29 protein-coding genes are annotated in these 41,774 nt (G+C 54.4%); 11 read left to right on the top strand and 18 right to left on the bottom strand.

The window, feature by feature from the left end:
* Nucleotides 1-192: 192 nt before the first annotated feature.
* The 4 genes from RDN66_RS19235 to RDN66_RS19250 form a co-directional block, all read right to left on the bottom strand.
* Nucleotides 193-2,013, bottom strand: coding sequence for a DUF4365 domain-containing protein (locus RDN66_RS19235; protein WP_308538118.1), 1,821 nt, complete (start codon nt 2,011-2,013; stop codon nt 193-195).
* Between the two features lie 421 nt (nt 2,014-2,434).
* Entirely contained in the window at nt 2,435-2,686 is a 252-nt protein-coding gene (locus tag RDN66_RS19240; protein ID WP_115074503.1) for a zinc ribbon domain-containing protein, read from the bottom strand.
* Between the two features lie 134 nt (nt 2,687-2,820).
* Entirely contained in the window at nt 2,821-3,567 is a 747-nt protein-coding gene (locus tag RDN66_RS19245) for a cyclopropane-fatty-acyl-phospholipid synthase family protein (RefSeq protein WP_202216404.1), read from the bottom strand.
* Between the two features lie 60 nt (nt 3,568-3,627).
* The gene (locus RDN66_RS19250) at nt 3,628-3,885 is read right to left on the bottom strand and encodes a YjhX family toxin (RefSeq protein ID WP_004131894.1); all 258 of its coding nucleotides are present in this window, start codon (nt 3,883-3,885) and stop codon (nt 3,628-3,630) included.
* Between the two features lie 358 nt (nt 3,886-4,243).
* Between RDN66_RS19250 and RDN66_RS19255 the strand changes: the two genes are divergently transcribed.
* Entirely contained in the window at nt 4,244-4,864 is a 621-nt protein-coding gene (locus tag RDN66_RS19255; RefSeq protein ID WP_115074505.1) for a LysE family translocator, read from the top strand.
* Between the two features lie 95 nt (nt 4,865-4,959).
* Complete coding sequence (locus RDN66_RS19260) at nt 4,960-5,277, top strand: putative quinol monooxygenase (RefSeq protein ID WP_202216403.1); 318 nt, start codon at nt 4,960-4,962, stop codon at nt 5,275-5,277.
* 43 nt (nt 5,278-5,320) lie between these two features.
* Here the strand turns inward: RDN66_RS19260 and RDN66_RS19265 are convergent, their stop codons facing one another.
* The 6 genes from RDN66_RS19265 to RDN66_RS19290 form a co-directional block, all read right to left on the bottom strand.
* Nucleotides 5,321-6,391, bottom strand: coding sequence for an ABC transporter ATP-binding protein (locus RDN66_RS19265; protein ID WP_115074509.1), 1,071 nt, complete (start codon nt 6,389-6,391; stop codon nt 5,321-5,323).
* On the bottom strand, nt 6,384-8,153 hold the full coding sequence (locus RDN66_RS19270) for an iron ABC transporter permease (protein WP_202216402.1): 1,770 nt from the start codon (nt 8,151-8,153) through the stop codon (nt 6,384-6,386). Before RDN66_RS19270 ends, RDN66_RS19265 begins: the two co-directional genes overlap by 8 nt.
* 77 nt (nt 8,154-8,230) lie before the next feature.
* Nucleotides 8,231-9,319, bottom strand: a complete 1,089-nt coding sequence (locus RDN66_RS19275) for an ABC transporter substrate-binding protein (RefSeq protein WP_202216401.1) — start codon at nt 9,317-9,319, stop codon at nt 8,231-8,233.
* A 220-nt stretch (nt 9,320-9,539) separates the two neighbouring features.
* Nucleotides 9,540-10,238 carry a response regulator gene (locus RDN66_RS19280; RefSeq protein WP_202216400.1) on the bottom strand — a complete coding sequence of 233 codons (699 nt, stop codon included), beginning with the start codon at nt 10,236-10,238 and terminating at the stop codon, nt 9,540-9,542.
* On the bottom strand, nt 10,231-11,883 hold the full coding sequence (locus tag RDN66_RS19285; RefSeq protein WP_308538119.1) for a sensor histidine kinase: 1,653 nt from the start codon (nt 11,881-11,883) through the stop codon (nt 10,231-10,233). The genes RDN66_RS19280 and RDN66_RS19285 overlap by 8 nt, the downstream gene beginning before the upstream one ends.
* A gap of 144 nt (nt 11,884-12,027) precedes the next feature.
* The gene (locus RDN66_RS19290) at nt 12,028-12,780 is read right to left on the bottom strand and encodes a DeoR/GlpR family DNA-binding transcription regulator (RefSeq protein ID WP_202216398.1); all 753 of its coding nucleotides are present in this window, start codon (nt 12,778-12,780) and stop codon (nt 12,028-12,030) included.
* Between the two features lie 82 nt (nt 12,781-12,862).
* Here RDN66_RS19290 and RDN66_RS19295 point away from each other — a divergent pair, with 82 nt between their 5' ends.
* Nucleotides 12,863-13,453 carry an NUDIX domain-containing protein gene (locus tag RDN66_RS19295; RefSeq protein ID WP_202216397.1) on the top strand — a complete coding sequence of 197 codons (591 nt, stop codon included), beginning with the start codon at nt 12,863-12,865 and terminating at the stop codon, nt 13,451-13,453.
* A gap of 103 nt (nt 13,454-13,556) precedes the next feature.
* On the opposite strand, the gene pflB is transcribed toward RDN66_RS19295, so the two are convergent.
* From pflB to tdcA, 5 genes are all read right to left on the bottom strand, one after another.
* On the bottom strand, nt 13,557-15,851 hold the full coding sequence (pflB, locus tag RDN66_RS19300) for a formate C-acetyltransferase (protein WP_202216396.1): 2,295 nt from the start codon (nt 15,849-15,851) through the stop codon (nt 13,557-13,559).
* A 28-nt stretch (nt 15,852-15,879) separates the two neighbouring features.
* A complete protein-coding gene (gene tdcD, locus RDN66_RS19305) occupies nt 15,880-17,088 on the bottom strand; it encodes a propionate kinase (RefSeq protein WP_202216395.1) in 1,209 nt (402 codons plus the stop codon).
* 26 nt (nt 17,089-17,114) lie between these two features.
* On the bottom strand, nt 17,115-18,446 hold the full coding sequence (tdcC, locus tag RDN66_RS19310; protein WP_248537632.1) for a threonine/serine transporter TdcC: 1,332 nt from the start codon (nt 18,444-18,446) through the stop codon (nt 17,115-17,117).
* A gap of 31 nt (nt 18,447-18,477) precedes the next feature.
* Entirely contained in the window at nt 18,478-19,467 is a 990-nt protein-coding gene (tdcB, locus tag RDN66_RS19315) for a bifunctional threonine ammonia-lyase/L-serine ammonia-lyase TdcB (RefSeq protein ID WP_123649952.1), read from the bottom strand.
* A gap of 99 nt (nt 19,468-19,566) precedes the next feature.
* The gene (tdcA, locus tag RDN66_RS19320; protein ID WP_035897037.1) at nt 19,567-20,505 is read right to left on the bottom strand and encodes a transcriptional regulator TdcA; all 939 of its coding nucleotides are present in this window, start codon (nt 20,503-20,505) and stop codon (nt 19,567-19,569) included.
* Nucleotides 20,506-21,818: 1,313 nt separating this feature from the next.
* Here tdcA and RDN66_RS19325 point away from each other — a divergent pair.
* The 3 genes from RDN66_RS19325 (at nt 21,819) to RDN66_RS19335 (ending at nt 29,707) form a co-directional block, all read left to right on the top strand.
* On the top strand, nt 21,819-25,919 hold the full coding sequence (locus RDN66_RS19325) for a retention module-containing protein (RefSeq protein ID WP_308538120.1): 4,101 nt from the start codon (nt 21,819-21,821) through the stop codon (nt 25,917-25,919).
* A gap of 328 nt (nt 25,920-26,247) precedes the next feature.
* Nucleotides 26,248-28,380 carry a type I secretion system permease/ATPase gene (locus tag RDN66_RS19330; RefSeq protein WP_374044030.1) on the top strand — a complete coding sequence of 711 codons (2,133 nt, stop codon included), beginning with the start codon at nt 26,248-26,250 and terminating at the stop codon, nt 28,378-28,380.
* On the top strand, nt 28,367-29,707 hold the full coding sequence (locus RDN66_RS19335) for an HlyD family type I secretion periplasmic adaptor subunit (RefSeq protein ID WP_308538121.1): 1,341 nt from the start codon (nt 28,367-28,369) through the stop codon (nt 29,705-29,707). Before RDN66_RS19330 ends, RDN66_RS19335 begins: the two co-directional genes overlap by 14 nt.
* Nucleotides 29,708-29,807: 100 nt before the next feature.
* On the opposite strand, the gene RDN66_RS19340 is transcribed toward RDN66_RS19335, so the two are convergent.
* Both RDN66_RS19340 and RDN66_RS19345 read right to left on the bottom strand, forming a co-directional pair.
* On the bottom strand, nt 29,808-30,434 hold the full coding sequence (locus RDN66_RS19340) for a LysE family transporter (RefSeq protein WP_202216389.1): 627 nt from the start codon (nt 30,432-30,434) through the stop codon (nt 29,808-29,810).
* 95 nt (nt 30,435-30,529) lie between these two features.
* Nucleotides 30,530-31,366: a LysR family transcriptional regulator gene (locus RDN66_RS19345; protein ID WP_123649956.1), complete on the bottom strand. Its 837-nt coding sequence runs from the start codon at nt 31,364-31,366 to the stop codon at nt 30,530-30,532.
* 96 nt (nt 31,367-31,462) lie between these two features.
* Between RDN66_RS19345 and RDN66_RS19350 the strand changes: the two genes are divergently transcribed.
* The gene (locus RDN66_RS19350) at nt 31,463-32,197 is read left to right on the top strand and encodes an SDR family oxidoreductase (RefSeq protein WP_202216388.1); all 735 of its coding nucleotides are present in this window, start codon (nt 31,463-31,465) and stop codon (nt 32,195-32,197) included.
* Between the two features lie 88 nt (nt 32,198-32,285).
* Here RDN66_RS19350 and RDN66_RS19355 read toward each other — a convergent pair whose 3' ends face one another.
* Nucleotides 32,286-33,749 (bottom strand): DUF2235 domain-containing protein, encoded by a 1,464-nt coding sequence (locus RDN66_RS19355; protein WP_202216387.1) that lies wholly within the window; start codon nt 33,747-33,749, stop codon nt 32,286-32,288.
* A 410-nt stretch (nt 33,750-34,159) separates the two neighbouring features.
* On the opposite strand from RDN66_RS19355, the gene atzF reads away from it, so the two are divergent.
* The 4 genes from atzF to urtA all read left to right on the top strand — a co-directional run bounded on the left by atzF (nt 34,160) and on the right by urtA (nt 41,618).
* On the top strand, nt 34,160-35,962 hold the full coding sequence (atzF, locus tag RDN66_RS19360; RefSeq protein ID WP_308538122.1) for an allophanate hydrolase: 1,803 nt from the start codon (nt 34,160-34,162) through the stop codon (nt 35,960-35,962).
* The gene (gene uca, locus RDN66_RS19365; protein WP_202216385.1) at nt 35,955-39,572 is read left to right on the top strand and encodes an urea carboxylase; all 3,618 of its coding nucleotides are present in this window, start codon (nt 35,955-35,957) and stop codon (nt 39,570-39,572) included. The genes atzF and uca overlap by 8 nt, the downstream gene beginning before the upstream one ends.
* Before the next feature lie 10 nt (nt 39,573-39,582).
* Nucleotides 39,583-40,281, top strand: a complete 699-nt coding sequence (locus RDN66_RS19370; protein WP_051910815.1) for a GntR family transcriptional regulator — start codon at nt 39,583-39,585, stop codon at nt 40,279-40,281.
* A gap of 65 nt (nt 40,282-40,346) precedes the next feature.
* The gene (gene urtA, locus RDN66_RS19375; protein WP_035896745.1) at nt 40,347-41,618 is read left to right on the top strand and encodes an urea ABC transporter substrate-binding protein; all 1,272 of its coding nucleotides are present in this window, start codon (nt 40,347-40,349) and stop codon (nt 41,616-41,618) included.
* The last annotated feature ends 156 nt before the right edge of the window (nt 41,619-41,774 follow it).

A 41,774-nucleotide genomic window follows, 5' to 3' on the forward strand; every position in this document is an offset into this window, starting at 1 on the left:
CACGCTGAATTATCAGACACCGTCTGAATTTGCAGCGGGCTGGAGAAAGGGTCATTCTGAGAATGAAGATTCCGACGTTACTAACTGAGTGTTGTATCTAATCGTGGGGGCAGGTCACAGAGTATGTAAATACATGTTAAGTGGCCTATACCCGGCAGCCACTTAATCTGAAATATAAACAATGGTAGGTAATTAAAATCTATACTTCTTAAGAAGATCTTTATGACGTTCGACTTCTTTTGAATACCATTTGAGACTCCATGACCAGCCATCCTCTCTGGGTTTACAATCCGTGCATTTATCACAATTTGATTGTTTGAAACTATTACCGAAATCATAGCTGCCAGTACTATCATATAATTGACTTAATAAATTTCCGGTTCCTTGTGCATGTCTGTGCTTTAAGCAGATCAAAAGATGCATGCCACCTAGAGAGTGCATTCTCAATGATTGGGCAAATATTCCTCCGGGACGATAATGAACAAATAAATGCTCACAATTTTTCATTATATTTGTGGGGTCATAATTAGCAAATCCAATTTTAAGGAATTCATGATGTTCTCCTTGTGGGTCATCAGGATCCATTCCTAGATTTTTGGCCATACTCAAGAAGTATTCTTTTTGCTCTTCAGTTGTAAGATCATAAAAATCTTTTTGACTGTCAAGACTGATAACATGATTCTCTATTTCTGTTAGGGCTTCCTCAAAATCAGGAAAAGTTGAAAGAATCATCTTCCGATGGGGTTGGGTTGCTTTAGGGTTTTGTTTTAGCAAGGTGGCAGTAAGAAAGTATAATTTTTCAATTTTTTCAATATCTTTTGATAATACACAATATGTCATTACTAATAATGACATTCTTTCATACCAATCGTCTAGAAAATCAATTGTTTCCTTCGAACCTCGTGCTTCATGGATTCCTTTGAATATTAAAATCGACGCATAGATATCAACAAAAAAATCTGCAAGTATGTGATATTGCCCGTTTCTTGTCATCCTATTACATAACTCAATGATCTTTTGTAGGGATATGCAGCAATCTCTATACATTATTTGAGTTTGATCATTGAAAATATAACGCTCTAAAGATTTTTCTTCAAAGTGATTGACGGAATGATGGGTCGCATGAAGCTGATCCAACTGAGCCTTAAATTTTGCTTTCCGTGATTTACCAAAAGCAATTAATCTGTGAATCCGGCTTTTTTGCTCTCTAGCTAATAATATTAAATGTTGGCAAATATAAAAATTTTCTCTGTAAATTTCTCTTTTAATATTAGTATAAGGAGAGATTTGGAATGCTTGTAAGTAATATAAAACTGCTATAAATCTATCTTTTGCAGGAACTATTGGTGAATGGCTTATTTCGTTAGAGCGTTCAAAAACAGCATCATATTTTCTTTCAGATAAAAGATTATCCAACTGCTGATGATACGCTTTATATAATGCTTCACCTATATCTTCAATTTTCTTATCGAGAGTTGAAGGGCTAATGATTGGATATCTGACAACAGAATCTTTAAGCCCCTTAATGTTCAAGTAATCCCAACAATCTATGGCAGCGTCTAATATTTTATTTGCTGATGCTATGTCTTTTCTGATCAGTGTATTTTCAATTGGAATATGAACTTGAACTGTATCAGTTTGATTAGATTTTGATGCCTTTTCTCTTAATGTTTCATTGTTTGTTATTGGGAGCCAAAATATTTTCTCTGATGTGATCTCTACCACAACTAAAATAACAGGTACTTTAAATTCAAAGTAATATCTCAAACGCTCTGTTTTGAGAGTAAATGATAATAAGCTATTGTCATGAATAAAGGTTGAGTTCTCTTCACCCTTAATCTGAACTTTGAAAACACTCTCTTTCCCAAGAGCTTTGCCACTACCATCTTTGAGTTCAATTTCTCCATCAATACCAAAATCATTTTGATCCTCTTGACTTCGGAAAATCCAATGGCTTGGTAAGTTGTATTCAAAAATACGCCCGGCTTCAGTTCCAATCTCTCCTGCGTTCATCAGGCCCCTCAATCTTGTTTTTTTCTTGTGGTCTTATAATACCATGCTCATACAATAAAACAGTATCTCACCTGTAGCCATTGCTCTTACCTCCACTAAGACAATGCGGATAGTAGCAATATCAATCCAGTGTTAGGCTCATGCTTCTGTTGGGCACGCCACTTCTAGACATAATCCGCTATTGTGCGGCGTGTTCAAAAGGAGTTCTCGGCAAGTAATAATCTCCCACTACGAACACAAAAAATCCATTGGGGGTATCTTTGGGGGTATCAACAAAGATGAAACAGTTAATTTTTATTAGTAATCAATAAAATAGTGTATAGGTGTTGTTCCTATTATCGCACCATTTCAAACGCTTCCCAGATCGACCAAAATCAACCGCAAGCCCGCAGTAGCCCCAAAACCATCCAGGCTTCTCTCTTCACTCGTCCGCTTTATGTGCCCAGGCTGGCATTGCCGTCAGATAACGTTTTGCCCGCTTTTGCGCCTCTTCCGGGCCGACTTTCTGCCAGGAATCGAGGAAGCTTGCCAGGCCTGACACCGCTTCTTCCCAGGATTTCAGATTACCGTTGCTGTCGCTACAGTACGCGCAATATTTATCACTGGCACTGTGTGCATCGGGTGCCGACATTGGCATGCCGCAAGCCTGGCAGAACTGTTCATGTTGTGACATAGGATGCTCCTTAGGGTGATATTCTGATTAATAAACATACTGAATGTGTATTGTGCAGGTGATGCATCAGATCAACGCTCAGGTGAAATCTTGTGTTCCCGACCTTCTGTGTTAGAGAGGCCGGGAACCTGTTGTTATCTGGCGATAAGCGCGAAAACGCCCCAGCCAATGTATTCCCGCGTGTATGTGACGTGGCGTTTCGGCGAGATGTTGAGCTCGGCCCTGACTTCCGCTGCGAAGTCGTCGTCAGGGTTAGCTTCCAGCCAGCGGCGCATGGTCAGCCATTTTGCCGCTTCATACCGGTCCCATCCTTCCTGGTCGGCCAGGACCATTTCCACCACGTCGTAGCCGAGGTCATCGAACGCGCTGACAACCCCCGGGAGCGTCAGGAAATCGGCGAGAGAGCTGACGCCACAGGCCTGAGCTATCTCGTCTGATGCTGGTCGCAGACGCCAGTAAGGTTCGCCGATGAGCATGATCCCGCCCGGTTTAAGGCTTTGCGCCAGCAACCCGACCGTCCCGGCAAACCCATTGGCAATCCATGTTGCGCCGACGCAGGCGGCTACATCACATTTTTCTCCTGCCACATATCCGGCGGCGTCGTTATGAATGAAATGAACCCGGCTGCTAACACCGAGTGCTTCCGCACGCCGCTTTGCCTGCGCGGTGAAGAGCGGGCTCATGTCGATGCCGGTACCCGTAATGCCGTGATCGCGGGCCCAGGTGCAGAGCATCTCCCCCGAACCACTGCCAAGGTCAAGGATTCGCGTCCCAGGCTTCATGCGCAATACGCCGCCCAGCGTGGCGTATTTTTCTGCGGTAAAGGGGTTATGAATGCGGTGTTCACTTTCGCTAATCGTAAAAATACGTGGGATATCCATGAGTGAATTCCTGTTATCGGGTTAGGCATGTGAAAGGGCGTACTGTCATAGAAACTCTCCTTAGCGGTTATCAAGCTGAGCGCGAACGTTATTCAGCCCGGTGGTGTTGATACGATAGGGCTGACCGTTGACGGACTTGATGAGCTTTTTGGTTTTGAGTTTTTTGAACGTGGCGAGGGTGCAGTCGGTGAGCAACAGCCCTTCTCGGGTGTAGCATTCAACGGCGGTGACGCGGCCTGATGCATCGCGGACGTGCGCGATTCGGCCACCTTTGGCGAGAACGTGTAAGGTACGTTGTTCCTGACGGGATAAATTCATACTGGAAAACCTGTTTAATCATCATGTGCAAAACGTGCAAACACACCGCGGTGTCCGCATTCGATTTCGGCGCATTGATAACCAGTCCGGCCTGAAAAGGTCGGGAAGCTGATTATCGGATGATTACATTCTCCAGCATCAAAGCCTCGGGTTGAGTTGAAAGGTATTTACGCGGTGAATGATAACACGTCGTTTTTGAAGGGGTATCCGCAAGGCGGAAAAGTGTGACCGGGTTCGGAAAACGTTATTTGGCTGTTTGCTGTGCGAACACCGATATTGTCCCTCAGTGAGCACTATTATCTTGCCCGTTGCAAAACCACCCCGCCTCCAGTAACCTCATCTCTTTCGGAGCCACAACATGTCCGTCACCGATGCACTCCTTGCCTATACCCTCGCCGCAACGCTTCTGACCTTAACCCCGGGCCTTGATACCGCGCTCATCCTCCGTACTGCGACCGTTGAAGGTGGTCGAAAAGCGTTCCATGCTGCGTTAGGCATTGATGCGGGATGTTTTATCTGGGGCGCGCTGGTGGCCTTTGGGCTCGGCGCTTTACTGGCGGTGTCTGAGTTTGCCTACACGCTGCTGAAATATTGCGGGGCGGCATACCTTTGCTGGTTAGGCATTCAGCTACTCTTGCGCCCGCGCCAGCAGTTCAGCCTCAATCAAGGGGAAGCGAACTCGTCAAACAACTGGTTCCTGCGCGGGATGCTGGGGAACGTGCTGAACCCGAAAATGGGCATCTTTTACGTCTCCTTCTTGCCGCAGTTTATCCCGACCGGGCATTCACCCATCGGCTGGACGTTCCTGTTGGTCACCATCCACGTATTGATCGGCACGCTCTGGTCGCTGACGCTGATTACTGCCACTCGCTACGCCTCTGGAGTGCTGAAAAAGCCTGCTGTGGTGAAATGGATGGATCGCACTACCGGGTGCCTGTTCCTGCTGTTTGCCGCGAAGCTGGCGATGAGCCGACGCTGAGAAAGCAGGGGAGTGACGGGGGCAATCTTCTGGCTACACCGTCTCTCCCCAACTACGCTTTATGATGTCATTCACTCAAACCAAGGCCTTCTTTCATGAGCGAAGTTAAGATCGTAGCCACACTCACGCCTCTCCCCGAACACCTCGACGCCGTCCGCCATGCCGCGAAAGCCATGGTGCCGCTCACCCATCAGGAAGCGGGATGTCTGCAGTACGATCTTCACGAAAGCAGGGCGATTGCGGACGTACGCGTGCTGGCAAACGAAGGCAAAGTGTCGTTCGTGTTTATTGAGCGTTGGAAATCAGAGGCCGATTTGAAAAAGCATGTCGCTATGTCCTATCACGACGATTTTCTGGCGATTCTGGATGGCAAGCTGGAAAGTTTGAACGTACAGCGGCTGAGATCGCTATAAATCAGCAAGGACAAGGGAGCGGCAAGCGCCGCCCCCTGGAACATCAGGATTTTGGGAACACCCAGACGTGATTTTCCGGCAGCGACAGGTGGCAGTGCTGCGGGTCGCGCACCTCGTTACCGTAGGCGCGGATGGCAAAATCATCCCCTGAGGTACGGAACAGGTACTCCCAGCGGTCACCGAGGTACATGCTGGTGACCAACGGCAGCTCAAGCTGATTATCTCCCGGCCCATCGACCATCGCCACGCGCTCGACGCGGATCACCGCCGTGCCTTCATTGCCCACCTGCACGCCTTCTCCGGCCTGGCCCCATAGCGCCCAGCCGCTACCTTCTACGCGCGCTTTACCGTCGCGGATTTCAGTCACTTTGCCGTGCAGACGGTTGTTGCTGCCCATAAATTCGGCGGTGAACAGCGTTTTCGGTGAGCCGTACATCTCCTGCGGCGTGCCCTGTTGTTCAATTTTGCCATTGTTAAGCAGCAGAATGCGGTCAGAAATCGACATCGCTTCGTTCTGATCGTGCGTCACCATCAGCGCCGAGAGGCCGAGCTTGATGATAAGCTCGCGCAGGAACACGCGAGCCTCTTCGCGCAGCTTGGCATCAAGGTTGGACAGCGGCTCATCGAGCAGAATCACCGGCGGGTTGTAGACCAGCGCGCGGCCAATCGCCACGCGCTGCTGCTGGCCACCAGAAAGCTGGTGCGGATGGCGTTTGCCCAGATGGCCAAGGCCAAGCTGATCCAGTACGCCCTGCACCCGCTGGTTGATCTCCTGTGTAGGCACTTTACGCAGCTTGAGCGGATAGGCCACGTTCTCAAACACGGTTTTATGCGGCCACAGGGCGTAGGACTGGAACACCAGTCCCAGATTGCGCTCCTCTGCGGGGATTTCGCTACGCGGGGTGCCGTCGTAAACCTTGTTGTTGCCGATAGTAATCGACCCCTGCGTCGGTTTTTCTAATCCCGCGACGGCGCGCAGCAGAGTCGTTTTACCGCTGCCCGATGGCCCCAGTAGCGACACGACTTCGCCGCGCTTGAGGTTCATGGTCACGCCTTTTAATACCGGGTTATCGCCGTAGGTTAAGTGCAGGTTCTCGACCGATAATTCAATCATGTAATTTCACTCCAAAACGAAGGGCAATACCCAGGCCAATCACCACCAACACAATGTTGATAAACGACAGCGCGGCAACGATGTCGATAGCGCCCGCCGCCCACAGAGAAACCAGCATCGAGCCGATGGTCTCCGTGCCCGGCGACAGCAGATAGACGCCCGTTGAGTACTCGCGCTCAAAAATCAGGAACATCAAAAGCCAGGAGCCAATCAACCCGTAGCGCGATAGCGGAATGGTCACGTGGCGGGTGATCTGCCCGCGCGAGGCGCCCGTGCTGCGCGCGGCTTCTTCCAGCTCTGGCCCCACCTGCAATAGCGTTGAGGAGATAAGCCGCAGCCCGTAGGCCATCCACACGACGGTGTAGGCCAGCCAGACGCTGAACATGGTGCTGCGAAGACCGCGCAGCCAGACAATCAGGTTATCGCGCAGCCACTGCGACCATGGCATACCGGAAAGCCAGCCGGATTTCAGCGCGTTATCGAGCCACATCGGTAAGAACAGGAATACCCACAGGAACGCCAGACCGGCGAGCAGGCCGGGGACCGCGCGGGGAACCAGCACGCTGTAGTCGAGGAAGCGGGTGGTGTTATCCGGTTTTCGGTGCATGGCGATGCCGATAAACAGATAGCAGCCTACCGCCAGCGCGCCGCCGATTACGCCAATCGCCATCGAGTTAACGATGGCGCGCAGCAGGTTAGGCTGCTCCCAGATGGTGCGGAAGGTGCTAAGCGACAGTTCATCCCACAGCGAAACGCCTACGCCCCAGTTGGAGATAAAGGCGCGCAGCACCACGCCCATCAGCGGCACGCCGATGGTGATGGTTAGCCAGAACGCCACCACGGCACCGGCTATCCAGCGCCATTTGCCAAGCGGCAGCGCGCGGGCCTGTGAAGCCTTGCCCTTCATCGTGACGAAGCGGTTAGCGGTACGCATCAGGCGGCGTTGCAGCATCACTAGCGGAATGGTCAGGCAAATAAGCACCACGGCGACCGCCGCCATCAGGTGGTACGACGGCGTGCCGAGCTTGTTGGTTAACTGGTACAGGTAGGTCGCCAGCACCATGTTGCCTTCCGGGTCGCCCAGCACCAGCATCAGGCCGAACACTTCCAGACCGAGGAAAAACAGCAGCACGACGGCGTACAGAATCGATGGCCGAACCATCGGCAGGCTGACCGAGGTCATCACCTGTAGCGGGGAAGCGCCGGAGATACGCGCGGCCTCTTCCACGTCCGAACTGACGCTTCGCAGCGCCGACGAGATATAGAGGTAGGCGTGTGGCACGTGCGTCAGACCCGCAATCACCACGATGCTCGACATGTCGTAGATGTTCCACGGCACGAAGCCAATCAGTGACTGTGCCCACAGCGACAGAAAGCCCACCGGGCCGGCGGCGACCACGTAGCCAAACGCCAGCACCATCGGCGAGACAAAAATAGGCACCAGGATCAGCGGCTCAATCAACCGTCTGCCGGGCAGGTCGGTACGCACCATCAGGAAGGCCAGAATGCCGCCCAGCGGAATGGCGATGATGACCAGGCCGAAGGCGAGGATAAACCCGCTTTTCAGCGCCTTATAGAAGTCAGGGTCGGTAAAAATAAAGCCAAAAGATTCAAGGCTCCAGGCCTTTGCCGGGGAGAAAAACGGCGCGGACAGGAAGCTTTGTATCACGATAAACGACAGCGGCGTGTAGATTGCCAGCGCGGTTATCAGCACGACGATGCCGCGCGGCAGGCTCTGCCACTTTCTACGTAATGCGTTCATAAGCGAAGAGATCCGATAACACGAATTCAGGAAGCGAGAACACAGCGCGCCAGCGAAGGCGCGCGTGATTCAGGCGCTTATTTGGCCGCGGCTTCACGCCACTGTTTGATGTAGTCCAGACGTTTTTTCGGCTGTAGGTATTCCAGTAATGATTCATCAACCGGGATTGGCTTCAGCGCGTTACCCAGCATTTTTGTCATGCCATCGATGTCGTTTTTGCCTTCGATATCGTTGCGGATAGACGGGATATCTGCCTGATTTGCCAGAATGTTCTGCCCTTTTTCAGACAGCACGTAGTCCATCCACAGCTTGGCGGCGTTGCTGTGCTCGGCCTGCTGGCTGATGAAGGAGACGCGCGACAGCACCAGGGTGTAATCCTTCGGATAGGAGATACCCAGTGACGGGTCAGTTTTGGCGCGCGCTTCGGCGTAGGAGCCGAGGATGTTGTAGCCAATCAGATTTTCACCCGAAGAGACCCTTTCCATCATCGTGCCGGTGGAGGACTGCACCGCTAAGCCGCCTTTGGCTATGTCGGCCAGCGTTTTGAAGTAGTTAGGATCGGCTTTGTAATCCATAACTGACAGCATAAAGCCAACGCCGGATTTTTCGATATCGTAGGTAGTGACTTTGCTTTTGAATTTATCGACCTGACCGGCAACCAACTTCGCCAGCGCGGCGTGTGAGTCCGGCACGTCAGCCGCTGGGATCAGGCGTTTGTTGTAGATAAACACCACCGGTTCATAGGTGGTGCCGTAGGCCTTGTTATGCCAGACCGCCCATTTCGGCAGCTGTTTTTGTTCGGCAGAAACGTACTCCATGGCGTAATCGGTCGCGAGCTTCATCGCGGTGTCCATGGAAGAGCTCCAGACCACATCACCGCTGCCGCCGCCGGAGGCCTGCTCGCTGATGAAGCGGTTGTACAGTTCGGTGCTGTTCATGTCGTTGTATTCGACTTTGATGCCCGGGTAGGCGGCTTCAAAGCCCTGAATCAGCGGCCCGGCCGCTTTGGTGTCGGTGGTGGAGTAGATAACCACTTTGCCTTCTTTGGTGGCGGCATCGACGACTTTTTGGTAGTCGGCCGGATAGCCCTGAGGCAGCGCGGACAGGGCGGAGAACGACATGAAAACGGTAGCAGAGAGTAGGGAGATACGGAAAGTGTTCGACATTATTATTAACCTTTTAGTTACGTTTGAAGAACTAAAAGTCAACATAGCGGATGGAGAGAGGGAGGCAAGAGGGGGGAGATAGCCGGCTGGTGGAAATGTGATTGTTGGCGTTATTTCGGCAATTAACACCATAGAAACCGCGAGTGTGGGGATTTGAAAGAACGGAATGCTCGCCGTTCTATGCCGGATAAGCGAAGCGCCATCCGGCATACAGCAATTGCTACTCCTGAGCTCCCCTTCGATATAACCGCCGTGGATGCCCAATACTCCCATACTGAATTTCAATCACAACAAATCCAATCTCCACGCAGTACTCCAGATACCGACGCCCCGTCGTCTTACTGATCCCCGCCTCCTCGACCACCTGCTCAACCGACCAACTCACCGCCGGATGGTCGCTAAAAATCCGCTGCACCCGCGCCAGCGTCGCAGGCTCAATCCCCTTGGTCGACGGCTGCACCGCAGCCTCCCCAGCAGGCAAATTAAACAGCTTATCCAGCGCGTGCTGATCCACCACTTTCACCTGTCGCAGCGTATGCTCCAGCAGCATAAACCGCTCCAGCGACGCCTGCAGACGGTGGGCGAACACCGGCTTTATCAGATAATCAAAGGCCCCGCTGCGCATCGCATGGCTACAGGTCTGCATATCGCTGGCGGCGGTAATGAAAATGACCGAACACTCAAACTGCTTCAGCAGAGGACTGCCGATAAGCTCGACGCCCTGGCCGTCCGGCAAATAGTTGTCCAGCAGCACCAGACGCGGTCGATGGCGGAGAATCAGCTCATGCGCCTGCGCCAGCGTGCTGGCTATCCCCACCACACGAAGACGGAAGTTTTGCTCAATAAACTCCCGATGCAGCTGCGCCAGATGCGGTTCATCTTCAACAATAACAACCTCAAGAGGGCGGATATCAGTCATGAGAAAGTCCTGCGGCCAGAGGGGGCTGGAATGGGATGAAAACCGAAAACACGGTCCCTTGCGGGGAATTATCGCTGATTTCGATGCTGCCGCCCGCCCGGCGCACGTAGCCGGCAACCAGGTACAGACCGATACCGTGCTCTGACCCGGTTAACTCGCTGCCGTCGGCGGGCTTACTGGTAAACCCTTGCTCAAAGATGTGCGGCTTCATCGCTTCATCAACGCCACCGCCCTGGTCGGCGACCTCAATCACCAGCTCGTGGTTGCGGTCAGAAATATACACTTCGACCGGCGTATTGCGCGCCGGGGTGTTCAGGGTGGCGTCAATCGCGTTATCGACCAGATTACCTATCACCGACATCAACTCCGTCTCGCTCATTCCTTGCGGCAGGCGCGAAAGCTGGCAGGCCGGGTCGAACGTCAGCGTAATGCCTTTTTCTCGTGCGCCAACGTATTTACCCAACAGCAGGCCGCACAGCGCCGGGGAGGTAAACTGGGTTGAGAGGAAATCCAGCGCCTGCTGAGCGCCTTCCGACTGCACCCGGATATAGCGCAGGGCGTCGTCGTAGCGCTGCATTTGCAGCAGGCCAACCAGCGTCGCGGTCCAGTTAAGCTGCTCGTGGCGCATCATGCGCAAGTTATCCGCGTAGCGGGTCACCTGGCTTAGCTGGCTGCTGAGCGTCGTAATGTCGTTTTTGTCACGGAAGCTGAAAACCCAGCCGCTTTGCGTACCCGGCTCTACCTCAATGGCGACGCGGTTGACGATGGTTTCCCGATGATTCAGGACGGTGATGTGATCGTGATGACGGCTATCATAGGCCGTATTACCCGGCGCAAAAAAGGCCGGAGGCAGTTGAATGACCTCATCCTGCGGCTTGCCGAGCAGCGCCTGCTCACTCTGGCGAAGGTTAAGCATCTCTCGGGCGGCACGATTGATGAGGATGAGCTGTTTATCGGCGTTGACCGCAAAGACCCCTTCGTACATCGCCTCCAGTAGCGCCTTTTGTTGCAGCACCAGTTGGGCGATATCTTTCGGCTCGAGGCCGAACATCTGCTTTTTTAGCGTGCGGGCCAGCACCCAGGAAAACATAAACAGCAGCAACAGCAGAGCAATGCCGTACAGCCCGGTACGCCACAGCAGGCGGGCGTTGATATTGGCGATATACGAGGTGAGATAGCCGACGGAGACAATGCCGATCACCTGATGTTGGCTATCAAAAATGGGTGCCTTGCTGCGAAGCGAAACGCCAATCCCGCCTTTGCGTATCGAGATAATGGTTTTGCCCTGCAGTACTTCGGCGTTATCGCCGCCGATCATCGGCAGGTTGAGCCGCTCTGGTGATTCCGAATGGTAAAGGTGCTGCTCGCGGGCGTCGCCCACCACAATGTAGCTGGCGTCACTTTCGGCCCGCAGCGGCTGAATGAGCCGTGCGATAGCCGGAATATCCCGCCGCTCGACCAGTTGCGCCAACCCCGGCATCAGCGCAATTTCACTGGCCTGTATCCGCGCCCGCTGCCCTAAATCATGGTGTAGCTGGCGGTCGATAAAGTGAAACAGCAGCGCGCCGAGCAGCGCCAGTAGCAGGCAGGAGAAGGCCAGTAGCGAAAGAAACAGCTTCATCTGAAAGGTCAATCTGTGCTTCATACGGTCGCCGTGGCCAGAGCAGAGAGGATCATCTGAAAAGCCTATCATGCGAAAATACGAACCGTAATCGGGTGACCACAGAGTTGTGAGCTGCCTACATTCTCCGGGTCAAAGCCAGACTATAAACGGGAAACAGAAACGGCACTACACGATAACGGACACGCCGTGGCTGTCTAATGCGCTCTTCAGCGGCGCATCCAGCTCACAGTCGACAATTAATGTACTTGCCAGGTTCAGGTCGCCAATGGCAAAGGCCGAAGCGGCGTTAATTTTTTCCTGCGAGGCCATGACGATAGTCTCCGAGGCTCGCTCGCTGAGCAGACGCTTCACGCCCGCCTCTTCGAAGCTGCCGGTGGTAAAGCCCGCGCGGTGATGCACCCCGGTTACGCCCATAAAAAACAGGTCGGCGTTAATGCGATTCGCTGATTCGCTCAGAGCAGAGCCGGTGGTGACAACGGAGTGTTTAAATAGCGTCCCGCCCAGCAAAATCACTTCAATGGCCGGGTAATCAATCAGCCCAACCGCAATGCTCGGGCTATGGGTGACAACGGTGAAGGGCAGGTCGTGTGGCAGCAGTTTGATCATTTCGGTGGTGGTTGTACCGCCATCAATAATCACAACCTGGCCTGCGCCGATAAGCGATACGGCCTTCTGGGCGATGGTTTTTTTTGCGTCTATCTGCACGCTTTTTCTTGCTTCAAACGGCGCAATGGCGGCAGAAACCGGCAGCGCTCCACCATGGACGCGCTGTAACAGCCCGGCGGCGGCAAGCTCTCTTAAATCACGGCGAACCGAGTCTTCTGATACCTGAAATTGTTGGCTTAACTCGGTGGAGTGTACCTGCTTATCCCGGGCCAGAATCGCCAGGATCTGCTGTTTTCGTTGGCTGGCTAACATGTTTTCTCTCATGCGTGTTTTTTCTTGATGTTGCATGATTGTGCATGGTAGCTTGCAAAATGTCATCTACAGGAGAGAAAAAATGAGCGCTATTGAGCCGTTAGTGAGAAATATTCATTCTCAGCTGCTTTCTGACGACTGGTATACCCTGAAGAAATACACGTTTGAACTGCGTCGTCGCGACGGAACCTGGCAGCAGCAGAGCCGCGAAGCCTATGACCGCGGCCACGGCGCGGTGGTGCTGCTGTACAATCGCCGCAAAAAAACGGTTGTCCTGACGCGTCAGTTCAGAATGCCGGTTTACCTCCATGACGGCAACGGCCTGTTAATCGAAGCGGCGGCGGGGTTGCTCGACAGCGCTTCTCCAGAAACCCGCATTATCGCCGAAGCGGAAGAGGAAACTGGGTTTCGCATTACGCACATCGAGCCGGTCTTTCGCGCCTTTATGAGCCCGGGCTCGGTGACGGAAAAACTGTGGTTCTTTATTGCGGAGTACCGGGATGAGGATCGCGTTAGCCGCGGCGGCGGTGTGGAAGAAGAGGGCGAAGATATTGAGGTGCTGGAGTGGCCGCTGAAACGCGCGCTGCAGGCGGTGGCGAGCGGCGAGATAATGGATGCGAAGACCATTATGCTACTGCAATATCTGGCGTTAAATAGAACGTTGGGTGAATAGCCAAAGCAAAAAAAGGTGCACAACCGTGCACCTAAAGGAGAGACAAACACACTCCAATTCACTAAAAAACGCCTTTACCGGCCTACAATGGAGACTTCCTGCGTTAAAGCGCCTGGGTGAACGTCCTTGAGATAACATCCTGCTGCTGCTCGCGCGTCAGCGCATTAAAGCGCACCGCATAGCCTGAAACGCGAATCGTCAGGTTCGGATAGTTCTCCGGATGTTGGATGGCATCCAGCAGTATCTCCCGGTTGAGCACGTTCACGTTCAGATGCTGCCCGCCTTCGACGTGGGCTTCGTGGTGGAAGTAGCCATCGAGCAACCCGACCAGGTTAGTTTTCCGCACCGCGTCTTCTTTGCCTAGCGCCGCTGGCACAATGGAGAAGGTGTAGGAAATCCCGTCCTTGGCGTAGGTGAACGGCAGTTTTGCCACGGAGGTGAGCGAGGCGACGGCCCCTTTACGGTCGCGTCCGTGCATTGGGTTTGCCCCAGGCGCGAACGGCGTGCCGCCGCGGCGGCCATCCGGCGTATTCCCGGTTTTCTGGCCGTACACCACGTTGGAGGTGATGGTCAGAATGGACTGCGTTGGTACGGCGTTGCGGTAGGTTGGCAGCACCTGGATTTTCTTCATAAAGCGCTCGACCAAATCACAGGCAATGCTGTCCACGCGCTCATCGTTGTTACCGTACTGCGGATATTCCCCTTCAATCACAAAATCCACCGCCAGCCCGGTATGGTCGCGCACCGGTTTCACCTGCGCGTATTTAATGGCCGAGAGGGAGTCCGCCGCCACCGACAGCCCGGCGATGCCGCAGGCCATGGTGCGATAAACGTCGCGATCGTGCAGCGCCATCAACGAGGCTTCGTAGCTGTATTTATCGTGCATGTAATGGATGATGTTCAGCGCGCTGATGTACTGCACCGCCAGCCAGTCCATAAAGTGGTCCAGGCTATCCATCACCGTCTCGTAGTCGAGTACCTCGTCCATCAGCGGGGCGGTTTTTGGCCCCACCTGAATCTTCAGCTTTTCGTCCACGCCGCCGTTGATTGCGTACAGCAAGGTTTTGGCGAGGTTGGCGCGCGCACCGAAGAACTGCATCTGCTTGCCGATAACCATCGGGCTGACGCAGCAGGCAATCGCATAATCATCGCTGTTAAAGTCGGCGCGCATCAGATCGTCGTTCTCGTACTGCAAGGAAGAGGTGACGATAGAAACCTGGGCGGCATACTTTTTAAACGCCACCGGCAGCGCTTCTGACCACAGCACCGTCAGGTTTGGCTCCGGCGCTGGCCCCATGGTGTGCAGGGTATGCAGATAGCGGAACGAGTTTTTGGTGACCAGCGTCCGGCCGTCCAGCCCCATACCGCCAATCACCTCGGTGGCCCAGATAGGGTCGCCGGAGAACAGCGTGTCGAACTCCGGCGTACGCAGGAAGCGCACCATGCGGATCTTCATAATGAAGTGGTCGATAAGCTCCTGCGCCTGCTGCTCGTTCAGCAGTCCGGCTTTAACATCGCGCTCAATGTAGATATCGAGGAACGATGCGGTGCGCCCCAACGACATGGCACCGCCATTTTGTGATTTCACCGCCGCGAGGTAGGCAAAGTAGAGCCACTGCACCGCTTCCTGTGCGTTGTGCGCCGGGCGGGAAATATCGCAGCCGTATTTTGCGGCCATCTCCTGCATTTGCAGCAGCGCACGGCGGTGTTCCGCCAGCTCTTCGCGCAGACGAATGGTGGCCTCAAGCTGTTGTCCCCACTCAAGGTTAGACTGGAGGTCGGCAAACTGTTGCTCGCGCTCGCGCACCAGGTACTGAATGCCGTACAGCGCTACGCGGCGGTAGTCGCCAATGATACGTCCGCGGCCATAGCCATCCGGTAAACCGGTCAGCACGCCGGATTTACGACAGCGCAGCATATCCGGAGAATAAGCATCGAACACGCCCTGGTTGTGGGTTTTGCGCAGCTCGGTGAACAGGTATTCGAAGCTGGGGTCCATCTCGCGACCGTAGGCATCGAACGAGCTTTTGATCATGTTGACGCCGCCATAAGGGTGCAGCGCACGCTTGAGCGGTTTATCGGTTTGCAGACCAACAATCTTTTCCAGACTCTGGTCGATATAGCCCGCGTCGTGGGCGGTAATGGTGGTGGCAACATTGGTATCGAAGTCGACCGGCGCATGCGTGGCGTTTTCGACGCGAATACCGGCCATTACCTTTTCCCAGAGGGCGAGGGTCGCGGACGTTGCTTCGGCCAGGAAAGACTCATCGCCTTCATATGGCGTGTAGTTATGCTGAATAAAATCACGGACGTTAATCTCTTCTTTCCAGTCCGTGCCGTTAAATCCCTGCCACGCGTCGGCGTACAGACTCTCGCCGGTATCGATATTTACCTTCATGGAATTCTCTCTGCTGACTAACTGTTAATTATGCGTATTCGACGCTGGCGCTCATTTCGCCTAAATAAATCGCATCGAGGGCAATCATCTTTTCTTCATTGGTTGGAATGACGGTGCAAATAACGCGCGCATCTTCCCTGGAAATAATTCGCTCACCATAGGAATTGGGTAAGCTATTTCTGTCGCTGTCGATATTCACGCCCAGCACCGCCAGATGTTCAATCACCAGTCGACGAATTAATGCCGAATTTTCGCCAATCCCGCCGGTAAAAATAATGCCGTCGAGGCGATGTAATGACGCGGCGTGTCCGGCAATATGGCGGGCGATGCGGTGCACGAAAGTTTTAATCGCCAGCTGTGCGCGTTCATGCCCTTCGTGCCAGGCTTTTTCCAGCACCCGTAGGTCGGAAGAGAGCCCAGAAATACCGAGCAGGCCGGACTCCTTATTCACCACGCGTTCCAGGTCGCCGAGCGTCTGCTGGGTTTCACTCGCTACCCACGCCATGGCGCCGAAGTCGACATCGCCGCTACGGGTGCCCATCATCAGCCCTTCGAGCGGCGTCATGCCCATTGAGGTATCAACGCTTTGCCCGTTGCGCACCGCGCAGATAGAGGCACCGTTACCAAGGTGGGCGACCACCAGGCCGGAGTCCTGCTCCGGCAGGCTAAGCAGGTCGTGAGCACGCTGGGAAACGTAGCGATGCGACGTCCCGTGGAAGCCGTAACGGCGCACGCCGAGCTCCTCGTAATATTTCCACGGCAGCCCATACAGGTAAGCCTCAGGCGGCATGGTCTGGTGGAAGCTGGTATCAAATACCGCTACCTGGGTCACGCCGGGGAAAAGCTGCTGGGCTGATTCAATACCGCTGAGGTTGGCATAATTATGGAGTGGAGCCAGCGGAGAGACCCGGCGAATATTATCAATGACCTCGCCGGTAATAATGACCGACTCGGTAAAGATATTTCCGCCGTGGGCAATTCGGTGGCCAATTAAGGCCACGCTGTCATTTAAATCACGCTTTTCAAGTTCAAAGGCAATCGCCTTTAATGCGCCTTCGTAGCTGTGGTGAGCCAGCGTGGCTGGCTCACCTCCATTTACGGATAAGAACGCATTTTCAGTGTTAATACCGTCAGCAATACCCGCCATTAATACATCGCAGTTGGTTGCATCCAATACTGAAAACTTAATTGAAGATGATCCACAGTTAATGACTAATACGACCGGGAATTCATTCATTTTACGACTCATCCTGAGTTCACAGATTAAAACAGTTTGTACACGATGTTCAGAATGGTCAGCAGACCAATAGCGGTGACAAACACGTTATCTAAACGACCACGGTATTTCGCCAGCGATGGCGCTTTACGAATGGCGTACATTGGCAGCAGGCAGAGCAGCGACGCGATAATCGGTGCGCCCATGGCTTCAATCAGGTCCAGAATGTTCGGGTTGGCGTAAGCGACAACCCAGGTGGAGCCCATGATGAAAATCATGCTGATGGTGTTCAGTTTCCCGGAGGAGACCTTGGTTTTATCGCCTTTATAACCAAACTTCAGCACCAGACCGTTCAGTCCTTCCAGCGTGCCGAGATAGTGGCCGAAGAAGGATTTGAAGATAGCCACCAGTGCGATGATGGAAGCGCCATACTCAAGCGTGGTGGCGAAGGTCGACTTGGTGCCCGCCATGGAAGAGAAGTGGTTTGCCAGATAAGAGAGCACCGGAATGTTCTGCGCTTTGGCTTCCGCCATGTTCTGCGGGGAGAGCGTAAACAGGCAGCTAAAGGCGAAGAACATCACCACGGCCACCATCAGGACGCTGGCGCGAGAGATAATCTGCGAACATTTCTGCTCGGTAAACTCACGGCCGAAGTCTTTCTCATACTCTTCGCGCTTGGAGACCACGAATGAAGAGACGATTGGCGAAAAGTTGAAGGAGAACACCATGATGGAGATACCCAGCCACACGGTGACCAGAATGCCGTCGTGCCCGGTCAGCGCGATATTGCTGAGGTCGACCTGATCGATAGCGGCAGAGTTCCAGTAAGGGATCAGCGACAGGGAAATCAGCACCAGGCAGGCAATGAATGGCCAGACCAGGTAGCTCATCACTTTCACCATCAGATCTTTACCAAACCAGATAACAAAGGCCATCAGCAGCAGCAAGAACAGGGCGACGAAGCCGCGGTTCAGCGCCGGCATTTGCAGCTGGTTTTCCCAGAAGGTCATAAAGGTGTTGGTGATGGTGACGCCATAAATCCACAGCAGTGGGCAGATGGCGAAGAAGTACAGGAAGGTGATCACCACGCCCCCCGTCTTACCAAAATGCTCTTCTACCGTCTCGGTGATGTTACCGGATGGATTTGACCCCGACAGGCACAGGCGCGCCAGCGCACGGTGGCAATAAAACGCAATGGGGTAAGCCAGCACCAGCATCAGCAGAATGGGAATCAGCCCCCCAAACCCGGCGCGAATCGGGAAGAACAGCACCCCGGCACCGATAGCGGTACCAAATAAACCCAGTGTCCACGTTGTATCTGATTTACGCCAGACTGACTGTTTGGTCTGGCTGGATATAATGCTTTCAGTAGTACTCATATCCTATCCTCAACGAAGTTAAATAGTAGAATTAAGCGTCAACTAAACCGGTAATTTGCGATACACGAGACAAGTCGATATTCCCGCCAGAAATAATGCTGACCGTTTTTCGGTTTTTGATATAGCTATCTAATTTGCCGCTTAATAATGCCGCACAGGCTAAAGCGCCAGCGCCTTCTGTGACGACTTTATTACGCTGAATAAGGGCAATCATGCTTTTGCGAATTTCATCTTCGTTGACCAGAACAATATCATCCACGAGGTCACGAACAATTTCGTAGGTTAAATTACCCGGGCGGGAAACGTCACAGCCATCCGCCAGGGTGCCGGTCGTTCGGTGCGTGGTTATATTTCCGGCATAATAAGAGGCGGCCATGCCGTGAACGTTCTCTGACTGTACGCCAATCACTTTAATGGTAGGGTTAATTGATTTAATGGCGATAGCAATACCGGCAATCAAACCGCCGCCGCCGATAGGTACAATTACATTATCCACGTCATACAGGTCTTCGAGAATCTCCAGACCAATGGTGCCTTGCCCGGCAATGACTTTTGGGTCGTCGTACGGCGGGATAAAAATGCGGCCTTCCATTTCGACAATTTCGCTAACCTTAGCGATGGTATCGTTGAAGTTATCGCCGTGCAGCACCACTTCAGCCGAGTAATCGCAGGTGGCGGCGACTTTAGACTTCGGCGCGCCTTTTGGCATCACCACTTTGCCATCAATACCGAGCATCGCACAGGAGAGCGAAACCCCCTGTGCATGGTTACCCGCAGAGCAGGCGACAACGCCCTTACGTCTTTCGGCTTCAGTCAGGGAACTCAGTTTATTAAAGGCACCGCGAATCTTAAATGAGCCGGTACGCTGCATGTTTTCAAATTTAAGGAAAATATCGCCTTTGCACTGTTCGCTAAAGTAATTAGAGCGAGGCATGCCGGTCTTATAAATTTTACCCGCGAGGCGTTTTTTGGCTTCAATAATATCTTCAATAGCAACCGGGAGATCGTATGTAATATGCATTATAACCTCATAACCAGAGTGTTAGGGTAATAGATATTCGTCACCGCTGACCGATATGACGATCGGCGGTATAGGTATTAGATATTTAAAATTACTGGCTTATTTTGAATTTATTATTTGCTTTCGCCTGCGTCCATTACAGGCTGAGTATTCCTTCGCTAATTGCACCAGAATTGATGCGGCTTTTTTAATCCGGTAATTCTTTGACCATATTGCGGCATAGCGCGCAATGGGTAATGTTTCTTCAACCTCGAGCGTAATAAACTGGTCGGAGCCAAAAGGTGCGGTCATATCACAGGGAATAACCGTCAGGAAATCGGCATTGAGAACAAGATTATAAATGGTGACAACGGAGTCCGTTTTAACAATGTTTTCGATGCTGATGCCGTTTCGCTGTAGCGTAATAAGTAGCTCACTGTAGTAACCCATATTGGTTTGTGGCAATACCCACTGCGCCTCTTTCAGTGATTCCAGCGGGGTATTGCCGGCGCACGTTCGGGACTTATTGGCCACGACGACAAACTCTGATTCAAACAGCGGTTCGACGTGCAGGTCCTGTAGCTTCATCTCGTCGCTCAACGTGCCGATGGCGAAATCCAGACGGCCATCGCGCAGCGCAGGCAGGAACGAGGAGAGCTGCGCTTCGAACATCGAGATCTGTACCTTCGGGAACACCTCTTTAAACTTCTGAATCATGTCAGACATAAAGGTGAAGCCAATCAGCGAAGGGAAACCGAAGGAGACATCAATAGCGGCATCGTCCGTCATGCTGTTCATCTCATTCACCATGTTCGTCATCTCACGGGTGATGGACTCAGACCAGGTCAGCAGTACCTGGCCCGGATGAGTCAACGTTACGCCGGTATTTTTTCTGACGATGACCTCTGCGCCAAAGTAAGCTTCAATATCGCTAATGATTTTACTGACCGCGGGCTGCGTTAATCCTAATTCTTTTGCCGCTGAGCCGATAGAACCACTCCGGATCACCTCCTGAAAAACCACCAGATTTTGTATTTTTGGGAGATTTAATGTGTTCATAACGATCCGTGTTAATTGCCTCGTTGACGGGAAGAAGTGTAACAAATTAATTGACTGGGGATTTGTGCGAGTACTCACAAATTGCCTTTTGGTGAATTATTGCACGCTATGCATTTTCTTAAAAATCATTTAATATCAATATGTTGTGTTTTATATATAACGCTTTCATCTGACTTTTATCAAAAAATAATGGGGGGATAAAAATATTTTATGCCGATAACGGTGACTATTTTTTGACGTTGTTAATAATCGCCATTTGGCGATCTTTCAAGCAATTATCGAGTAATTAACGGCCAGAAAATGGATTAAATTTAATGTGTAATTTATCAAATTAAATTTTAAATGAAGCATTATCCTTATTAAAGAATGCCTGGGGTCACACTTTTTTTCCATAATTGTTCTGAAAGATACGTATTAGTTATTAATGCTAAAAATATCGGCAACAATTTATTGCCATAATTAACATTTAATTAACTGTGGCTTTTGGTCTATTTTTTAGGTGTTAGTTTGGTATAAGAAATCGGTTTCTTTTGTTTTGTGTTGATAAAACCAATAAGAGTAGTGTTTTGTGTTGATGTTCACAGATCTGCACTCTTGTCATCTTACCCTCTGTTGCATTGCGTAATTGAAGGACGGCAGGGCCGTATGCTGCGCGTATACCAGCCAGACCTAATCATAAGCAGTTCTGCTCAGGGGACCCTGCTTCGCAGGGCATTGTTCTCCGTTCCACGACGGCAATGCATCAGAAAAAATAATTGATTCTCCATACGATAATCCTGTGTTGGTATCTGGAATAAGCGCAGGTCATTGATTTATCGATTTGGTAAGAAAGGTTTATGAATAGTTAATACCTACCGTTTAGAGCAAAAGCAATGGAATAATAAGTAATATTTAATTGGTTTTTGTTTTATTCCTTGGTGATATTTATAAGTTATCTTTAGAAATATTTAAGTGAGTGTTTTTTAACGTTTTCATATTGGATTTTATTTGTTTAATTTATTGATTTTAATGAGTTATTTTTTATTTTAAGTGTGGTGAAATATTTGTGATTACTTTTGTCATATGAGTGACGGATCACGCTATTGACTGAAAGATACGTATTCCAATCACTCAATATATGGCTTGTTTTACAAAAATCACCAAATGTTATTATTACTAATGCGATTATTAATGAATATATTTTGCTAATGGGTGAAAGTGGGTGTTAATTCAATGCCTCAATGAATAAGGATAGAAGTTCAGTTTTTACCTAACGAGTTTAATTGGAGCGTTTTGTGAAACGCTCCGGTATTTGCGAACCAGGGAGAGATGCTATGCCAACGGTAATTGGAACGATCAAAGTCATGATGGGCCAGGCGTGGATTGAAGCGGCGGACGGCAGCCGACGCCAGGCAATGGAAGGTGAGCAGGTTATGCGCGGCGAGCAGGTCGTGACCGAGCAGGGGGCGGTGACCGTCACCTTGCCGGATGGTAAAAATCTGGATCTGGGGCGTATGAGCCAGTGGGGCGGCAGCGGCGCAGCAACCGCGACGGCTGATGCGACAGCAACCCAGGACGTTGCTGCCGTACAGCAGGCCATTACCGAGGGCGCTGACCCAACGCAAATACTGGAAGCAACCGCCGCAGGGAATCCGATTATCACCGATGCGCAGGGCGAAGCGGGCGAGGGAGGACGACACTCCTTCGTGATGCTGGAACTGACCGGACAAATCCTTGACCCTAACGCGGGCTATCCCACCGATGGGCTGGGTAGCGGGCGTCCTGACCGCGTGGAAGAAGATACCTCACTGTTCGGCACCAATGCCGTTGATCTTAATAACCCCGCCATCATCGGCGGCGACGATACAGGTTCCGTTGTCGAAGACGATAGCGATCCAACCCTTGCCGACAGCGGCCGTTTGTCAATTCACGATCCCGATGAAGCACAGTCCTGGTTTATCACGAATTCCGTCAAAGCCAGCGATGGTGCGCTGGGTCACTTGATCCTCGCTAGAGATGGTTCATGGCGCTATGAGGTTAATAACGCCGACGTGCAGTACCTCGCTGAAGGCGAAACGAAAATTGAAACCTTCGTGGTAAAAAGCGCCGACGGCACCGAACACACGGTGACGATTACGATTACCGGGCGTAATGATTTGCCCGTTCTAAGCGCTGACGACGGCTCGGTTACTGAAGACAACGGATTGCCGGAAGGGCATCAGGATATCCCGGCAGAGCTAACGACTTCAGGCTCGCTAAGCTTCACCGATGTGGACTCGTTAGATTCGCACGTCGTGTCGACTACCGGCGAACTGATGGATCTGAAATGGAGCCATTCTGACTCGCTGCCGGAGGGAGTGGAAGCGGCGCTGCGGAGCGGTGAGTTTACGCTGAATGACGCGAAAACGGGCTGGGAATACTCCATTTCGAACGCCGCGACGCAGTTCCTGGCAGCAGGTGAGACGGTAACGCTGACCTATCAGGTCACGGTGGACGACGGACACGGCGTGCTCGTGAACAAGGACGTGGTGCTCACCATCACCGGGACCAACGATTTACCGGTAGTTACGGCCGACAATGCGGCACTCACCGAAGATAACGGGCTGCCGGAAGGGCATCAGGATACCCCGGCTGACCTGACGGCCGAGGGTGCTATCCGCTTCACCGACGTGGACGCCTCGGACTCGCACGTCGTGTCAGCTTCCGGCGATCTGATGGGGATCAAATGGAGCCATTCTGACTCGCTGCCGGAGGGAGTTGAAGCGGCGCTGCGGGGCGGTGAATTTACGCTGAATGACGCGAAAACGGGCTGGGAATACTCCATTTCGAACGCCGCGACGCAGTTCCTGGCAGCAGGCGAGACGGTAATGCTGACCTATCAGGTCACGGTGGACGATGGACATGGCGTGCTGGTGAACAAGGATGTGGTGATCACCATCACCGGGACCAACGATTTACCGGTAGTCAGTGCCGACAATGCGGCACTCACCGAAGATAACGGGCTGCCGGAAGGACATCAGGATATCCCGGCTGACCTGACGGCCGAGGGCGCTATCAGCTTCACCGATGTGGACTCTTCAGACACGCATGTCGTATGGACTACCGGCGAACTAATGGATCTGAAATGGAGCCATTCTGACTCGCTGCCGGAAGGAGTAGAAGCAGCGCTGCGCGGCGGTGAATTCACGCTGAATGACGCGAAAACGGGCTGGGAATATTCCATTTCGAACGCCGCAACGCAGTTTCTGGCTGTAGGCGAGACGGTAACGCTGACCTATCAGGTGACGGTGGATGATGGTCACGGCACTCCAGTTATGGAGACCGTTACGATTACGATAACTGGAACGAACGACGCGCCAACGATCGAAAGTGTCGTGGAGGCGAGTCTGTCAGAACATGGTCTGGTGAGTTCCGATGATTCTGCTCACGCTGTAGGTAAATTCAACGTCGGTGATATTGACTCCAGCGATACGCTCAGCGTTTCCCTTGGCGGCCCAAGCAGTACGCTGAAATCTGGTGGTGAGACCATCACTTGGAAATGGGATCCGGTGAGCAATAAGTTGGTTGGCTACATTGGTGACACCGGAAACGAGAAAACGGTGGTAGAAGTTTCGCTCACTGCGCCAGATGGCAGCGGTAAGGGAGAATGGTCCTATGAGGTGACGCTGAAAGGCCCGATTGATCACCCGCTTCAAGGTGAGGATGACCTTGTTCTTGATATCTCGGTGACGGTTACAGATGACAAGGCTACGACGGAAACGACGTTACCTATTACCATCAAAGATGATATTCCTACCATCGGAAACCAAGGTGCCGTCGAGGCCGAAAGCACCAACATTCCGACGCCTTTAGTGGGCGAGCAAGCGCTGTGGGGGAATGGGGTCGCTAACGCTAACAGCATGAAGTTTAATGATTTCACGGTGACGGCAAAAGGTTTTACTTCTGCCACCGACTCCAACCTTATTGATGCGGAGGTAAACCAGTCGACGGAAGGGCTGGGTGTGAAGAGCGTTGCGAGCCCCTACCATAACATCGACAACGAAATCGACTTCCGCCATTTTGACAATGGCACTTCTGCCTCTGAAGAACTGATTTTTACCCTCAATGAGGGGCTGGTGGCTTATGGCGTCAATATTGAGTTCAGCAAAATGTACGGCGGTGAGCTGGAAAGTGGCATCGTTGAGTTTTATCGCGATGGCGTACTGATTGCGAGTCAGCCGTTTAACTCCAACGAGGCTAGCGGTAACTACGCGGCGAACTTTACGGTTCAGGAAGGCGGCTTTGATACGATGGTGATTAAAGCCACCAACAACGGCAATACCAACAAGATAGATAACAGCGACCTGACGGTGAAAAAGGTGACCTTTATTGGCCCTGACACACCGGATGCCATCGCCTATGCCAGCGGTGAAGTGGGCGTAGACTGGGGGGCAGATGGCAAGGGCAGTATGACGTTGACGGGATATGAACTGGGGCTGTTAACCAGCACGGGCCAGCAAATTGTTATTGAACAAGATGGGAACACCGTTCTGGCTACCGACGAACATGGAGACCTGGTCTTTCGCATGGAGTTCACCCCTGAAACCGGCAAATGGGAGTTCTATCAGTACCAGGAGATGCAGCAGCCTGGTAATAACAACCAGATTGATTTTGAAATAACCGTCACTGACGGTGATGGTGACAGCAGTTCAGGTTCCTTTGCGGTTATCCCGCTCCAATCAGCAGAAAGCGGCAGTGCTGGCAATGAGGGCGCGGGTGAGAGCGGTGATGGGTCTGATACCACAGTAATCCCTGGCGGAAGCGAATCAACGGGCGGCGGAAGCGAATCAACGGGCGGCGGAAGCGAGGCGACGCCTGATGAAAACGAGCCGACCCCGGTACCGGTTGAAACGATTCATGGCGATGCTGGTAACAACACGCTTTTTGGCACCGATGGTGATGACCTCATCTATGGCTATGCGGGTAACGATAAGCTGTATGGCGGCGATGGAAACGATATTATCTATGGCGGTGATGGCAACGACGAACTTCATGGCGGCAATGGAAACGATATTCTCTATGGTGGTAACGGCAACGATAAACTGTATGGCGGCGCGGGGGATGACATCCTGATTGGCGGTAAAGGGAATAACACGCTTTATGGCGGGGAAGGCCATGATACCTTCAAATGGCAACAGGGTGATTACGGCAAGGATGTTATTAAAGACTTTAATATTCATGAGGATAAAATCGATTTAACCGAGCTGCTTGAGGGGGTTAAGGGTAATTTCTCTGATTTCGTCAATATATCTGATAAAGGCGGGAATACGGTAATTACTATTAATACCGGAGGTCTGCACCATGGAGGTAACGCCACCGAGGTGCAGATTACCGTTGAAAATTGTACTTCCACAGACATAGACAGTTTGATTGCTAAGCCAGATACCCTGGTTTAACCCTGAACCGCACCCTGTCTTACCGGCAGGGTGCTTTTTATTATTTTGAATACGCTAAATTTAAATTTACAAAAATAAACGGGTGATTACTTTATTGTATTCTACGGTGTTACTATTATGCCTAATTATAAAGCATTATAAATTCCCATTATTAATGAATGTCATATTTGGCTGTGCTAATTTAGATTTCTGACACGCTTGTGCTTCAGTCGCAATTACCCGGTATTCAGGATGAACTTATGATTCGGGTCTGTTATTAAGGATATAACATATGGCACAACATTCCCCGGCTGCAGGTGGCAATGACGCAGTAGAATGGCAAAAAGAGATGAAAGTCGATCAGCGCGAGCTTCAGGACGACGCGCTGCTCGATAGTCTGCTGGCGGTCTGTTCGCACTATGGAAAAGCGGCCACCCGCGTTTCGCTGACCGCAGGCCTACCGCTTAAAAATAACCAACTGACCCTCGACGTTTTTCCGCGCGCCGCCGCGCGCGCCGGGCTGCGCGTGCGAATGCTCAAGCGTGAGCTCAAGGATATCACCGCGCTCTCACTGCCCGCCGTACTGGTACTGGAAAATCATCGCACTGCCGTACTCTTTGGCTGGAATGAACAAGGGCAGGCCCGGGTGCAGACCGGAGAGGTCGGCGGCGGGGAAATATTGGTCGACCCAGCCGCGCTGGCGCAAGAGTACTCCGGTACGGCACTGTTTATTCAGCCCATCCATCAAAGCGAACGCACCAAATCCTCGCTGCTGCCGCGCACGCGGACCTGGTTTCGTGACACGCTGAAGCTATCGCGCTTTCTCTACGTTGACGCTATCGTTGCTAGTTTCCTGATTAACCTCATCGCGCTGTGTACGCCGCTGTTCGTGATGAACGTCTATGACCGCGTGGTGCCCAACCAGGCCACTGCCACGTTATGGGTGCTGGCGATAGGGATAACCGTTGCCTTCCTGTTTGATCTGCTGCTGAAAACGCTGCGTACCCGCTGCCTCGATATTGCGGGCAAAAAGACCGATATGATTGTTTCGGCCTCCATCTTCGAGCGCATTACCGGCGTGGCGATGAAAGCGCGTCCGGCACGGTTGGGGAGCTTTGCGCAGAATATTCATGAAATCCAGTCGCTGCGTGATTTTCTCTCTTCGCTCACCATGGCGACGCTTATCGACATTCCGTTCACCTTGCTGATGCTGCTGGTGATCGCCATTATCGGCGGCCCGCTGGTGTTTATCCCGCTGGTGGCCTTCCCGGTGGCGCTGGTGGTGAGTTGGGCGATTCAGAAGCCGCTCAACGACACGATAAAAGAGACGATGCGCCTCGCCTCTGAACGTCAGGCGGTGCTGATTGAAACCCTCGGCGGGCTGGACGCCATGAAGGTGAATAACGCGCAAAGCGAGCGCCAGTTTATGTGGGAAAGCACGCTGGTGACGCTAAGCAAAAAAGAGTTACGGGTTAAAACGCTCTCGACCTTTGCGGTGAACTTTACCGCCTGGCTCCAGCAGTTTTCCGGCGTGGCGATGATTGTTGCCGGGGTTTATCTGATTATCGGCGGTAGCCTCAGTATGGGCGGACTTATCGCTTGCTACATGCTGAACGGCCGCGCGCTGGTGCCGATGGGGCAACTTAGTGGCCTGGTGACGCGCTATCAGCAGGCAAGAATGACCATGAATACCACTGAACAGATGATGGAGCTGCCGCAGGAGCGTCAGGATGACAGGGCGCTGGTGGCCCGCGACACCCTGGAAGGCGCGATTGCCTTTCAGAACGTCACTTTCACCTATCCAGACCAAAAGCGACCGTCACTGACTAACGTCTCCTTTACCATCACGCCGGGTGAACGGGTGGGGATTATCGGGCGCAGCGGGTCGGGAAAAAGCTCGCTGGCGAAGCTGATAATCGGTTTCTATCAGCCGGACTCAGGAGAGATCCTGGTTGACGGCATGGATGCCAACCAAATCGACGTCAACGACCTTCGCCACAATATCGGCTACGCGCCGCAGGATATTTACCTGTTCAGCGGTACGCTGCGCGACAACCTGATAAGCGGAGCCACCTACGTCGACGACAACGCCATGCTGCGGGCGGCGCAGCTGGCCGGGGTGCATGATTTTGCCCGTAAGCACCCGGACGGCTATCACATGCAGGTTGGCGAGCGCGGGCTTAACCTCTCTGGCGGCCAGCGTCAGGCGGTGATGCTGGCGCGCGCGCTTCTGCTTGAGCCACCGATTCTTCTGCTTGATGAGCCGACCAGCTCGATGGATAACACCACCGAAGATGCCGTCCGTCGGGCGTTGATGGCGTCAACCCGCGGGCGCACGTTGCTGCTGGTGACCCACCGCGCCTCGATGCTGGCGCTGGTTGACCGGCTTATTATCATCGAACGTGGGCGCGTGGTGGCCGATGGGCCGCGCGATAGTGTGCTGGAGGCACTGAAGAAGGGGCAAATCCATGGGGGTAACTAAATGGTTTGGTCTCGGTAAAACGGACGACTCCCTGACGGTCAACGGCATTAACGGCGCGGTGATGAGCGACGCGCCGCGCTCGCGACGCGTGACGCTGTGGGCCTGCTTTGGATTTTTTATTGCGCTGATTGTCTGGGCGGCGAACGCCCCCATCGATGAAGTCACCCGCGGCGATGGGAAAGCGATCCCCTCGTCCAGGCTGCAAAAAATCCAGAACCTGGAAGGCGGGATTGTCTCCGAAGTTTTCGTCCACGAAGGGCAAATTGTCGACGCTGGTCAACCGCTGCTGCGCCTTGACGATACGCGCTTTAAGTCAACCGTCGGTGAAAGCGAAGCTGACCGCTATGCGCTGATGGCCCGCATCTCACGCCTGCAGGCGCAACTAGACGACAAGCCCTTATCGCTGAGCCCGGAAATCGAGCAGGAAGCGCCGGGGATCGCCAGCGGGGAGCGGGGGCTCTTTGAATCCCAGGGCGCACGTTTTCGTAATGAAATCGCCGGGCTGGAAGAACAGCCGGCGCAGAAAAAGCAGGAACTGCTGGATTTTGAAGCGAAAAAAACGCAGTTCAGCCGCAGCCTGGGGCTTATTCAGCAGGAAGTTAATATGTCCCAGCCGCTGGTCAGTGCCGGGGCTATTTCAAAAGTAGAAATCCTGCGCCTGCGCCGCTCCGAAGTGGACACGCGCGGGCAGCTTGACTCGGTGGTGCTCGCCATTCCTCGTGCCCGGTCAGCCGTTAAGGAAATTGAAAACAAAATTGCCGAATCGAGAGGCCGTTATCGTAGCGAAATGCTGGGTCAGCTTAACGAAGCGCGCACTAGCCTTGCGAAAATAGAGGCCTCAGGCAAAGCCATCGAGGACCGGGTTCACCGTACGCTGGTGACCTCGCCGGTGCGCGGGATTATCCAGCAGATGCTGGTCAACACCATCGGCGGGGTTATCCAACCCGGCAGCGAGCTGGTGGAGATTGTTCCGCTGGACGACACGCTATTGGTTGAAGCCAAAATTCGCCCACAGGACATTGCGTTTTTACACCCAGGGCAGAAGGCGATGATCAAATTCACCGCCTATGACTACACCATCTACGGCGGCCTGAAAGGTTCGCTGGAGCACATCAGCGCTGACACCATTACCGATAAAGAGGGGCACAGTTTTTACCAGATTCGGCTGCGCACGGATCGCAACTATCTGGGCAGCGAAGAAAAACCGCTGCTGATTATACCGGGGATGGTGGTATCGGTAGATATCATGACCGGGCAGAAAACGGTGCTTAGCTATCTGCTGAAGCCAATTCTGCGTGCGAAGGCGGAAGCGTTCCGGGAACGTTAAGACTAAACGAAAAAACGAAAATACGAGCACAATCAGCCCCCTCTCCCTTTTTAAGGGAGAGGGGAGCGATAGGTGATATTTGTCCCTGCGATGTCAGGCGCTAGCTCAGAGCCACCTTAATCCCCAGCGCAATCAGCAGCCCGCCCAGCATCTTATCGATAACCTTCTGCGCCTTAGCCAGTCCACGACGTACCGGCGCGCTCTGAATCAGCACCACCAGCATCGGCCACCAGATAACGGACACGGTGAGGATCACCCCGGCGTACCACAGTTTCTCCGGGAAACCGGATTTCACGTTCAGTACCTGAGTAAAAATAGAGAGGAAAAACAGCGTCGCTTTCGGGTTCAGCAGGTTACACAAGTAGCCCTGGAGAAACGCCTTTTTCAGCGAGGTTTCCTGCAAAGTGACGCCGGTCATATCCATACTCTTATGCCCGCGCGCCAGCAGAGCCAGTAGCCCCACCCAGATAAGGTAAGCGGCGCCTGCGTATTTCAGAATATCAAACAGCCACGGCGTGGTGGTGATGACCACCGCCAGACCCGCCACGCAGTAAGACATATGCGTCAGTACGCCGCAGGTGATGCCAAAGGCGGTCATCATGGCGGGCAGTCGGCGATAGCGCGCGGCGTTTTTAATGACCATAAAGAAGTCCGGGCCGGGTGATAAAATGCCGAGCGTAGCAATAGATGCAACGAAGGCCGTTGCACCAATGGAAGGTATGAACATTGGGGTGGTCTCTTATCAGGAAGGCGAATAAATTAGAGCGGGATCACAAAAGTCACTATGACCAGAATCAAGGTTTCCGCGTAATCCTCCGGGCTTTATCCCGCCAACGCTGTCACCTCGTTGAGCCGCTCCAGCAGCCGGTTAACCGCCGGATTCTCCACCGCCTGTACGGCATAACAAATGCCAATTCGTCGTAACAACGGATACCCCGGCAGCGGCCTTGCGCTGAGGTCGCAGCGGGTTTCTATCAGCGAGTGCGGCGCAATCGCCAGACCAAACCCCGCTTCGACCAGATCCAGCGCCAGCGTAAAGCTGCCCGCATTGGCGCTGGGTGCACCGGCCGCCGTGCCGTAAAACGGCAGGAAGCGCTGATGAGAATCGTGGGCCGGGTACATCACCCACGGGTGGCTATAAAGCTGCTCCAGCGTCAGCTCCGCCACCTGCGCCAGCGGGTGGCTGCTCGGAAAGGCCAGCATATAGTGCTCGTCGAACAGCGGCATAAACAGCTCGTCTTCGCAGCGCAAACTCTCACAGCCAAGGCGGATATCCCCGGTACAGCCCGGATCGAGCGTCACCAGCATGTCCGGCATTTCAAGATGAATTTTTTCCAGCAGTGACGCCAGACACGGCGAAGCAACGTCCTGCTCCACGCCGATACTCAGCGGCATGCCATCCTGACGTTTACGAAAGCGTGAGGTGAGGGCCGCCATCTCCTGGAGCATCCGGCAGGCGTGCGGATAGAGCGCGCGCGCATCTTCCGTCACCTCCACGCCGCGGGGCTTACGCACAAAAAGCTGCGTGCCGAGTTCCTCTTCCAGCGCTTTCACGGTGGCGGAGAGCGCAGGCTGTGTCAGACTTAACTGTTCAGCCGCACGGGTAATGTTGCGCTCTTCGAATACGCAGATGAAGGCGCTGAGCTGTCGCTTATCCATAGATTTATTTTATGGCTGTGAAAAAAACAAACCATTTTTCACCATTCTTATCCGGATTTAAAGTAGCGCCATCAATTTTATTTATGAGGAAGTCAAATGAACGCTGCATCTAAACCATTAGTCGTGATTACCGGCGCCAGCTCCGGGATTGGCCTGGCCACCGCAAAACTGCTGTCAGAACGTGGACATGCACTCCTGCTGCTGGCGCGTCGCGTGGATCGTATGACGGCGCTGAACCTGCCGCGCACCTTGTGTCGCGCCGTGGACGTCGCTAACCGTCAGGCGGTGGCCGACGCTGTTGCCGAAGCGGAACAGCAGTTTGGGCCGGTTGATGCGATGGTCAACAACGCGGGCGTGATGCTGCTGGGCAATATCGACAGCCAAAACCCAGACGAATGGGAGCAGATGATCGACGTGAACGTGAAGGGGTTGCTGAACGGCGTTCACGCGGTAACCAAAGGGATGATTGAGCGCAAAGCGGGCACCATCATCAACATCAGCTCCATTGCCGGGCGCAAAACCTTCCCGAACCACGTGGTCTACGTTGGTACCAAGTTTGCAGTGCACGGCCTGTCCGAAAACCTGCGTGAAGAGCTGTCGCCGCACAACGTGCGCGTGGTGGTGATTGCCCCGGGCGCGGTGGAAACCGAACTGCTGAGCCATACCACCAGCGACGACATCAAAGCCGGTTACCAGAGCTGGAAACAGGATATGGGCGGTAAAGTGCTGAGCCCGGAAGATGTGGCGCACGCCATTGAATACGCCTATTCCCAGCCGCAGTACGTTTGTATCCGTGAAATTGTGCTGGCGGCGACCCGTCAGGGCGCGTGATAAGTCAGGATTGATGCCAAAAATCAGCGGATAATAAAGCTGATTTTTGGCCACGCAGACGCGAGGAACCGTTAACCGTTCCTCACGTCTATTTTCCTCTTTTGTTTCCATCCATGTCGTAGACCGTTCGCTGCCAGCGTTCATCTGGCCGGTTAGTGAAGGTCACCAGCTCCGCAGGGCAGACCGCGCCGGTTATCATGCCGCGACTATCCCGCTCCACGCTGTTCCAGTTCGCTGAACAGTGAATATATTTTTCTGCCAGCATCTCAATTTCCGGCGTCGTAAAGCCCATCGCAGACTGGCCGTTGCGGGCGGCGCGCCCCATCATGATAGCTTTGTCACACAGGTTTCTGAGCTCCGCTTGTAACGCAAAATCACCAGCGGTTTCATCGATTGGATAAAATATCACGCCCGCCTCCTGCGCCGCGTCCAGCATCACTCGCAGCACCACTTTTGACCAGTCATTGCGCGTGGGACGGTCGATGACGGCCGCCGCCGCGCTTCGTTTCTGAAATGTGCCGTAACGGTCGGTGGGCATCCGATCGTCATACCAGGTCGCCGTATTTATCGCTACCGTATGCAATAGCGGCGCAATGGTTGGGTAGCTCCCCATCGCGCTGAGCTGCTCGCCGGTCTGCTGATAAATGCGCGTTTTGGTATCGGGAGTGGAAAGGGGGACGGTTTCAAACTGAGGGCGGGTAAGGAAGTAGGTTTCGTGTTCATCAGGGTTATAGCCGCCGCCAATGTCGGAATGCGCACCAGGCAGGGCCAGTTCCGGCCACGCCGGTTTTACGCTGTTCAACACGAAATTAAACCGACATTCGTGCTGCGCGGTGATGTGGAAAACGCGCTGAGCCACGCCTGGGCGCAGCTGCAGATTAACATCCCCGGTATCGGCGCTATGCGGATTAAGGCCATTAGCCGGCGTACCGATAGCCGCTACGGTATCAAATATCCCCAGAAAGCGTGTTTTACCGCCGGGCGTGCCGGTAAATTCAAGCCCTTTCAGCCCTGCTTTAATGGCTGCGATAATCGCGTTTTCCTGGGCGAATACCCGGTTGGCAAAATGTCGTGCCGCCGCTGCTCCCCGGCTGAAGCCGAAAATATCAAACTGTACCTCTTTAATGACGCAGGAACGCGCTTTAGCATGCCGGCTTACATAGCTCTGGATACAGGCCGCGAGTGCCGCGACGGCCTTGTCGGTTTTACTCACTACACCGCTTCTGCCGAGGCCAGTCCCCATCCCGAACGTGCAGTCCCCCGCGCCATCTTCGGTTCCGATACCTTCGATATAAATAGCGTATTGACCGGCCCCTGTATCAGGCGTTATGCCCTGGTTGTACAGCGTATGGAGCCAGTGAATGTTGGTGTAATAACCGAGATAACTTCCCGCTGCCGTGCCGCAGAGTTTCTGAACGGCGTTCGTTGCAGAAGGTTCTGCCGTGCTGGCCGTCTGACGGCTGCAGCTATTGTTCGCATTGTTGCCCGTGCCATCGAAAAACACGCCGATGGTCAGCGTGATTTCCCGCATTTTTTTCTCGTCCTGTTCCATAAAACCCCCTTGTCCTTAAGGATATTCTGTCAATCGTGCCCAATATGGCATAACAGATAAAAAAGGGGCTATACCGCGCATTCGTTTGTTTGTAAGGAGGCGTAACCAACCAGGGTTTTGCAGCTAAGCGTTCTCCCGATTGCCCGTGAAATAAAATGTAATAGACACATCAATGTCGGCGTTATCGCTGCGGTCATCTTCATAAATAATTATTTTGACCCTCCCTTGTTATATTTGTTTTTCCTATGACCTGCTGCACTATTATTGCGCTTGATGTCCTTTTACGGTGCGCTGAAATACTCTTATTACTTTGCATTTTTATTTAAAAGTTAATTTAAATCAGTGCGTTAAATATTTGGCATGTGCCTTGCTAATTGAATTCCATCTTGTATACCAACAGGGATTCAACGATGGCATTAATGACAGGACAAACGCTGGCCGCGTGGCGTCAGCAAATCAGTCAGGACAGTGAATCTGTTCTTACTCGTTTACTTGAACATATTAATACCTTCCCGGCGGAAGATAACGCATGGCTGATGATAGCCAACGAAGCGCAGCTGAAAGCACAATTAGCGGTGTTAATACCGCTTTATCAGAATAACCCCGACGCCCTGCCATTATTCGGTATTCCTTTTGCGGTTAAAGACAACGTAGATGTGGCCGGATGGCCGACCACGGCGGCCTGTCCGGCGTTTGAATATATTGCGGAGCAGGATGCGACGGCGGTTGCCCGGCTGAAAGCCGCCGGGGCGATTGTTATCGGCAAAACCAACCTCGACCAGTTCGCTACCGGGCTGGTGGGCACGCGCTCCCCCTACGGCGCTGTGGTCAACACATTCAATCCCGATTACGTCAGCGGCGGCTCCAGCTCCGGCTCGGCCTCCGTGGTGGCGCGTGGCCTGGTGCCGTTCGCCTTTGGCACCGACACCGCCGGTTCTGGGCGCGTGCCCGCCGGGTTTAACAATATCGTTGGCCTCAAACCGACCAAAGGCTGGCTCTCAGCTAAAGGCGTGGTGCCTGCCTGTCGCCTCAACGACACGCTGTCGGTCTTTGCCCTGACGGTGGACGACGCGTTTTATATCGCCTCGCTGGCGGGCGGCGTAGATAGTGAAGACGCCTACTCGCGCGCACATCCTGCGACCACGCCTGCGACGCTGTCATCGACCCCGACCTTCGCCGTACCGGAAACGCTGAACTTTTTCGGCGACGTTCAGGCGCAGGCGGCCTGGGAACAGGCTATCGATGCGCTGTGTGAAAGCGGCGTCACGCTGAAACCTATCGACTTTTCAGAGTTTACTCAGCTTGCCGAACAGCTGTATCAGGGGCCGTGGGTGGCCGAGCGTACGGCGGCAGTGGGCGACATGATTCAGCATCCTGAACTGATGGACCCGACCGTTTACACCATCGTCTCTGCGGGCCTCAACTACAGCGCAGTGGATGCCTACAACGCCGAATACCTGCGCGCCGAGCTGGCGCAAAAAATCCAGCAGACGCTGGGCGAAGTCGACGCGCTGGTGGTGCCAACATCGCCAACCATCCACACCTTAAAGGAGATGGAGCAGGAGCCCATTCGCTTCAACTCCCAGTTTGGTACCTACACCAACTTCACCAATCTGGCTGACCTCAGCGCGCTGGCGCTGCCCGCGCCGTTCCGCGCCGATGGTCTGCCAGCGGGGATCACCCTGATTGCCCCCGCGTGGCACGACCGGGCGCTGGCAGATTTTGGCCGCCGCTGGCAGCAGCAGCTTGCGCTACCGCTGGGGGCGACCGAGCTGCCGTTAACGCCAGGCGACGCCGCGCTGCCGTCGTCGCCGCATCACGTGCGCATTGCCGTGGTTGGCGCGCACCTGCGCGGTATGCCGCTCAACTTCCAGCTCACCACCCGCAACGCGGTCTTTGTCGAAGCCACGCAGACGGCGGCGACCTATCGCCTCTACGCGCTGGCGAATACCCAGCCGCAAAAGCCGGGGCTGGCTCGCGACGCATCCGGCGCGGCGATTGAGGTGGAGCTGTGGGATATCCCGCTGGCGCGCTTTGGCGAGTTCGTAGCGGAAATACCGTCGCCGCTGGGTATTGGCTCGCTGGAGCTCTGCGATGGCCGCTGGGTGAAAGGCTTTATCTGTGAACCGGCGGCGCTGAATGACGCCGTGGATATTACCGAATTTAAGGGCTGGCGGCATTGGGTTGCCCGTAAGGAGAACCATCATGTTTAACACTGTGCTGATTGCCAACCGTGGTGAAATTGCCTGCCGCGCGATCCGAACCCTGAAACGTCTGGGCATCACCAGCGTTGCGGTTTACTCCGACGCGGATAAAAACGCTGAACACGTTAAGCAGGCCGATATCGCGTTGGCGCTGGGCGGCGAAAAGGCCAGCGACAGCTATCTGAAGATTGACGCGATTATTGCCGCCGCGCGGGAAAGCGGGGCGCAGGCCATCTGGCCCGGCTACGGTTTTCTCTCAGAAAGCCTGCCGTTTGCCGACGCCTGTGACAAGGCGGACATCGTGTTTATCGGCCCAACCGCCCAGCAGATTGGCGAATTTGGCCTGAAGCACCGCGCTCGTGAACTGGCCGCCGAAGCGGGCGTCCCGATGACGCCGGGGACCGGGCTGCTCAATTCCCTCGACGACGCGCTGGAAGCCGCGCAGAACATTGGCTATCCGGTAATGCTGAAAAGCACGGCGGGCGGCGGCGGGATTGGCCTAACGCGATGCGCCGATGCGCAGGCGCTGGCGCAGGGCTGGGAAAGCGTACGCCGTCTGGGCGAGCAGTTCTTTAGCGATGCCGGAGTGTTTGTTGAGCGCTGCGTGGATCGCGCACGCCATATCGAAGTGCAGATATTTGGCGACGGTAAAGGCAACGTGGTGGCGCTCGGCGAGCGCGACTGCTCGCTCCAGCGCCGCAACCAGAAAGTGGTGGAAGAGACGCCGGCGCCGAACCTCCCGGCGACGACCCGCAAAGCGATTCTCGATGCCGCGGTGCAGCTCGGTAAGCTGGTGAACTACCGCAGCGCCGGGACGGTGGAATTTATCTACGATGCCGCGCTGGACGCGTTTTATTTCCTCGAAGTGAATACCCGTTTACAGGTTGAACACCCGGTGACCGAATGCGTGACCGGGCTGGATCTGGTGGAGTGCATGCTGCGCGTGGCGGCAGACGAGCCTATCGACTGGGCGCGTCTGGCGCAGGCCCCGCAAGGGGCGGCGATTGAAGTGCGTATTTATGCCGAAAGCCCGCTGAAAAACTTCCAGCCGAGCCCCGGCGTACTGAGCGAAGTGGTCTTCCCTGACGATGTACGCATTGATACCGGCGTCACCACCGGCAGCGAAGTTTCCGCGTTTTACGACCCGATGATCGCCAAGCTGATTGTTCATGCACCGACCCGCGCCGCGGCGCTGGCAAAACTGGCGGCAGCGCTCGACGCCACGCGGCTGCACGGCATTGCCACCAACCTCGACTACCTGCGGCAGATAACCGCCAGCGAGGCCTTTGTCAGCGGTACCGCCTGGACGCGGATGCTGGATAGCGTGGTGGCGCAATCGCCAATGATTGAAGTACTGCAACCCGGCACCTGGAGCAGCGTGCAGGATTATCCGGGCCGTCAGGGCTACTGGGATATCGGCGTGCCGCCGTCTGGCCCAATGGATGACTTTGCCTTCCGTCTGGCGAACCGGATTGTCGGTAACCATGAATCGGCGGCCGGGCTGGAATTCACCCTGCAAGGGCCGGTGCTGCAATTCCACGCTGATGCGCTGATTGCTCTGACCGGGGCCGATTGTCAGGCGAAGCTGGACGATGAAGAGGTGCCGATGTGGCAACCGGTGACGGTGAAAGCGGGGCAAACCCTGAGCCTCGGGCGCGCGCAGAGCGGCTGTCGTGGCTATCTGGCGGTGCGTAACGGCCTTGATGTGCCGGTCTATCTCGGCAGCCGTTCCACTTTCGCGCTGGGTCAGTTTGGTGGTCACGCGGGGCGCACGCTGAAGGTCGCGGATCTGCTGTCTATTTCGCGTCCGGATATTGCCGCCTGCACCACGCCCGCGCCGGTTTCTGAACCACAGGCGCTGTCTGCGGCGTTAATCCCTGAATACGGCGACGTCTGGCGTATTGGCGTGCTTTACGGGCCGCACGGCGCGCCGGACTTCTTCACTCAGGAGTCTATCGACGAGTTCTTTGCCAGCGACTGGCAGGTGCACTACAACTCTAACCGTCTCGGCGTCCGTCTGGTGGGCCCAAAACCAAGCTGGACGCGGCCGAACGGCGGCGAAGCGGGGTTGCATCCGTCGAACGTTCATGACTGCGAATACGCCATTGGCGCGATCAACTTTACCGGCGACTTCCCGGTGATCCTCACCCGCGATGGCCCAAGCCTCGGCGGCTTTGTCTGCCCGGTGACCATCGCCAAAGCGGAGCTGTGGAAAGTGGGGCAGGTGAAGCCGGGCGACCGCATTCGCTTCTACCCGATTAGCGTGGAAGACGCGGTGGCGCGGGAAAACGCCCAGGACCGCAGCGTTGAAACTCTGCAAACCACCGCGCTGTGTGAATTTGCCATGCCGTCGCTTGCCGACCGTGACGGCGTTTCCGCCGCCGGGCTGGTGTCGCTGCCCGCCACCTTCAGCACCCCGGCGATCGTTTATCGTCAGGCGGGCGACAACTACATCCTGATTGAGTACGGCGAAAACGTGCTGGATCTGGCGCTGCGACTGCGCGTTCACGTGCTGATGGAGCATTTGCGCGAACTGGCGCATCCGGGCATTAAAGAGCTTTCCCCTGGCGTACGTTCGCTACAGGTGCGTTACGACAGCCGTGAAATCAGCCAGCCCGCGCTGGTGGCGCTGCTGCTGGAGCAAGAGGCGCGCATTGGCGACGTCAGCCGTATGAAGGTGCCGTCGCGCATCGTCCATCTGCCGATGGCCTTTGAAGACAGCGCCACGCTGGATGCTGTCAGCCGCTACGCCGATACCGTGCGTGCGACCGCACCGTGGCTGCCGAACAACGTCGATTTTATCCAGCGCATTAACGGCCTGCCGAACCGTGAAGCGGTGATGGAGACCCTGTTTGATGCCAGCTACCTGATTCTGGGGCTGGGTGACGTCTATCTCGGTGCGCCGTGTGCGGTACCAATCGACCCGCGCCACCGCCTGCTGAGCTCGAAGTACAACCCGGCGCGCACCTTCACCGCTGAAGGCACGGTGGGCATTGGCGGCATGTACATGTGCATCTACGGCATGGACTCGCCGGGCGGCTATCAGCTGGTGGGGCGCACGCTGCCCATCTGGAACAAGTTCCTCAAAAATGAGCAGTTCAACGACGGCGAGCCGTGGCTGCTGCGCTTCTTCGACCAGGTGCGTTTCTATCCGGTGAGCGAAGCGGAGCTCTCTGTGCTGCGCGACGATTTCCGCGAAGGCCGCGCGGCGGTGCGCATTGAAGAGACGGTGTTCGACTTCGCCGAGCACCTGCAGTTCCTTGATGACAATGCCGCTGATATCGCTCGTTTCCGCCAGCTTCAGTCTGCGGCATTTGAAGCGGAGGTCGAGCGCTGGCACCTGGACGACCAGGAGGCCGACGTTGAAAGCCTGCTACCGATGCAGGAAGAGGACATCGACGATGGTGCGCTGCCGGTGGCTGCCGATATGAACGGCAATATCTGGAAAGTGCTGGTCACGCCGGGCGAGGCGGTGGAAGCCGGTCAGCCACTCATCATCGTGGAAGCGATGAAAATGGAGCTAGCCATTCACGCCCCGCAGGCGGGCATTGTTAAACGCATCGGCTGTCAGCCGGGCCGCCCGGTGAGCCCTGGCGACGCGCTGCTGTGGCTGGAATAGGGAGCGGCGTATGACGCAAGCGAACGGCAAAAAGCGCACGGTGGGGCTGGCGGAGCGTATCTATCTGGCGTTGAAAAACGACATTTTTGATTTCCGCCTGATGCCCGGCGAGCACTTTAGTGAAAACGAAATCTCCGAGCGCATGGCGGCCAGCCGCACGCCGGTGCGTCAGGCGCTGTTCTGGCTGGAACATGAAGGCTATGTGCAGGTTTATTCGCGCAGTGGCTGGCAGGTGAAACCGTTCGACTTCACCTATTTCGAAGCGCTGTACGACTTTCGCATCGTGCTGGAAATGGAGGCGGTGAAGCGCCTATGTGCCATGCCGACGCCTGCGCGTGCGGCCCATCTCGCGCCGCTGCTCGCCTTCTGGTGCGATGCGCCGCAGATGCCGCCGGGCAAGGAACTCTCACGTCACGACGAGGCGTTTCATACCGCGCTGGTGAGCGCCACCGGAAACGGTGAGATGGCGCGGGTGCACGTCGAGCTGACGGAAAAAATGCGCATTATTCGCCACCTCGACTTTACCCGCGAGGACCGCGTGGACGCGACCTACAGCGAACACGCGCAGGTGCTTCGCGCCATTGAGCAGCAGCAAACCGAAGAGGCGCAGCGGATCCTCACTGCGCATATTTCACAGAGTAAGGCCGAGGTCAGAAAAATAACCCTACACCGGCTTCAGCAGGCCCGTTTACAACCCGTTTCACCGTAGTTGCGGCATCCGCCCCATCCCGGTGGGGAACATTTATCACTCAATATCGTTTAGGGGTTTTGGTCATGAAAAGACGTTCTTTACTGAAAGCATTTGCCCTGTCGGCCACCTTTTTGAGCATGGGCTTCTCTTTGCAGGCGTACGCAGCAGACACCATTAAAATCGGCATTATGCATTCGCTCTCCGGCACTATGGCGATTTCCGAAACGCCGCTGAAGGACGTGGCGCTGATGACCATCGATGAGATTAACGCCAAGGGCGGCGTGCTGGGTAAAAAGCTTGAACCGGTAGTGGTTGACCCGGCCTCCAACTGGCCGCTGTTTGCCGAGAAAGCGCGTCAGCTGCTGACGCAGGATAAAGTGGCGGCGGTGTTTGGCTGCTGGACCTCGGTATCACGTAAATCGGTGCTGCCGGTGTTTGAAGAGCTGAACGGCCTGCTGTTCTATCCGGTGCAGTATGAAGGCGAAGAGATGTCGCCAAACGTCTTCTACACCGGCGCGGCGCCAAACCAGCAGGCGATTCCGGCGGTGGAATATATGATGAGCGAAGACGGCGGCGGCGCGAAGCGCTTCTTCCTGCTCGGCACCGACTACGTCTATCCGCGCACCACCAATAAGATCCTGCGCGCCTTCCTGCACTCGAAAGGGGTTCAGGATAAAGACATTGAAGAGGTCTACACGCCGTTTGGTTATAGCGACTACCAGACCATCGTGGCTAACATCAAAAAATTCTCCGCTGGCGGTAAAACGGCGGTGATCTCCACCATTAACGGTGACTCTAACGTGCCGTTCTACAAAGAGCTGGCCAACCAGGGCATCAAAGCCACCGACGTACCGGTGGTGGCGTTCTCCGTTGGTGAAGAAGAGCTGCGCGGTATTGATACCAAGCCGCTGGTGGGGCATCTGGCGGCGTGGAACTACTTTGAGTCGGTGAGCAACCCGGTGAATGAGAAGTTTGTCGCTGATTACCGCGCTTACGCCAAAGCGCACAAGCTGCCGAATGCCGATACCGTGGTGACCAACGACCCGATGGAAGCGACTTATGTGGGTATTCATATGTGGGCGCAGGCGGTAGAGAAGGCGGGGACGACCGATGTGGATAAAGTCCGCGCGGCGATGGCCGGGCAGACTTTCGCTGCGCCGAGCGGTTTTACGCTGACTATGGACGCGACGAACCACCATCTGCATAAGCCGGTGATGATTGGTGAAATTGAAGAGAACGGTCAGTTTAACGTGGTGTGGAACACCGATAAGCCGGTGCGTGCGCAGCCGTGGAGTCCGTACATTCCGGGGAATGATAAGAAGCCGGATACGCCGGTGAAAACGGGTGGGAAGTAAGGGGGGGAGTGGGTGATGTATTGGGGTTGATTGCACCGTTGCGCTCCCTTCAAGTTCCAGCCGCATAAATTGCGCGGGTGCAGGGAGCGCGCAAGGGGCGGCCAATCGCCGCCGCCCCCTGCACCCCCGGGCTCTGGCGGCAAAATCGCCGCTTCG

The organism is uncultured Kluyvera sp., from assembly GCF_902485085.1.
Taxonomy (GTDB): Bacteria; Pseudomonadota; Gammaproteobacteria; order Enterobacterales; family Enterobacteriaceae; genus Kluyvera; species Kluyvera ascorbata.

Excerpts from the sequence above, each read along its gene's own strand:
- RDN66_RS19235 (WP_308538118.1), bottom strand. The coding sequence starts at position 2,013 with ATGAACGCAGGAGAGATTGGAACTGAAGCCGGGCGTATTTTTGAATAC.
- RDN66_RS19240 (WP_115074503.1), bottom strand. The coding sequence starts at position 2,686 with ATGTCACAACATGAACAGTTCTGCCAGGCTTGCGGCATGCCAATGTCG.
- RDN66_RS19245 (WP_202216404.1), bottom strand. The coding sequence starts at position 3,567 with ATGGATATCCCACGTATTTTTACGATTAGCGAAAGTGAACACCGCATT.
- RDN66_RS19250 (WP_004131894.1), bottom strand. The coding sequence starts at position 3,885 with ATGAATTTATCCCGTCAGGAACAACGTACCTTACACGTTCTCGCCAAA.
- RDN66_RS19255 (WP_115074505.1), top strand. The coding sequence starts at position 4,244 with ATGTCCGTCACCGATGCACTCCTTGCCTATACCCTCGCCGCAACGCTT.
- RDN66_RS19260 (WP_202216403.1), top strand. The coding sequence starts at position 4,960 with ATGAGCGAAGTTAAGATCGTAGCCACACTCACGCCTCTCCCCGAACAC.
- RDN66_RS19265 (WP_115074509.1), bottom strand. The coding sequence starts at position 6,391 with ATGATTGAATTATCGGTCGAGAACCTGCACTTAACCTACGGCGATAAC.
- RDN66_RS19270 (WP_202216402.1), bottom strand. The coding sequence starts at position 8,153 with ATGAACGCATTACGTAGAAAGTGGCAGAGCCTGCCGCGCGGCATCGTC.
- RDN66_RS19275 (WP_202216401.1), bottom strand. The coding sequence starts at position 9,319 with ATGTCGAACACTTTCCGTATCTCCCTACTCTCTGCTACCGTTTTCATG.
- RDN66_RS19280 (WP_202216400.1), bottom strand. The coding sequence starts at position 10,238 with ATGACTGATATCCGCCCTCTTGAGGTTGTTATTGTTGAAGATGAACCG.
- RDN66_RS19285 (WP_308538119.1), bottom strand. The coding sequence starts at position 11,883 with ATGAAGCACAGATTGACCTTTCAGATGAAGCTGTTTCTTTCGCTACTG.
- RDN66_RS19290 (WP_202216398.1), bottom strand. The coding sequence starts at position 12,780 with ATGTTAGCCAGCCAACGAAAACAGCAGATCCTGGCGATTCTGGCCCGG.
- RDN66_RS19295 (WP_202216397.1), top strand. The coding sequence starts at position 12,863 with ATGAGCGCTATTGAGCCGTTAGTGAGAAATATTCATTCTCAGCTGCTT.
- pflB (WP_202216396.1), bottom strand. The coding sequence starts at position 15,851 with ATGAAGGTAAATATCGATACCGGCGAGAGTCTGTACGCCGACGCGTGG.
- tdcD (WP_202216395.1), bottom strand. The coding sequence starts at position 17,088 with ATGAATGAATTCCCGGTCGTATTAGTCATTAACTGTGGATCATCTTCA.
- tdcC (WP_248537632.1), bottom strand. The coding sequence starts at position 18,446 with ATGAGTACTACTGAAAGCATTATATCCAGCCAGACCAAACAGTCAGTC.
- tdcB (WP_123649952.1), bottom strand. The coding sequence starts at position 19,467 with ATGCATATTACATACGATCTCCCGGTTGCTATTGAAGATATTATTGAA.
- tdcA (WP_035897037.1), bottom strand. The coding sequence starts at position 20,505 with ATGAACACATTAAATCTCCCAAAAATACAAAATCTGGTGGTTTTTCAG.
- RDN66_RS19325 (WP_308538120.1), top strand. The coding sequence starts at position 21,819 with ATGCCAACGGTAATTGGAACGATCAAAGTCATGATGGGCCAGGCGTGG.
- RDN66_RS19330 (WP_374044030.1), top strand. The coding sequence starts at position 26,248 with ATGAAAGTCGATCAGCGCGAGCTTCAGGACGACGCGCTGCTCGATAGT.
- RDN66_RS19335 (WP_308538121.1), top strand. The coding sequence starts at position 28,367 with ATGGGGGTAACTAAATGGTTTGGTCTCGGTAAAACGGACGACTCCCTG.
- RDN66_RS19340 (WP_202216389.1), bottom strand. The coding sequence starts at position 30,434 with ATGTTCATACCTTCCATTGGTGCAACGGCCTTCGTTGCATCTATTGCT.
- RDN66_RS19345 (WP_123649956.1), bottom strand. The coding sequence starts at position 31,366 with ATGGATAAGCGACAGCTCAGCGCCTTCATCTGCGTATTCGAAGAGCGC.
- RDN66_RS19350 (WP_202216388.1), top strand. The coding sequence starts at position 31,463 with ATGAACGCTGCATCTAAACCATTAGTCGTGATTACCGGCGCCAGCTCC.
- RDN66_RS19355 (WP_202216387.1), bottom strand. The coding sequence starts at position 33,749 with ATGGAACAGGACGAGAAAAAAATGCGGGAAATCACGCTGACCATCGGC.
- atzF (WP_308538122.1), top strand. The coding sequence starts at position 34,160 with ATGGCATTAATGACAGGACAAACGCTGGCCGCGTGGCGTCAGCAAATC.
- uca (WP_202216385.1), top strand. The coding sequence starts at position 35,955 with ATGTTTAACACTGTGCTGATTGCCAACCGTGGTGAAATTGCCTGCCGC.
- RDN66_RS19370 (WP_051910815.1), top strand. The coding sequence starts at position 39,583 with ATGACGCAAGCGAACGGCAAAAAGCGCACGGTGGGGCTGGCGGAGCGT.
- urtA (WP_035896745.1), top strand. The coding sequence starts at position 40,347 with ATGAAAAGACGTTCTTTACTGAAAGCATTTGCCCTGTCGGCCACCTTT.